At 68.9% G+C, this 47,907-nt stretch carries 45 protein-coding genes; 23 read left to right on the top strand and 22 right to left on the bottom strand.

Annotation, left to right across the window (positions count from 1 at the left end; all coding sequences use genetic code 11):
• Positions 1-101: 101 nt before the first annotated feature.
• The 3 genes from AB0H36_RS38695 to AB0H36_RS38685 all read left to right on the top strand — a co-directional run bounded on the left by AB0H36_RS38695 (position 102) and on the right by AB0H36_RS38685 (position 4,771).
• Positions 102-1,337, top strand: coding sequence for an ArgE/DapE family deacylase (locus AB0H36_RS38695; RefSeq protein ID WP_360535345.1), 1,236 nt, complete (start codon positions 102-104; stop codon positions 1,335-1,337).
• A gap of 13 nt (positions 1,338-1,350) precedes the next feature.
• On the top strand, positions 1,351-3,939 hold the full coding sequence (locus AB0H36_RS38690) for a BREX system ATP-binding domain-containing protein (protein WP_360535343.1): 2,589 nt from the start codon (positions 1,351-1,353) through the stop codon (positions 3,937-3,939).
• Between the two features lie 127 nt (positions 3,940-4,066).
• On the top strand, positions 4,067-4,771 hold the full coding sequence (locus AB0H36_RS38685) for an alpha/beta hydrolase (protein WP_360535341.1): 705 nt from the start codon (positions 4,067-4,069) through the stop codon (positions 4,769-4,771).
• Positions 4,772-4,822: 51 nt separating this feature from the next.
• On the opposite strand, the gene AB0H36_RS38680 is transcribed toward AB0H36_RS38685, so the two are convergent.
• On the bottom strand, positions 4,823-5,665 hold the full coding sequence (locus AB0H36_RS38680; protein ID WP_360535338.1) for an aminoglycoside phosphotransferase family protein: 843 nt from the start codon (positions 5,663-5,665) through the stop codon (positions 4,823-4,825).
• Between the two features lie 69 nt (positions 5,666-5,734).
• Between AB0H36_RS38680 and AB0H36_RS38675 the strand changes: the two genes are divergently transcribed.
• From AB0H36_RS38675 to rsgA, 4 genes are all read left to right on the top strand, one after another.
• The gene (locus tag AB0H36_RS38675; RefSeq protein WP_360535336.1) at positions 5,735-6,502 is read left to right on the top strand and encodes a DsbA family oxidoreductase; all 768 of its coding nucleotides are present in this window, start codon (positions 5,735-5,737) and stop codon (positions 6,500-6,502) included.
• Positions 6,503-7,264: 762 nt separating this feature from the next.
• A complete protein-coding gene (locus tag AB0H36_RS38670; protein WP_360535334.1) occupies positions 7,265-7,837 on the top strand; it encodes a DoxX family protein in 573 nt (190 codons plus the stop codon).
• A gap of 640 nt (positions 7,838-8,477) precedes the next feature.
• The gene (gene aroA / locus AB0H36_RS38665) at positions 8,478-9,746 is read left to right on the top strand and encodes a 3-phosphoshikimate 1-carboxyvinyltransferase (RefSeq protein WP_360535332.1); all 1,269 of its coding nucleotides are present in this window, start codon (positions 8,478-8,480) and stop codon (positions 9,744-9,746) included.
• The gene (gene rsgA / locus AB0H36_RS38660; protein WP_360535329.1) at positions 9,746-10,756 is read left to right on the top strand and encodes a ribosome small subunit-dependent GTPase A; all 1,011 of its coding nucleotides are present in this window, start codon (positions 9,746-9,748) and stop codon (positions 10,754-10,756) included. The genes aroA and rsgA overlap by 1 nt, the downstream gene beginning before the upstream one ends.
• On the opposite strand, the gene AB0H36_RS38655 is transcribed toward rsgA, so the two are convergent.
• A complete protein-coding gene (locus AB0H36_RS38655; protein WP_360535327.1) occupies positions 10,749-11,240 on the bottom strand; it encodes a DUF2231 domain-containing protein in 492 nt (163 codons plus the stop codon). The two genes, rsgA and AB0H36_RS38655, sit on opposite strands and share 8 nt — an antisense overlap.
• A 144-nt stretch (positions 11,241-11,384) precedes the next feature.
• Between AB0H36_RS38655 and hisN the strand changes: the two genes are divergently transcribed.
• On the top strand, positions 11,385-12,164 hold the full coding sequence (gene hisN / locus AB0H36_RS38650) for a histidinol-phosphatase (RefSeq protein WP_360535325.1): 780 nt from the start codon (positions 11,385-11,387) through the stop codon (positions 12,162-12,164).
• Here the strand turns inward: hisN and AB0H36_RS38645 are convergent.
• A complete protein-coding gene (locus AB0H36_RS38645; RefSeq protein ID WP_360535323.1) occupies positions 12,148-13,368 on the bottom strand; it encodes a DUF6596 domain-containing protein in 1,221 nt (406 codons plus the stop codon). The two genes, hisN and AB0H36_RS38645, sit on opposite strands and share 17 nt — an antisense overlap.
• Entirely contained in the window at positions 13,361-13,708 is a 348-nt protein-coding gene (locus tag AB0H36_RS38640; RefSeq protein WP_360535321.1) for a YciI family protein, read from the bottom strand. Before AB0H36_RS38640 ends, AB0H36_RS38645 begins: the two co-directional genes overlap by 8 nt.
• A gap of 114 nt (positions 13,709-13,822) precedes the next feature.
• Between AB0H36_RS38640 and AB0H36_RS38635 the strand changes: the two genes are divergently transcribed.
• From AB0H36_RS38635 to AB0H36_RS38625, 3 genes are read left to right on the top strand one after another with little or no spacing between them, the layout of a single operon-like run.
• A complete protein-coding gene (locus AB0H36_RS38635; protein ID WP_360535319.1) occupies positions 13,823-15,109 on the top strand; it encodes a pitrilysin family protein in 1,287 nt (428 codons plus the stop codon).
• Positions 15,106-16,455, top strand: coding sequence for a pitrilysin family protein (locus tag AB0H36_RS38630; RefSeq protein WP_360535317.1), 1,350 nt, complete (start codon positions 15,106-15,108; stop codon positions 16,453-16,455). The genes AB0H36_RS38635 and AB0H36_RS38630 overlap by 4 nt, the downstream gene beginning before the upstream one ends.
• 53 nt (positions 16,456-16,508) lie before the next feature.
• Positions 16,509-16,871 (top strand): DUF4190 domain-containing protein, encoded by a 363-nt coding sequence (locus tag AB0H36_RS38625; protein ID WP_360535315.1) that lies wholly within the window; start codon positions 16,509-16,511, stop codon positions 16,869-16,871.
• On the opposite strand, the gene AB0H36_RS38620 is transcribed toward AB0H36_RS38625, so the two are convergent.
• Positions 16,868-17,293, bottom strand: a complete 426-nt coding sequence (locus AB0H36_RS38620) for a CBS domain-containing protein (protein ID WP_360535313.1) — start codon at positions 17,291-17,293, stop codon at positions 16,868-16,870. The genes AB0H36_RS38625 and AB0H36_RS38620 overlap by 4 nt on opposite strands.
• Before the next feature lie 159 nt (positions 17,294-17,452).
• Here AB0H36_RS38620 and AB0H36_RS38615 point away from each other — a divergent pair, with 159 nt between their 5' ends.
• Positions 17,453-18,328, top strand: coding sequence for a hypothetical protein (locus AB0H36_RS38615; protein WP_360535311.1), 876 nt, complete (start codon positions 17,453-17,455; stop codon positions 18,326-18,328).
• Here AB0H36_RS38615 and AB0H36_RS38610 read toward each other — a convergent pair.
• The 4 genes from AB0H36_RS38610 to AB0H36_RS38595 all read right to left on the bottom strand — a co-directional run bounded on the left by AB0H36_RS38610 (position 18,318) and on the right by AB0H36_RS38595 (position 22,757).
• Positions 18,318-19,145: a carbohydrate ABC transporter permease gene (locus AB0H36_RS38610; protein ID WP_360535309.1), complete on the bottom strand. Its 828-nt coding sequence runs from the start codon at positions 19,143-19,145 to the stop codon at positions 18,318-18,320. The two genes, AB0H36_RS38615 and AB0H36_RS38610, sit on opposite strands and share 11 nt — an antisense overlap.
• A complete protein-coding gene (locus AB0H36_RS38605; protein WP_360535307.1) occupies positions 19,142-20,083 on the bottom strand; it encodes a sugar ABC transporter permease in 942 nt (313 codons plus the stop codon). The genes AB0H36_RS38610 and AB0H36_RS38605 overlap by 4 nt, the downstream gene beginning before the upstream one ends.
• A 53-nt stretch (positions 20,084-20,136) precedes the next feature.
• Positions 20,137-21,498, bottom strand: coding sequence for an extracellular solute-binding protein (locus AB0H36_RS38600; protein ID WP_360535305.1), 1,362 nt, complete (start codon positions 21,496-21,498; stop codon positions 20,137-20,139).
• Between the two features lie 218 nt (positions 21,499-21,716).
• Positions 21,717-22,757, bottom strand: a complete 1,041-nt coding sequence (locus AB0H36_RS38595) for an ABC transporter permease (RefSeq protein ID WP_360535303.1) — start codon at positions 22,755-22,757, stop codon at positions 21,717-21,719.
• 102 nt (positions 22,758-22,859) lie between these two features.
• Here AB0H36_RS38595 and AB0H36_RS38590 point away from each other — a divergent pair, with 102 nt between their 5' ends.
• The 3 genes from AB0H36_RS38590 to AB0H36_RS38580 all read left to right on the top strand — a co-directional run bounded on the left by AB0H36_RS38590 (position 22,860) and on the right by AB0H36_RS38580 (position 26,825).
• Positions 22,860-23,456 (top strand): TetR/AcrR family transcriptional regulator, encoded by a 597-nt coding sequence (locus AB0H36_RS38590; protein WP_360535301.1) that lies wholly within the window; start codon positions 22,860-22,862, stop codon positions 23,454-23,456.
• 82 nt (positions 23,457-23,538) lie between these two features.
• Entirely contained in the window at positions 23,539-24,330 is a 792-nt protein-coding gene (locus AB0H36_RS38585; protein ID WP_360535299.1) for an ABC transporter ATP-binding protein, read from the top strand.
• Entirely contained in the window at positions 24,327-26,825 is a 2,499-nt protein-coding gene (locus AB0H36_RS38580; RefSeq protein WP_360535297.1) for an FtsX-like permease family protein, read from the top strand. Before AB0H36_RS38585 ends, AB0H36_RS38580 begins: the two co-directional genes overlap by 4 nt.
• Here AB0H36_RS38580 and AB0H36_RS38575 read toward each other — a convergent pair.
• The 4 genes from AB0H36_RS38575 to AB0H36_RS38560 all read right to left on the bottom strand — a co-directional run bounded on the left by AB0H36_RS38575 (position 26,822) and on the right by AB0H36_RS38560 (position 31,031).
• Positions 26,822-28,447 (bottom strand): ABC antibiotics transporter, encoded by a 1,626-nt coding sequence (locus AB0H36_RS38575; protein WP_360535295.1) that lies wholly within the window; start codon positions 28,445-28,447, stop codon positions 26,822-26,824. The two genes, AB0H36_RS38580 and AB0H36_RS38575, sit on opposite strands and share 4 nt — an antisense overlap.
• Complete coding sequence (locus tag AB0H36_RS38570; protein ID WP_360535293.1) at positions 28,444-29,376, bottom strand: ABC transporter ATP-binding protein; 933 nt, start codon at positions 29,374-29,376, stop codon at positions 28,444-28,446. The genes AB0H36_RS38575 and AB0H36_RS38570 overlap by 4 nt, the downstream gene beginning before the upstream one ends.
• 305 nt (positions 29,377-29,681) lie before the next feature.
• Positions 29,682-30,296: an NAD(P)H-dependent oxidoreductase gene (locus AB0H36_RS38565; RefSeq protein WP_360535291.1), complete on the bottom strand. Its 615-nt coding sequence runs from the start codon at positions 30,294-30,296 to the stop codon at positions 29,682-29,684.
• 57 nt (positions 30,297-30,353) lie between these two features.
• Positions 30,354-31,031, bottom strand: a complete 678-nt coding sequence (locus AB0H36_RS38560) for a DedA family protein (protein WP_360535289.1) — start codon at positions 31,029-31,031, stop codon at positions 30,354-30,356.
• 133 nt (positions 31,032-31,164) lie between these two features.
• Between AB0H36_RS38560 and AB0H36_RS38555 the strand changes: the two genes are divergently transcribed.
• Complete coding sequence (locus AB0H36_RS38555) at positions 31,165-32,436, top strand: histidine kinase (protein ID WP_360535288.1); 1,272 nt, start codon at positions 31,165-31,167, stop codon at positions 32,434-32,436.
• On the top strand, positions 32,427-33,086 hold the full coding sequence (locus AB0H36_RS38550; protein WP_360535286.1) for a response regulator transcription factor: 660 nt from the start codon (positions 32,427-32,429) through the stop codon (positions 33,084-33,086). Before AB0H36_RS38555 ends, AB0H36_RS38550 begins: the two co-directional genes overlap by 10 nt.
• Positions 33,087-33,154: 68 nt before the next feature.
• Here the strand turns inward: AB0H36_RS38550 and AB0H36_RS38545 are convergent, their stop codons facing one another.
• A complete protein-coding gene (locus AB0H36_RS38545; RefSeq protein WP_360535284.1) occupies positions 33,155-33,880 on the bottom strand; it encodes an SDR family oxidoreductase in 726 nt (241 codons plus the stop codon).
• 54 nt (positions 33,881-33,934) lie between these two features.
• Between AB0H36_RS38545 and AB0H36_RS38540 the strand changes: the two genes are divergently transcribed.
• Together AB0H36_RS38540 and AB0H36_RS38535 are read left to right on the top strand one after the other, a co-directional pair.
• On the top strand, positions 33,935-34,507 hold the full coding sequence (locus tag AB0H36_RS38540) for a TetR family transcriptional regulator (protein ID WP_360535282.1): 573 nt from the start codon (positions 33,935-33,937) through the stop codon (positions 34,505-34,507).
• A 25-nt stretch (positions 34,508-34,532) separates the two neighbouring features.
• On the top strand, positions 34,533-34,838 hold the full coding sequence (locus AB0H36_RS38535) for a metalloregulator ArsR/SmtB family transcription factor (protein ID WP_360535280.1): 306 nt from the start codon (positions 34,533-34,535) through the stop codon (positions 34,836-34,838).
• Positions 34,839-34,984: 146 nt separating this feature from the next.
• Here the strand turns inward: AB0H36_RS38535 and AB0H36_RS38530 are convergent, their stop codons facing one another.
• From AB0H36_RS38530 to AB0H36_RS38520, 3 genes are all read right to left on the bottom strand, one after another.
• A complete protein-coding gene (locus AB0H36_RS38530; protein ID WP_360535278.1) occupies positions 34,985-35,608 on the bottom strand; it encodes an antibiotic biosynthesis monooxygenase in 624 nt (207 codons plus the stop codon).
• A 123-nt stretch (positions 35,609-35,731) separates the two neighbouring features.
• Positions 35,732-36,247, bottom strand: a complete 516-nt coding sequence (locus AB0H36_RS38525; protein WP_360535276.1) for a DUF3995 domain-containing protein — start codon at positions 36,245-36,247, stop codon at positions 35,732-35,734.
• The gene (locus AB0H36_RS38520) at positions 36,234-36,683 is read right to left on the bottom strand and encodes a hypothetical protein (protein ID WP_360535274.1); all 450 of its coding nucleotides are present in this window, start codon (positions 36,681-36,683) and stop codon (positions 36,234-36,236) included. Before AB0H36_RS38520 ends, AB0H36_RS38525 begins: the two co-directional genes overlap by 14 nt.
• Before the next feature lie 123 nt (positions 36,684-36,806).
• Between AB0H36_RS38520 and AB0H36_RS38515 the strand changes: the two genes are divergently transcribed.
• A complete protein-coding gene (locus tag AB0H36_RS38515; protein WP_360535272.1) occupies positions 36,807-37,565 on the top strand; it encodes a hypothetical protein in 759 nt (252 codons plus the stop codon).
• On the opposite strand, the gene AB0H36_RS38510 is transcribed toward AB0H36_RS38515, so the two are convergent.
• The 4 genes from AB0H36_RS38510 to AB0H36_RS38495 form a co-directional block, all read right to left on the bottom strand.
• Positions 37,562-37,915: a VOC family protein gene (locus tag AB0H36_RS38510; RefSeq protein ID WP_360535270.1), complete on the bottom strand. Its 354-nt coding sequence runs from the start codon at positions 37,913-37,915 to the stop codon at positions 37,562-37,564. The genes AB0H36_RS38515 and AB0H36_RS38510 overlap by 4 nt on opposite strands.
• Before the next feature lie 3 nt (positions 37,916-37,918).
• Positions 37,919-38,740, bottom strand: a complete 822-nt coding sequence (locus AB0H36_RS38505; RefSeq protein WP_360535268.1) for a MerR family transcriptional regulator — start codon at positions 38,738-38,740, stop codon at positions 37,919-37,921.
• 87 nt (positions 38,741-38,827) lie between these two features.
• Positions 38,828-40,198 carry a ricin-type beta-trefoil lectin domain protein gene (locus AB0H36_RS38500; protein ID WP_360535266.1) on the bottom strand — a complete coding sequence of 457 codons (1,371 nt, stop codon included), beginning with the start codon at positions 40,196-40,198 and terminating at the stop codon, positions 38,828-38,830.
• Positions 40,198-42,090 carry a ricin-type beta-trefoil lectin domain protein gene (locus AB0H36_RS38495; RefSeq protein WP_360535264.1) on the bottom strand — a complete coding sequence of 631 codons (1,893 nt, stop codon included), beginning with the start codon at positions 42,088-42,090 and terminating at the stop codon, positions 40,198-40,200. The genes AB0H36_RS38500 and AB0H36_RS38495 overlap by 1 nt, the downstream gene beginning before the upstream one ends.
• A 224-nt stretch (positions 42,091-42,314) precedes the next feature.
• Here AB0H36_RS38495 and AB0H36_RS38490 point away from each other — a divergent pair, with 224 nt between their 5' ends.
• On the top strand, positions 42,315-43,538 hold the full coding sequence (locus AB0H36_RS38490) for a family 16 glycosylhydrolase (RefSeq protein WP_360535262.1): 1,224 nt from the start codon (positions 42,315-42,317) through the stop codon (positions 43,536-43,538).
• On the opposite strand, the gene AB0H36_RS38485 is transcribed toward AB0H36_RS38490, so the two are convergent.
• Complete coding sequence (locus AB0H36_RS38485) at positions 43,535-44,728, bottom strand: ROK family transcriptional regulator (RefSeq protein ID WP_360535260.1); 1,194 nt, start codon at positions 44,726-44,728, stop codon at positions 43,535-43,537. The genes AB0H36_RS38490 and AB0H36_RS38485 overlap by 4 nt on opposite strands.
• 231 nt (positions 44,729-44,959) lie before the next feature.
• On the opposite strand from AB0H36_RS38485, the gene AB0H36_RS38480 reads away from it, so the two are divergent.
• Both AB0H36_RS38480 and AB0H36_RS38475 read left to right on the top strand, forming a co-directional pair.
• Positions 44,960-46,009, top strand: a complete 1,050-nt coding sequence (locus AB0H36_RS38480) for a LacI family DNA-binding transcriptional regulator (RefSeq protein ID WP_360535258.1) — start codon at positions 44,960-44,962, stop codon at positions 46,007-46,009.
• Between the two features lie 164 nt (positions 46,010-46,173).
• Positions 46,174-47,856, top strand: coding sequence for an ABC transporter substrate-binding protein (locus tag AB0H36_RS38475; RefSeq protein WP_360535256.1), 1,683 nt, complete (start codon positions 46,174-46,176; stop codon positions 47,854-47,856).
• Positions 47,857-47,907: the final 51 nt, after the last annotated feature.

Raw genomic sequence — 47,907 nt, 5'->3', positions numbered from 1 at the left:
GATCGGTGGGGAAGACGAGGGGCGGGACGCAGGCAGGCGGCCCGCGCCGGTCGTCTGGCGGGTGGTACGGGAAGCGATCCTGCTGGCCACGCTGTGTGCGCATGGTGAGTGCGGACGCGCGGGTGTTGGCGGCGATTGACGACGTTCGGATTGTCGACGATCTGCGGGAGTTGGTGCGGATCCCGAGTGTCGACGGGACGGCGGCCGAGAGCGATGTGCAGGCGTGGTGTGCGGGCCGGTTGGGGGAGCTTGGGCTGGCGGTGGATCACTGGCGGATCGACCTGCCTGACGTGACTGCGGACCCGGAGTTTCCAGGGATGGAGGTCGAGCGGGAGCAGGCGTGGGGGTGTGTCGGGGTGCTCGGTGGGCCGGGGACACCGGGGTTGATTCTCAACGGCCATGTCGATGTAGTGCCGCCGGGTCTGTGGCCGGAGGGCGATCCGTTCTCGGCACGCATCGAGGACGGGGTGATGTGGGGCCGGGGCACCTGTGACATGAAGGGCGGGGGCGCGGCGATCCTCGGGGCGGTGGCGGCGATCGTTGCCTCGGGCATCCAGCTGCGGAAGCCGCTGGTGGTGCACACCGTGGTCGGCGAGGAGGACGGCGGGCTCGGGGCGTTCGCGACGTTGCGCCGCGGGCACACCGGCGAGGCGTGCCTGATCGCGGAGCCGACCGCGGGCTGCGTGATCCCGGCCAACTCCGGGTCGCTCACCTTCCGGCTTGAGATCCCCGGCCTGGCGACGCACGGCTCGACCCGGACCCGCGGAGTCAGCGCGATCGAGAAGTTCGTCGTGATCCAGGCCGCGCTGCAGGCGCTGGAGGCCGAGCGCAACCGCGATCCGCACCCGCTGCTCGCCCACCTCGAGCTGGCGAACCCGCTATCCGTCGGCACGATCCAGTCCGGCGACTGGGCCAGCACCGTCCCCGACGTACTCATCGCTGAGGGTAGGTACGGCGTACGCCTCGGCGAATCGCTTCCCGCGGCCCGCGAGGCCTTCGAGTCCGCCGTCGCCGAAGCGTGCGCCAAGGACGACTGGCTCCGTGACCACCCGGTCAAGGTCACCTGGCCCGGCGGCGCCTTCGCCTCCGGTCTGCTCGCGGACGACGATCCACTGCTCACCGACACGCTCGACGCGGCCGGTGATCCAGCTCCCGAGGTCAGGGGCGCGCCATACGGCTCGGACCTCCGTCAGTACGCCGCCGCAGGCATCCCCACGCTGCAGTACGGCCCTGGCGACGTCCGGTACGCGCACGCCACCGACGAGCATGTCCGGCTGGACGAAGTCCTCCATGCCGCCCGCACTTACGCCCTCTTAGCCCTCCGGCGCTGCGGCTGATACAAAGTGCGCCATGGGACCGTTGCGGGGGCGTTCACAGGAGCTTGGACGGCTCCTGGAGGCGCTGCGCGCGGCCGGTGACGGCCAGGCGTCGCTGGTCGTCGTCACCGGCGAGCCCGGCATCGGCAAGTCCGCTTTGCTGCGGGCAGCGGTCGAGCAGGCCGAACGCCGAGGCTTCCTCGTGGCCAGCGCGGCCGCACAGCAGGCCGACAACATCAGCCCGCTCGCCTCCCTCGCGCCCGCTCTCCGCGCCGGTCAGCACCCGCTGATCGACACAGAGCACTTCCTGGAGCTGGCCAGCCTCAACACGCAACCACTGTGGCTGGCCGAGCGCCTAGCCGACCTCATCGGCCGCCGTCTCGACGGCAGCCCCGCGCTGATCGTGCTGGACGACGCCCAGTGGTCCGACCCGCTCACAGCCTTCGTACTGCGCGTCGTCATCCCCCGCCTCTCCTCCGCGAAGCTCCTCTGGCTCCTCGCGACCCGACCGCACCCTGGCGGCGTGACGGACCAACTGACGGACGCCGTCCGCGCCCAGGTCCCCGTCCACGCCGTCGACCTGACCCCACTGACCCCGGACGCCATCCAGGACATCGCGGCCGACCTGCTGCAGCGCCCGGTCGACCCCACCCTCGCTGTGCAGTTGGCCGGCGTTCACGGCATCCCGTTCCTCGCCGAGCAGCTCATTGCCGGTCTGTACCTCGACAACCCCGCAGCCCCGACCGGTCCGCTCCCACCCGGTCTGGTCGAGGGCGTACGCCGGCGCACCAGCGGACTGTCCGAGCAGAGCCGGTCGCTTGTCCGGACCGCCGCGGTGTTCGGCAGCGAGTTCCGGCTGGAGGACGTCGCCGTACTCATGGCCGAGCCGGTGGCGAGACTGGCGGTGCCGCTGGACGAGCTGATCCAGGCCGGGCTGCTGACAGACACCGGCTCGGTACTGCGGTTCCGCCACGAGCTACTGCGGTCCGCTGCGTTGGCCGACGTACCGCCGTCCGCTCAGCGCGCGTTGCACGGGGCCATCGCCGACCAGCTGATCTCGGCCGGACGCGGGGCGGCTGCGGCGGCTCCGCACGTCATCGCCGTCGCTCAACCAGGTGACGCGTCCGCTGTGGGCACCTTGCGCAAGGCGGCTCAAGACCTGCTCGCCACGATGTCGAGCACTGCCGCAGAGGTGATCCAGGAGGCCTTCGACCTGACTCTGGTCGACGAGCCGCTCCGGGCCGAGGTCGGCGCCGACGTGGTAGGCATCCTGCTCGCAGCGCGCCAGTACGACCGCGCCAAGGCCTTCGCGGACGACCTGCTGAGCGGTACGGCGCTCTACCGCGGCCCGATCACCCCCGACCTCACCGCATCACTCCGCCTGCTCCTGGCGCCGTACCAGTGGGCAGCGAGCCGCCTGGACCCCAGAGAGCTCACCGTCCACAACGCTGCACCACATCTCGCCGAGCGCTTGGCCGCCTACCGAGTGCTGGCCGGCGCAGAGGCTCCTGGCCCGGCGGACGACCCTGTGGCACGTGCTGTGCTGCAGGTCGCGGCAGCCGAGCACGCACGGGCTGAGGGCAGGTACGTCGAGGCCCGCGACCTGTACGTCGAAGCGCGACGAGCCGGCGCGGATCTACCGGAGACACTGGTCGAGGTGGGCGAGCTCTACTGCCGCGCTGAGACCGACGAGCTCCCGGCAGCGTTGGAGCGCGTGCGCGAGTTGCTGAGCGCCGGTGACTCGTGGTCAGCGCCTCAGCTCGCCGTACTGCGTGCCCGGCTCGAGCTGGCTGCGGGCAACCTGGAACAAGCCGAGGCAGCTGCCCGGACTGGTCTGCGCTGGATGGCCGACCTCGGCGACTCGACGCAAGCGCCAGTGGCTCACCAAGTGCTTGCCCTGATCGCACTGCTGCGTGGCCACCTCACAGAGGCCCGGGAGCTCGCCGGACACGATCCGACGATCAACGCGCTGCTTGCCATCGCCGACGGCGACACCAAGGCGGCTGCGCGGCTGCACGACGTACCACTCGACTTCCCGGAGCGTACCGATGTGCTACTGCAGGCTGATGCCGGGGAGCAGTTGGCAGCCCAGGCTGCTGCCACGCCGTCTGCCGCCTTCCGTGGCGCTTTCGAGCTGGTGGCCGCTGGCAACGACCTGCGGCGGTTGCAGGCCGCTACTGAGCTGCTGCGCGAGTCAGACCGACCGCTGCTGCTGGCGAGTGCCCAGGAGCGCTACGGTCGCGCTGAGCTCGAGGCCGGCGACCGCTCCATCGGCATCTCTACGTTGGAGGACGCTCTCGACGCGTTGACCCGGCTCGGCGCGACCGCACCGGCTGCGCGGATCCAGGCGAGGCTGCAGGCGGCCGGAGTACGGCGACGTCGCTGGGCCGCCGTACCGCCGCGAGCGCAGGAGGGGTGGGAGGCGCTCACACCGATGGAGCGCCGGGTCGCGCTGCTGGTGGCCGAGGGGCATACGAACCGCTCGGCGGCGGAGGAGCTCGTGGTGTCCGCGAGTACGGTCGGGACGCATCTGCGGTCGGCGTTCGGCAAGCTGGGGGTCAACTCGCGGGTCCAGCTGACCCGGCTGGTGCTGGAGAGGTTCACCCCTCCCCCAAACGCATGAGATTTGGGTGCAGGCGCGCGCCGGGTGGGGAGATCCGGCGGTGGCAAGTTCAGCTGTTCGCTCGATACGGCGGAGCGGCTCCAAGCGGTTTCCTTCTACACAAGCCAACCGAAGGAGATCGAGAAACATGACTGACAAGACCCCCACCGTCGTCCTGGTGCACGGTGCGTTTGCGGATGGATCGGCGTGGGCCGAGGTGATCGCGGAGCTGACCAGCCGGGGCATCCCGGCCGTGGCCGTGGCGAACGAGCTGCGGGGCGCGGGCATCGACGGCAGCCGAGTGGCCGCGCTGGTCCGGGAGATCGACGGCCCGGTCGTCCTGGTCGGGCACTCGTACGGCGGCGCCGTCATCACCAACGCCGCGAACGAGGCCGACAACGTGACCGGGCTGGTGTACGTCGCCGCCTTCGCACCCGACGAGGGCGAGAGCCTGCAGGGCCTGATCGGCGGCTTCCCCGCCAACGACTTCGCCTCCGGGCTCGTCCCGCACACCCTGCCGACCGGTGACGGTGGCGAGGAGACGTTCCTGAGCATCGCGCTGGACAAGTTCCCGGCGCTGTTCGCGGCCGACGTGCCGAACGCCGAGCTGCTCGGCCGGTTCCAGCGGCCGATCGCGGCGGCCGCCTTCGAGGAGAAGTCCGGCCCGGCGAGCTGGAAGCGCCTGCCGGTCCACTTCCTGGTGGCCACCGGCGACCAGGCGATCCACCCGGACGGCCAGCGCACGATGGCCGCCCGCGCCGGCGCCACCACGATCGAGGTCGACGCCTCCCACGCCGTCTCGGTCTCCCAGCCCAAGGCCGTAGCCGACCTCATCACCCAAGCAGTCCGCTGAAGTAGTTCGCCGGCCGACCCCGACCATCCGGGGTCGGCCCTCACAACCCGCTTACAGCAATCGGTCGAGGGCCGCTTGCCCAGCTGGTCCCCAGTGCGGCTTGCCGCCGGGGAGGCCCTTGTCGCCGTTGATTCCCATCGCGATCAGGAACAGCGCCCGGGTCACCGCCCAGCCGCGAGCTCGCCGTACCGTTGCCTCGTCCACCGGGTAGCGCTCGAAGAACCGGCCGGCGGCGCCGTCCGGGAGCAGGATCCAGGCGGCCGCGAGGTCGGTCGCCGGATCGCCGACGCACACGTCGCCGAAGTCCACGACACCGGTGAGTGTGCCGTTGGCAACGACCACGTTCGCCGGGTGCAGGTCGCCGTGCAGCCACACCGGCGGTCCGTCCCACGCCGGGGCCGCCACCGCGTCCTCCCACACCGCGCGGATCTGGTCGCGGCGGCCGACGTACTCGTGGATCTCCTCGAAGCCCAGGCCCCGCGGCAGACCGGATCGGTCGCTCACCGGCGCATCGGCCGGCGCCTCGGTGTGCAGCGCCTGCAGGAAGTGCGCCAGTACGTCGGCCGCGGCCGGATCCGTGATCGGCGCATGGTCCGCGGGCTCTCCGTGGACCCAGGTGGTGACGAGCCATGTGTGCGGGAAGCGCTCGGTCGGCTCGCCGAACCGCTGCGGCACCGGCGCCGGCAAGGTCAGCCGCGACGCAAGCTCCGGCAGCCAGCGGTACTCCTTCCGCAGCAGCTCCGGAGCGCCATCCTGGCGCGCCCACCGCACCGCCAACTCGTCTCCGAGCCGCCACATCTGGTTGCCCCAGCCGCCGACGACCGGCCGCAGCGGCAGGTCGGCCAGGTCCGGGTGTTGCTCCTGCAAGGCTCCACGCACGAGTTCTTCGTCCATGGAGCGTCAGACGCGTCACATCCGGAGCTGGTTGGGAATAGGTCCGGATCGGGCCAGGTTGCCCCGGGCATGCGTATCGATGTGTGGTCCGACGTGGTCTGTCCGTGGTGCTACATCGGCAAGCGCCGCCTGGAGCAGGCGCTGGCCGCCAGCGGCGAGCAGGCCGAGATCGTCTGGCACAGCTTCCAGCTGGATCCGTCGGCCATCAACGACGACCCCCGGGACCTTCCGACCCGGCTCGGCGAGAAGTACGGCCGCGGCCGCGAGTGGGGCGTGCAGGCCAACGCGCACGTGACCGAGATCGCGGCCGAGCTCGGTCTGGACTACCACCTCGACCAGGCGAAGTCCTCCAACACGGTCGACGCGCACCGCGTCCTGCACCTGGCCCGCGAGCTGGTCGACGCCGGCCAGGTCCCGGCCGACACCCAGGACCGCCTCAAGGAGCGCCTGCTCAAGGCCTACTTCACCGACGGCCTCCCGGTCGGCGACCACGCCACCCTGACGAGCCTCGCGACGGAGGTCGGCCTACCCGCCGACCGCGTCACAGCTGTCCTGGCCGGTACGACGTACGCCGAAGAGGTAGCCGCCGACCAGGCCCAGGCACTCGCCTACGGCGCCAACGGCGTCCCATTCTTCGTCATCGACGAAAAGTACGGCGTCAGCGGAGCCCAGCCCGTCGAGGTCTTCCAGGAAGCCCTCCGCCGAGCCACCGCCGACCGCACCCCCGTAACCCTGATCAGCGCCCCGGCCACCACCTCCGCCTCCGGCCCCACCCCCGGCACCACCTCCACCACCCCCGACGATCCCACCTGCGGCCCCGACGGCTGCCCCATCTAACCCACCCTCCAAGCGGATCTCCCCGCGAAGTCCAGGCCCTCCCCTCGCACGCACCCGGACAACCCCCAACCCGACCGGAGAACCCCAGATCCGGGCGGACAACCCCCGAGCCCGAGGGATATCCACTGAACTCGGGGGTTGCCCCCTGAGATTCTCAGTGGGCAACCCCTCACCTCGGTGGATATCCCCTCGAAGCACGGGCTCTCCCCTCGTACCCGACCGGAGAACCCCCGAGCCGAGCGGCGAACGCCCGAGCCGGGCAGAGAACCCCCGATCCCGAGGGACATCCACTGAACTCGGGGGTTGCCCCCTGAGAACCTCGGTGGGCAACCCCTCACCTCGGGGGATATCCCCTCGAAGCACGGGTGCTCCCCTCTCACCCGACTGGAGAACCCCCGAGTCGACCTGAGAACCACCGAGCCGGGGAGAGAACCCCCGCGCCGAGCGGCGAACCCCCGAGCCGGGCGGAGAACCCCCGATCCCGAGGGATATCCACTCAACTGGGGGGTTGGCCCCTGAGAATCTCGGTGGGCAACCCCTCAGCTCGGTGGATATCCCCTCGAAGCACGGGTTCTCCCCTCGTACTCGACCGGAGAACCCCTGCGCCGGGCGGAGAAGCCCCGAGCCGGAGGGATGTCTGCTGAGGTCGGGGGTTGCCCGTTGGGGATTTCGGGGGACGACGCGTCGGGTGGGTGGGGGTGGGGGTGGGGGTGTTTGCCGTGGGTACCGGGAGTCATTCGGAACGTGGTGTATGAAGGAGGCATGACTGTCGTGCGCGCACTGGCCAGGCCGTTGCTGTCCATGATCTTCGTCGTGCAGGGTGCGAACTCGATCCGCAACCCCGAGCCGCTGGTGCCCAAGGCCCAGCCGGTGACTGACCGTCTGGTGCCGATGGTGAAGCGGGTCGCCCCGCCGCAGGTCGGCGACCGGATCCCGGAGACCACGGTCAACCTGGTTCGCCTGAACGGTGCCGTCCAGGTGCTCGGCGGTCTCGCGTTGGCGACCGGCAAGGGCCGTCGGCTCGGTGCCGCGACGCTGGCGACCACGCTGCTGCCGGTTACCGTCGCGGGGCATCCGTTCTGGCAGGTGAAGGACAAGGAGACACGCGCCGCGCAGCGAGTCCAGTTCATGAAGAACCTCGGTTTGCTCGGCGGCCTGCTGCTTGCGGCGGTCGACACCGAGGGGCAGCCGGGGCTGGCCTGGCGGGCGTCGCATGGGGCCCGGGCAGCGAAGCGCGAGACCAAGCGCGGGGCGAAGGCGGCCAAGCGTGAGGCGAAGCAGCTCGCCCACGAGGCCAAGCAGGCGGCCCGGCTCGCGAAGGCGGAGCTCACCTGACCGGAAGCAGCTCGACGGTCACCTGACCGGACGCAGCTCGACGCTGTGACGGTGCCCACGTACTCGCCCGAAGGACGACCGGGCCAGGTGCTCTCGTCGCTGCGGGTCCGCCCTGGGGTCGAGGCCGGCGACCTCCGGTTTGCCCGGGACGTCTCAGCCCGACGGCGACCTGCTGTCCTGGGCCAGTGACGACGGTCCATGGTGGTGAGACGGCCGCGCCTGACAGGTGGTGGACCTGAAGCCGGTCACGCTCGCCGACAAGAACCACCCCAGCCAGCAACGGTCAGCGGTCGTGGGACAGCAGCGCCTGGCAGTCGTGGGACCTGAAGTCGATCACGCTCGCCGACAAGAACTACCCCGGCCGGCAACGGTCAGCGGGTCGTGGGACGGCCGCGGCTGGCATGTGGTGGACCTGAAGCCGATGATGCTCGCCGACAAGAGCTACCCCAGCCGGCAGCGGACAGCCGGGGAGCACCCGGGACGAGATCCAGGTGCTCGACTTCAGGTTCCCCGACGCGCTCCCGCCGCCGGCGCTGGGCGGGACGCCGGAACCCCTCGTGCTCTCAGTTTCGGAAGGATGGGGGGTGGGGTGATGCTCATGCCCTAGGCTCGGGGCAGGGAATCGAGCCGAAGGAGTGGGATGAGCGAGCAGGGCTGGGCGGCGCCGCGGGCTGAGGGACCGGTCACCGGCCGGGTCACGGTGCCCGGATCGAAGTCGATCAGTAACCGTGCGCTCATCCTCGCGGCGATTGCGGACGGCCCGTCACACCTGACCGGCCTGCTCGCGGCCCGCGACACCATGCTGATGCGGTCCGCGCTGGTCTCGCTCGGCGTAGGCATCACCGACAACGGCGGCACAGTCACCGTGACCCCCGGCTCGCTCAAGGGCCCGGCGAGCGTCGACTGCGGCCTGGCCGGCACAGTCATGCGGTTCGTCCCGCCGGTGGCCGCGCTGGCCGACGGTGTGGTCGAGTTCGACGGCGACCCGTACGCGCGGGAGCGGCCGATGAACGTCATCCTGACCGCCCTGCGCACGCTCGGCGTCCAGATCGACGACAACGGCACCGGCCGGATGCCGTACGCGGTGTCCGGCGCGGGCTCGGTCCGCGGCGGCAAGGTCACGCTGGACGCGTCCGGCTCGAGCCAGTTCGTCTCCGCTCTGCTGCTCGCCGGCGCCCGGTACGACGAGGGCGTCGACGTCCGCCACGACGGGAAGCCGGTGCCGTCCCAGCCGCACCTGGACATGTCGGTCGGGATGCTGCGCGAACGCGGCGTCCAGGTCGACGACAGCGAACCGAACCGCTGGGTCGTTGCCCCCGGCCCCATTCGGGCGACGGACACCGCGATCGAGCCGGACCTGTCGAACGCCGCGCCGTTCCTGGCCGCCGCCGTACTCACCGGTGGCGAGGTGACCGTGACCGCCTGGCCGGAGCGGACCACCCAGCCGGGCGGTCAGCTGCTCGAGATCTTCACTCGCTTCGGCGCCGAGGCGACCCGCACGGACGAGGGTCTGACCGTGCGCGGGACCGGCCGGGTGCAGGGGGTCGACCTCGATCTGGGCGAGGTCGGTGAGCTCTCACCGGTCATCGCGGCGGTGGCTGCGTTGGCCGACGGGCCGTCGTACCTGCGCGGGATCGCGCATCTGCGCAACCACGAGACGGACCGGCTGGCGGCGCTCGAGCGGGAGCTCAACGCGCTCGGCGGCGACGTGACGCAGACCGCGGACGGCCTGGAGATCCGGCCGAAGCCCTTGCACGGTGGGCTTTTCGGCACGTACCACGACCACCGGATGGCGCACGCGGCCGCCGTACTCGGCCTGCTCGTCGACGGCCTGCGGATCGAGAACATCGGGACCACGGCGAAGACGCTGCCCGAGTTCCCCGAACTCTGGTCGGAGCTCGCCAGCTGATGTCGCGGTACGACGAGGAGGCCCGGTACGACCGGCCGAAGCGCCGGACCCGGCCGCGGACCAAGGACCGCCCCTCGTACGACGACGCCGTCATCGGCTTCGTGATCACCCGCGACCGCGGCCGCTACACCTGCTGGGTCGACGACCGCCAGGTCACCGCGATGAAGGCCCGGCAACTCGGCCGCAAAGGCGTCATCGTCGGCGACCGGGTCAAGCTCGACGGCGACGCAACTGGCGACGAGGGCACGTTGGCCCGGATCGTCGAGGTGCTTCCGCGGACGACATTGCTGCGCCGGTCGGCCGATGACGACGACCCCGTCGAGCGCCCGCTGGTCGCGAACGCGGAGCAGCTCGTGATCGTGGTCGCGGTCGCGAATCCCGAGCCGCGGACCGGACTGATCGACCGCTTCCTGGTGGCCGCGTACGACGCCGGCATGCGGCCGCTGCTCTGCCTCACCAAGACCGACCTCGCCGACCCGAGCCCGCTGCTCTCGATCTACCGCCCGCTCGGGGTCGAGTCGGTGGCAACGCACCAGAACGGCGACCTGAGCGAGCTCCGCGAGCAGCTCCACGACCGCGCCAGTGTGCTCGTCGGGCACTCCGGCGTCGGCAAGTCCACGCTGGTCAACGCGCTGATCCCCGGGGCTGACCGCGCCATTGGCGTCGTCAACGAGGTCACCGGCCGCGGCCGCCACACCTCGACGAATGCCCAGGTACTGCGCCTCCCCGACGGCGGCTGGCTGATCGACACCCCTGGCATCCGCTCGTTCGGCCTGGCCCACGTCGACCCCGACCACCTGATCCACGCCTTCCCCGACCTCGCCGAGATCGCCAAAGACTGCCCGCGCGGCTGCACCCACACCGAGTCCGCCCCCGACTGCGCGCTGGACGAAGCCAAGGATGTGGACCCAGCCCGCATCGCCTCCTTCCGCCGCCTCCTGGCCAGCCGCGAAGGCCGCGAAGGCCGAGAAAGCCGGGATGCTCCCCCGGCGGTCCCCGAGGCTACTTAGGAAGCTGCCCGTCCCAAACGGCTTTCGCGCCGGCGTCGCCGGTGCGGATGGTTTGGTAGATGACGAGTACGCCGATGACCACGACGGCAGCGCTGGTGACCAGCTCGAGCGGCTTGCTCTTGGTTGCCTTGGCACCCTTTCCGCTGGCCAGCGCAGACGGCCCGCCGAGCAGCAGTACCGCAGCCACCGACACCACCGCGAACACCAGGCAGAACCAGAACAGCAGGTCGCCCCGCTCCTCGTGCACCCGCACCGCCTGCTCCAGGGTCGGCACTGCGGCGACGAACGCCTCCCCGCTCTCCTTGGCGACGTACGCGAGCGCCAGCGCGCCGAGTCCGAGCAGCAGCGCCGGCCAGCGAAGCAGCCAGCGCCAGCGCGGCAACACCGCGAACGCGATCAGGGTGAGGGCGGCCACCGGCAAAACGACGACCGCAGCGTGGATCACCAGCACGTGCAGCGGCAGGTCCCCGAAGCGCTCGAACATTGACGCCTCCATGGCAGTCGTGAACGTGATCAGACACTAACTGCACGTTCAACGACCGGATTCGGTTCAATGCGTGCCGCAACCGTTCCGCAACCTTTGCGGACATCTGGTCCGCTGAGCGGGGGTTCAGGCTAGCCTTCCGGCATGCCTTCGCACACGGATGACCTGCGGCTCGCCCACATCCTGGCCGACGACGCGGACTCGACCACGATGGACCGCTACAAGGCGCTCGACCTGCACGTGGCCACCAAGCCGGACCTGACCCCGGTGAGCGAGTCGGACCAGAAGGTCGAGGACGTGATGCGCAAGACGCTGGCCCGGGCCCGCCCGCGGGACGCGTTCGTGGGCGAGGAGGACGGCACCTCCGGCTGGGGAGTACGGCGCTGGGTCGTCGACCCGATCGACGGCACCAAGAACTACATCCGAGGCGTCCCGGTCTGGGCGACGCTGATCAGCCTGATGATCGAGGACCAGGTGGTCGTCGGCGTGGTGTCGGCTCCTGCCCTCGGGAAGCGCTGGTGGGCGTCGTACGGCGACGGCGCCTGGACCGGCCGCGCCCTGCACTCCTCGCAGCCGTGCCGGGTCAGCGACGTGACCAGGATCGAGGACGCCTCGCTGTCGTACGCGTCGCTCAAGGGCTGGGAGAAGCTCGGCAAGAAGAACCAGTGGGCCGACCTGATGGACTCCTGCTGGCGGACCCGCGCGTACGGCGACTTCTGGTCCTACATGCTGGTCGCGGAGGGCGCCGTCGACATCGCCGCCGAGCCCGAGCTGAACCTGTACGACATGGCTGCCCTCGCGATCATCGTCGAGGAGGCTGGCGGCAAGTTCACCTCGGTCGACGGCGTCCCCGGCCCGAACGGACCCAACGCCGTGGCCACCAACGGCCGCCTGCACGACGAGGTCCTCAAGCGCCTCGACTGATCCGCCGTACGAGGAACTCCGCCTCCACGGCATTGCTCGTGAACGCCAATGCCTCCTGGTAGGCCGCTCGCGCCTCCGCGACCCGGCCGCACCGCCACAGCAGCTCGGCGCGGGTGGACGCGAGATACGCGTACGTCGCCAACGCGGGATCGTCGGCCAAGTCCGACAGCGCCCGCAACCCGGCCGCGGGTCCATCGACGTAGCTGAGCGCCACCACCCGGTTGAGCGCAACCACCGGAGACGGCCAGCGCGCGAGCAGCAGGTCGTACAGCCCTAGGATCTCCGGCCAGTCCGTGTCTTCCCACCGCTCTGCCTCGGCATGCACCGCAGCAATGGCCGCCATCAACCCGAACCGCCCAGCCGGCCACCCCAACGCCTCGCGCACCAACCCGAGGCCCTCCGAGATCAGCTCTCGATCCCACAGTGAACGGTCCTGGTCTTCCATCAACACCAGCTGGCCGGCAGCGTCCACCCGTGCTGTCTGCCGCGCCTGCGTCAGCAGCAGCAACGCGAGCAGCGCCGTCGCCTCCCCACTGTCCGGTAGCAGCAGCCGCACCATCCGAGCGAGGTCGATCCCTCGCCGGGCCAGGTCCGGCCGCGACAGCTCAGCACCATCCGCAGCCGTGTGCCCCGCGGTGTAGACCAGGTGTACGACGTCCAGCACAGCGTCGGTGCGCTCCGGCAGATCGGTCAGCCGAGGCACGCGGTAGGGAATCCCGGACCGGGAGATCTTGTGCTTGGCCCGAGTGATCCGGGCCTGCATCGCGGTCTCCTTGACCAGGAACGCCTTCGCGATCTCCGCCGACGACAAGCCGCACACCAGCCGCAGCGTGAGCGCGATCTGCGCCTCCTGCGCCAGCGCCGGGTGGCAACAGGTGAATACCAGCCGCAACCGGTCGTCCGGGAACACCTCGGCGCCGGAGTCCTCGATCGGGTCCGTCACCAGTAGCGGCAGCTTCCGCTCGGCGACCGACGCCCGCCGGCGCAGCTCCAGCGCCCGCCGCGTGGCGACAGTCGTCAGCCAGGCTCCCGGCCGGCGCGGCACACCCTGTTCCTTCCAGTGCACCAGCGCCTGCGCGTACGCGTCCTGGACACAGTCCTCGGCCAGGTCGAGATCGGCCGCGACGCGGGCCGTCGCGGCCAGGACGAAGGCCCACTCCGACGAGTGAGCCTCCGCCACGGCCTGGGCGACAGAGTCAGCCACCGTTGACGATCGGCCGGACCTCGACGCCACCCATCGGCGCCGGCACCTGCTTGGCGATCTCCAGCGCCTCGTCCAGGTCGGCCGCCTCGATCAGGTAGTAGCCGCCCATCACTTCCTTCGTCTCCACGAACGTCCCGTCGGTGACGACGTACCCGCCGTTGCCGTCGGAGCGGATCGAGGTCGCGGTGTCGCTCTCACCGAGCTGGGCGCCGCCGCGCAGCGCCGCGCCGTTGGCCGCCGCGAAGGCCTGGTGCCGCTGGTGGTTCGCCTCCGCCACCTCCGGCCCGGCCGCCGCCCACATCGCCTCGTTGTCGTAGATCATCACCAGGTACTTGCCCACCGATGTCACCTCTCCTGTGCAGGTCGGAATCCAGCATCTACCAACCCGATGCGCGGACACCGGCGAGATCGACATCCGACGCGGAGAATTTCCGGACCACGTAGGGTGGCTGGCATGCCCTTGACCTACCCCATCGCGGAGCAGACGCTCGACAACGGCCTCCGCGTCGTCGTCAGCTCCGACCGCGCAGTCCCGATCGTCGCCGTGAACCTCTGGTACGACGTGGGCTCGCGGCACGAGCCGGAGGGGCTGACCGGGTTCGCGCACCTGTTCGAGCACCTGATGTTCCAGGGGTCACGCAACGTGGCGTCCGGGCAGCACTTCAGCCTGCTGGAGACCGCCGGCGCCAGCCTGAACGCGAGCACCTTCTTCGACCGGACGAACTACTTCGAGTCGCTGCCCAGCGGCGGTCTCGACCTGGCGCTGTGGCTCGAGGCCGACCGGATGGGCTACCTGCTCGACGCGGTCAACCAGGAGAACCTGGACAACCAGCGCGACGTGGTCAAGGAAGAGAAGCGGCAGAGCTACGACAACCGCCCGTACGGCGACTCCTACGAGCGGCTGGTCAAGCTGTCCTTCCCCGAGGGACATCCGTACGCGCACATGACGATCGGCTCGATGGCCGACCTCGACGCCGCGTCGGTCGAGGACGTGCACGCGTTCTTCCGGCAGTACTACGGCCCGAACAACGCCGTCCTGACGATCGTCGGCGACGTCGCGGAGGAGGACGCCTTCGACGCCGTCAAGCGGTACTTCGGCCACCTGCCGGCCATCCCGAAGCCGCCGGCCGCACCGGACGGCACGATCGGCCCGCTGACCGAGGTGCTGCGTGACGACGTGGTCTCCGACGTACCGTCCGACCTGGTCACGATGATGTTCCGGCTGCCGGTCGACGGCACGCCGGAGCTGGACGCGGCCGGCCTCGCGCTCGACATCCTCGCCGCCGGCCAGAGCGGTCGCCTGAACCGCCGGCTGGTCCGCGACGAGCAGATCGCGCAGTCGGTGTCCGGCGGCGCGCTGCCGCTGATCGGCGGCGTCTCGTTCGGCACGCTGACCGGGATCGCCTCGGACGGCGTGGACCTGCAGAAGGTCGAGGACGCGCTGCTCGAGGAGATCGAGAAGCTCGCCGAGAACGGCATCACCGAGGACGAGCTGGCCACCGTGCAGGCACAGGCCGAGCGGGACTGGCTGGAGCAGCTGGCGACCTGCGCCGGCCGGGCCGACGAGATCTCGCACCACGCCCTGCTGTTCGGCGACCCGAGCCGGATCAACACCCGGATCGACCAGGTCAAGGCGATCACCACCGACCAGGTCCAGGCTGCGGCCTCGAAGTGGATCCGCGCGTCCGGGCGCGCCCAGGTGACGTACCGCCGTACCGAGTCGGCAGGAGAGAACGCATGAACCAGGTTCTGACCACCCCGCCGGCCGTCGGCGCGCAACGCCCCTGGAAGTTCCCGGAAGCGACCACGACGACGACCGCCGCCGGGACCCCGGTGCACGTCTTCGACCGCCCGGGTCAGTACGTCGCCACCGTCCGGGTCACGATCGCGATGCCGCTGATCGCCGAGCCGCGCGAGCTGGAAGGCGTCGCGACGATCATGTCCCGGACCCTCGACGAGGGCACCGAGCTGCGATCGGCCAACGACTTCGCGGCGGCGCTGGAGCGGCACGGAGCGGCGTACGGCGTCGACGTGAGCTCAGACGCGTTGCACGTGGAGATCTCGGTGCCGGTGTCGCACCTGGCCCCGGCGGTGCAGCTGCTGGCCGAGGCGATCACCCGGCCCGCGTTCAACCAGGCCGACGTCGGCCGGCACGTGACGATCCGGCTCGGCGAGATCAACCAGGAGCGGGCGAACGCCGGCTACCGGGCCCGCGAGGCGTTCGCGGCCAACCTGTTCGACAACGCGACCCGGCGCTCGCGCCCAACCGCCGGGACGCCGGACACGATCCGGCCGCTGACGAACGTCCAGGTGGCCGAGTTCTACCGGGACAACATCGGCCCGGGCCGCGCGCAGATCCTGTTCGCGGGTGACGCGACCGGTGTGGACGTGGCCGGCATCATCGACGAGGCGTTCGGCGGCTGGACCTCTGCCTCCGGTCCCGCGCTGGAGACGCCCGAGCCGATCTACATCCCGGGCGACCGCGTCGTCCTGGTCGACCGGCCGGGCTCCGTCCAGAGCCAGCTGCTGATCGGCTGTGCCGGCCCGGACCGTCGTGACCCCGCCTGGGGGGCGGCCGCCGTCGCGAACCACGTGGTCGGCGGCACGATCACGTCCCGCGTCGACACCGTGCTGCGCGAGGAGAAGGGCTACACCTACGGCACCCGGACGAGCTTCGCGGCTCCGCGCAAGGGCGGCACGTTCAGCCTGGGTGGCGCCGTACGCACCGAGGTGACCGGCGCCGCGATCAGCGACGCGCTCCGGATCCTCCGGGAGGCCCGCAACGGGCTGACCGAGCAGGAGGTCCAGGAGGCGAAGGACAGCCTGATCCGGACCGCCCCACTGCGGTACGAGCAGGCCGACTCGATCGCCCAGCAGGTCGGCAGCAACATCGCGAACGGGGTCCCGATCGGCTTCGCCGACACCTACCTGGCCCAGATCGCCGCCACCACCGCAGAGGACGCCACCGAGGCCTACCGGCGGTATGTCGGAACCGACGGCCTGCTGGTCGTCGTCGTAGGGGAAGCGAAGGACGTCCGGCCGCAGCTCACCGAGCTCGCACTGGGCGACCTGATCGAACTGGGCTGAGAGCGCCGCGCTCCTCTGCTCAGCGCCTGGGTTCTGAGCAGAGGAGCAAGACCATGTCGTTCACCGAGCGGCCGACCGACGCGACCGACCGCACCCACACCTTCTGGTCCCCGTCGTACCCGCTCCAGCCGGGCTTCCCGGACCAACCGGCGTACGGCGTCCTGCGCGACCACTCGCAGGCCACCGTCGCGCTCGTGCTCGGTGCGATCGCGCTCTGCACCGGCCTGCTGATCGTCTCGCCGGTCGCCTGGTGGCTGGGCAGCCAGGCACTCGCCGAGATCGACGCGTCGCCGGGCGTCTACAACAACCGTGGAATGGCGCAGGCCGGGCAGATCTGCGGCCTGATCGGCACGGCCCTGCTCGCCATCGGCCTGCTGTTCATCGTGGCGATGGTGGTTCTCGCGCTCGCCGTCTAACGGGTGATGTAGTTCGAGAGTTGCTCGCGTTCGAATTCGAGTTCGCCGATCCGGGACTTGACCACGTCACCGATGCTGACCAGGCCGACCAACGCACCGTCGACGACGACCGGCACGTGCCGGATCCGGCGATCGGTCATCAGCCGCATCAGGTTGTCGATGTGCTCGTCCGGGCTGCAGGTGGCGACCTCGGACGTCATGATCGAGCTGACCCGGACATCTCCCGCGTCCGGGGTGCCGTTCCAGAGCCGCACGATGTCGCGCTCGGAGACGATGCCGGCCACGGAGGACCCGTCCGGACTCACGACCACGGCGCCGATGTTGTGGTCGGCCAGCAGGGCGAGCAGTTCAGTGACAGTGGCTTCTGGGGAGATGGTGACGACCTGATTGCCCTTGCCGCGCAGTACGTCCTTGATCTTCACGGAGCCTCCTGCAAATCGAGGGACCAATACCCCAAGGTAGCGAAATCCCAGCCCCAGCGGCAGCCCTCAACGATCACAGCTTGTGACAGCTCGTACTGCGTGAACCCCTTCACATGATCACTCTCCGTGTCCAACCCCTAGGGTGCGTAGGGTGGAAAGGTGAGCTCAATCGTTCCGGGTCCGCAGAAGAAGATCGGCGAGGAGATCGCCGCGGCACTCGCCGGTGCCAAGCCCCTGAATGCAGGTGATCTCAACACCTCGACTGCCCCCAAGGAGGAGCTGGTCGGGCTCGACGACTGGCCACAGCCACTGCGTACGACGGTCGAGGCCGAACACGAACGCGTCACCGCCCTCGCCACCAACCGCCGCAAGACCGCCGACCTAGCGCTACCCGCGGTCGTCCGCGGCCTCGACGAGCTGCTCACTCAGATCGCCGACCGCCTCCAGGCCGACAAACCCGGCCTCCTGCGCAAGCCCACCGCCGCCACTCCCGATGCCCCGCTGGCCGAACTCCTCGGCATCCCCACCGACGAGATCACCCCACCAGACCGCTCCGAACACCGCACCGCCCTGCGCACCATCAAACAACTCCGCGGCCAACTCAAGGACATCGAAACCTCGACCGACCACGCCCGCCTCACCAGACTGACCACCTTCACCATCCGCCTGGCCGTCGTACTGGACGCCACCCCAGCCGCCACCCCCCTCGCCCCCACCGCCCTCTCCCGCTTCGCCAACGCCGCCCCCGACTACCAGTGGGACTGGCCCTTCCCCCAAAAAACTCACCTTCTGGCAACAAACCCACCAATCCCTGACCGCCCGCTAGCAGCCGGCGATCCACCGAATCGTGGAATTTGGTCCACTACGCGCCCCGTTCACAACCAAAATCCACGACTCGGCGGCCGCTCGGCGCGTTGGCCCGGCGCCGACCAGTCCGACCCGTCACCGCGATCCGCGCACGCCGCCGGAGGCGGCCAACCAGGCAGCCGCCGCGAAGCGGTGTCCTTTGACCCTCCCCGCCGTACTAGCCCTTGATCGCGCCACCGAGCGCGAACGCGCCGCCCAGCTTGCGACTCAGCAGCAGATACAGCAGCAACACAGGAGTCGTGTAGATCAACGAGTAGGCGGCCAGCTGGCCGTAGTTGGGTTCGCCGTACTGGCCGAAGAAGGTGAAGATGCTGACCGAGGCCGGCAGCCGCTCAGGGGACAGCAGCAGCATGAACGGGACGAAGAAGTTCCCCCACATGCCGATGAAGGTGAAAATCATCACGACCGCGATCCCCGGCCACATCAACGGCAGCACGATCCGCCGCAGCGCCTGCATGTTGCTGGCGCCGTCCACCCAGGCCGCTTCCTCGAGCGACAGCGGCACCCCGTCCATGAACGTCTTCGTCAACCAGATCGCAAAGGGCAGCGAAGAGGTCGCCATGAACATGATCGTGCCCCCGATCGTGTCGACCAGGTTGAGCTGCACGAACAGGCCGTACACCGGCACCATGACCGCGGTGATCGGCAACCCGGTGCAGAACAGCACGGTGAGCAGGAACGGCCGGTTGAATTTCGACTTGAACCTCGACAGCGGGTACGCCGCCAGCACCGCACAGACCATCGTGAGCAGTGCAGCACCACCGCACAGCACCACGCCGTTCAGCACCGGCCGGTACGTCGTGTCGGTGTTGAGGACCGCCTTGAAGTTGCCGAGGGTCGGGTTCGTCGGGAACTCGACCCGCAGACCGGCGGTCCGGTTGATCGACGCGAACAGCACCCACAGCAGCGGCAGGACGAACAGCACGCCGATCGCCAACAGGATCAGGTTGGCGGACAGCTTGCTGATCCGGTCGCGGGCAATCATGCGGCCTCCGAACTCAGTCCACGCAGGTAGATCAGCGAGAAGACCGCGCCGATCGCCAGCATCACCAGGGCGATCGCTGTGCCGTAGCCGATCTGGGAGAAGCTGAACGCCTGCTCGTACATGTACAGCGGCAGCGTCTGGCTCTTGGTGCCGGGCCCGCCGCGGGTCATTGCGTAGATGAGGCCGAACACGCTCAGCGTCTGCAGCGTGATCAGCATCAGGTTGGTCATGATCGCCCGGCTGATCATCGGCAGCGTGACCCACAGCAGCCGCCGGCCGCCGCGGGCGCCGTCCATCTCGGCGGATTCCTCGATCTCCTTGGGGATCTCGCTGAGCGCGGCCGAGTAGACCAGCATCGAGAACGCCGTACCGCGCCAGATGTTGGCGAGTGACACCGCGATGATCGGTGCCGCGTACAACCAGTCCTGGCCGGGCAGGCCGACCGCGTGCAGCATCACGTTCAGCGTGCCCTCGTCGTTGAAGAACGCGCTGAGCAGGTACGCCGCCACGACTTCGGGCAGCACCCAGGCTCCGATGACCGCCGTACCGACGAAGTTGCGAACCAGCTTGGTGGACCGGCGCATCAGCAGGGCCAGGCCGAGACCCAGGGTGTTCTGGCCGATGATCGCGGAGATCAGCGTGAACACCAGGGTCAGCCAGATCGCGTTGGTGAAGGCGCCGCTGCCGAACGCCTTGCGGAAGTTGTCGAGGCCGACGAACCTGACCTCGGCCGCACCGGTGCCGGTGAGCGCCATGTTGGTGAACGCGGCGTACAGGCAGTAGATGATCGGGCCGGCCAGGAAGACCAGCATCAACCCGATCGCCGGTGTCAGCGGCAACATCCTGAACAGCTTGGCGGCGCGCGGCCGCCCGCTCGGCCCGGACTTCTTGCCGGACGGAGCGGGCTTGGCCGCCGCGGGAGCGACTGTCGTCGTCACAGGGAGGGATCCTTCGTCAGCCGGGGGCTAGTTGACGGGGGCTCAGACGGGGGCTACTGCCCGCCGCTGTCCGTGGTCGTCTTGTCCTTGCTGACGATGCCTTCGACGGCTTCGTCATAGTTCTTGGCGGCCTCGTCCGGTGTGGACTGCCCGGTCATCACCGCCTCCATCGCGGTGATGATCTCGTTGGAGACCTTCGGGTACTCGGCGTACGCCGGCCGGTACACGGTGACCGACACCAGGTCCGTGAAGAACTGCGTGCTCTTCGCGGACGACTTGTAGGTCTCGTCGGACGCGACGTCCTTGCGTACGGCGATCTGCGCGCCCTCGGTGGCGTACTTCGCCGCGTTCTTCTGGGTCTGCAGCGTCTTGATCAGGTTCCAGGCCGCGTCCGGGTTCTTCGACTTGGCCGGGATCGCCCAGGTCCAGCCGCCGGAGAGGCTGACCTTGCCCTTGCCGCCGCCGTCCTGCGTCGGCATCGCGGTCTGGCCGAGCACCTCGCTCCACTGCGGCCACGGCTTGGCGCCGGTCTTCTGCCAGTTGCCGTAGATCCAGGAGCCGTCCAGCGCGATCGCCAGCTTGCCGCCCGGCAGCAGCTCGGTGCCGACCTTGCTGCCCATGTTCGGGTCGAGCGCCTGCTTCGGCGTCGGCGCAAGGCCCTCGGAGTAGATGGTCTTGATGAAGTTCAGCGAGTCCTTGAAGCCCTGGCTGCCGACGACCCACTTCTGCTGGTCGTTGTTGTACAGCGAGTCCTTGGTGCCGTACAGCAACATCTCGAAGCCCTGCATGGCCGAGGCCTCACCCATCGGCTTGCCCGAGTACACGTTCAGCGGGATGACACCGGGGACCTTCTCCTTGATGGTCCGGGCCGCGCTGAGCACGTCGTCCCAGGTCTTCGGCTGCCAGTCGGCGGGCAGGCCGGCCTTCGCGAACAGCTGCTTGTTGTACCAGAGGGCCCGCGTGTCCGTGCCGTCCGGGACGCCGTACGTCTTGCCGTCGAGCGCCTTGGCCGCGCCCTTGGCGGTGTCCTCGAACTGGCCCCACTGGTCCCAGTTCTTGATGTAGTCGTCCAGCGGCCGCAGGTAGCCGGCAGTGATGTCGGAGTTGATCAGGAACGTGTCCTCGTAGACCACGTCCGGCGCCGTGTTCGGCGACCGCATCATCAGCTGCAGCTTGGTGTAGTAGTCGTTCTCACTGGCCACGATGGGCAGGATCTCGACGGTGGAACCGGGGTTGGCCGACTCGTACTCGGTCTTGACGCCGGCGAGGAAGTTCTTCATCACCGTGCCCGGGCCCCATTGCTGGTACGCGATCTTGATGTTCGCCGGGCCGGCGCTCTGCGAGCCACCCGCCTCCGGCTCCTTCGTCGTCGACCCCTGGCTGCAGGCCGAGACCGCCAGCAGCAGCGCACTCACTGCGGCAGCTGCTTTGAAACGTTTCCTTGTCACCATCACGTCCACCTTCGGGCAATCGTTGTCATCCCGGTACCACGACCCAAACCCGCTGGGCTTTTTGCGACCGTAGGAGGCCGAGGCGGCCGAAGTCAATGCTTGACAGACAACGTTGTCCGGGTCCGAACGCCAGCACGCGGTGACCGGCAGGTAACAATCCGGTCACCGCGTTGTCATGACATTCAGACAGTAGCCGGATTCGCCTCGTGGCGAGGGTGTACGACGCGTTGTGACTTGAGTGCGCCGAGTGCGCAAAGGACCAGTCCGGCGGCCAGCCAGCACCCCAGTACGACGAGGGGTCGCCCGGCCCCGGCGCCGTCGAAGAAGCTCACCGAACGGAGCGCCGTACCCGCGGCTCCCGGAGGCAGCAGCTGCCCCAGCGCACCCCAACCGCTCGGCAGCATCTCCGGCGCACTCGTCAGCCCGGACAGCGGGTTGCCGAGCAGCATCATCACGGCCGCCCCGAGAGCGAGCCCTGCCCGGCCGAACAACCATTCGAGCCCGAGCAGCGTGAGGCTCACCGCGCCGATCGACAGCGCGATCACGCCCGCATTCCCCCAGTAGCTGCCCTCGAACGACCCCAGCCAGAACTGCAGTACGGCGGCCAGCGCCAGCCCACCCGTGATCGCGAACCCGATCGCCCCAACCATCCGCCGGGACCCGGTCTTGACCAGTTGAGTCAACAACGCTGCGGCGATGATCCCGCCGAGCACCAGCGGCAGCGCACCCGCAGCCAGACCCGCGCCCCGCGGGTCGTCCGCCGGCAGCGGTACGACGTCCGTCACCTTCGCCGGCGCCTCGGGCGACAAGCGGGTCGACAGCTGCGTGAGGATCTGCGCGACCGCGGGACTCCCGGCCGACGCAGTCAGCACCTCGGGCTGCTGCGGGTCGAGCACGATGGCGCCGTACAGGTCCCGATCCTCGATCAGCTGCACGGCTGCAGCCCGATCCGGTACGGCGGTGATCTCGAAGCCACCCGGCATCGCCTGCTCGAGACCCTTCTCCACCTGGGCAACAGCCTGCGGAGGTCCGGCCACCGCGAGGGGGACGTCCCGCGGTTCGGACCTCGCGGCCGGCCAGGCGAACGCGATCAGTAGCACGGTAAGCAGTGCGGTCAGCAGCGTGATGATGACGACTACAGGCGGTCGCTGACGGTTGTCGGCGGCGTGTTCGGGGGTGTGTTCGGGCGCTTGCTCGTGGTGCCCGGTCAGCTGAGCGGACATGATGGGGACTCCTTGTAAACCGAATGACCGTTCTTTATTAGTTCGAGCGTGGACCCTGCACCGCAACTTGTCAAGAACGGACATTCGTTTTATGTTCCCAGCATGCCGAAAGTCACCGAGGAACACCGGCTGGCCCGTCGCCGGCAGATCGTCGACGCGGCCCGGCGCTGCGTGATCGAGCAGGGCTTCCACAAGACGACGATGGCCGACGTGATCCGCGAGTCCGGCCTGTCCGCCGGCGCGGTGTACGGGTACTTCAAGAGCAAGGAGGAGATCGTCGCGGCCATCGCCGAGGAAGCACTGAGCACGGTCGACGAGCTGTTCGAGAAGATCCTGGCGAGTGAGAAGCCGCTCTCCCCGTTCGACGCGCTCGAGGCCGCGCTCAAGCACATCGTCGCGATCGCCGAGCGCCCCGGCGGCGACGTCACCAGGGTCGCGATCCAGGCCTGGGCGGAGGCGCTGCGCAACCCCGCGATCATGGCGACCGCGCAGAGCAAGTACAGCGAGCTCCGCGGACACTTCGAGGCGGTCGCCCGGCGCGCTCAGGCCGACGGCACGGTGGACGCCTCGGTCGACCCGCGCTACATCTCCCAGGCGCTGTTCGGCTTCCTCCCCGGCTTCCTGCTCCAGCGGCTGCTGATCGGCGACGTCTCCCCCGAGACCTACAGCGCCGGCCTGCGCGCACTGCTCCAGCCGTAGCGCATTTGGTGGAGTTTCACCCACCATTCACGGCGGTCCAGCACCCTGGGGAGCGGCGCGTGTGCTCCGTAGCGTCTTGCCCATGAAGAAGAAGACGCGACGGTCGCAGGAATCAGTCGGCGGATCCGAGTACTCGGTCGTCCTGCACGACGTACGACGGGTCTACGGCCGTGGCGCCAACGCCGTCACCGCCCTCAACGGCATCTCGATCAACTTCGCCCCCGGCACCTTCACCGCAGTGATGGGCCCGTCCGGCTCGGGCAAGAGCACGTTCCTGCACTGTGCGGCCGGTCTGGACCGGCCCACGTCGGGCAGTGTGGTCATCGCCGGCCAGTCGCTCGCCGAACTGAACGAGCGCAGGCTGACCGAGCTCCGCCGCGAGCGCATCGGCTTCGTGTTCCAGTCGTTCAACCTCCTTCCGGCGTTGACCGTCTGGCAGAACGTCTGCCTGCCGCAGGAGCTCGACGGCCGCCGCGCGAACCGCGCCGCCGTCCGCGACGTCCTCGACCGGGTCGGCCTCGGCGATCGCCACAAGCACCGGCCCGGCGAACTGTCCGGCGGTCAGCAGCAGCGGGTCGCCATCGCCCGCGCGCTGGTCGCCCGGCCCGCGGTGATCTTCGCCGACGAGCCCACCGGCGCGCTCGACACCCAGACCGCTGCCGACGTCCTCGAGCTGCTTCGTGAGCCGGTCCGCACCCAAGGCCAGACGGTTGTCATGGTCACCCACGATCCGGTCGCCGCGTCGTACGCCGACCAGGTCGTCTTCCTCGCGGACGGCGTACTGGCCGGGAGCCTGGTCGCGCCCACTGCGGAACAGGTCGCCGACCGGATGACTCACCTCGGCGCGCGTGCCCTGTCGGCGGTGGCGGGATGATGCGGCTGGCTGTCCGTACCCTGCGCTTCCGCAAGGGCGGCTTCATCGCAACCTTCGTCGCGGTCGTCTTCGGCACCGCGATCGTGATGGCCTGTGGCGGCCTGATGGAGACCGGCATCCGCTCCAACGTCGCGCCGGAGCGCCTTGCGGCCGCGCCGATAGTTGTCACTGGCAATCAGTCGCACCTTCGTCCCGGTGCGGAGGACCCGACTCCGCTTCCCGAGCGGGTCGGCGTCCCGACCTCGCTGCTGGAGCGGATCCGTTCTGTGGAAGGCGTTTCGGCCGCGATCGGCGACTACACGTTCCCAGTCGCGATGCTCGGCGCAGGCGCCTCGAAGGGTGCCTCGACGGTTGCTGAAGGCCACAACTGGAGCTCCGCGGCCTTGGCGCCGTACCAGCTGACCTCAGGCCGGGCGCCCTCCGCCGGCCAGGTCGTCACGACCGCGCCGGGCGCGAAGATCGGCGACCGCGTCACCTTCCTCCTCGACGGCGCACCGACTGCTTTCACCGTCAGCGGCATCGTCCAGGGTCCGGCCGGTCACGCGTTCTTCTCCGACCGCGATGCTCGTCGGATTGTCGACAATCCGGCGCGCTTCGCCGACGTCGGCGTACTGATCGCCCCCGGCGCCGACCTCGACGCGGTGAAGGACCGGATCGAGGCGCTCGACGCCGGGATCACCGTCCGGACCGGGATCGACCGCGGCCTGGCCGAGCACCCCGGCGGCGAGTCGCAGGCGGTGGCGCTGATCGCGATCGCCGGCTCGTTCGGCGGGATCGCGACGATGACGATGATGTTCGTCGTCGCCTCCACGCTGGCCTTGTCCGCACAGCATCGCGAGCGCGAGTTCGCGCTGCTGCGTGGCATCGGCACGACGCCCGGCCAGGTACGGCGGATGATCCTCGGCGAAGCGTTGCTGGTGTCGCTCCCGGCTGTGCTGCTCGGCGTCGTTCCCGGCGTCTTCCTCGGTCGATTCCTGTTCAAGGAGCTTGGCGCGCACGGTGTTGCGTCGACTGTCATCGAGTTCTCCCAGGGCTGGATCCCGTTCGCCGCCGGCGCGGGAGCCGCCGTACTCGCGGCCGTCGGCGCCGCCCTGATCGCGGGGCGCAGGTCGGCCAAGATCCGGCCGGTCGAGGCGCTGATGGAAGCGTCGCTGCAGCGGAAGTGGTTCAGCTGGCTGCGGTTGCTCTTCGGTGTGCTGTTCCTTGGCGGCGGTCTGGCTCTGTTGATCGTGACCGCGACCGTGATGACCGGTCCGCTGGCCGGTGCGACCGCCGGGCCGTCGATCCTGTGCTGGGCGATCGGTGTCGCGTTGCTCGGCCCGTTCTGGACGAAGGCCGCGCTGCTGGTATGGCGTTGGCCGGTGCAGGCGCTGACCCGGGTCAACGGGCGGCTCGCGATTCGCAACGTCACGGCACGATCGGTGGCGCTGTCGGCGGCCGCGATGCCCGTGATGCTTGCCGTCGGCATCTCCACCGCGAACCTCTACATGCAGACCACGCAGGTCCACGCCGCCTCCGAGGCGTTCACGCGGGATCTTCGCGCGGACGCCGTCCTGGTCTCTTCGGCGGGCCTGTCACCTCAGTTGCTCGCCGAGGTGCGCGAGACTCCTGGCGTGGCGAGTGCTTCGGCGTTCGTCCGCAGTACCGGCGTCATCGACGAGCCCCGCAACGCGCCCTTCGACGAGGAGGGCGCTCCCCTGATCGGCGTCGACGCGCAGGGCGCAGACGGTACGGCGCCGGTCCGCTTGACGAGCGGATCACTGGCCGGCCTGACCGGATCGACCGTCGCGCTGCCGGACTATGTGGCCGACAAGATCGATCGGCGCGTCGGCTCGGAGATCGACATGACGTTGGGCGACGGGACGGCGGTGAAGCTGCGGGTCGTCGCAACCTTCGCGGCTGAACGCGGCTACGAGTCCATCATCCTGCCCGCCTCCCTCGTCGCGGCTCACACCACGGACGGGTTGATCACGCAATTGCTGGTCCGCGCTGCGCCCGGCACCGACGTCCGTCCGGCTCTGGCAACGGTTGCGGCCAAGCACCCCGCCGTACAGGTCGCGGACCGCGAATCCCTGGTCGCGTCGAATGCGGAAGACCTGCAGACACAGGCCTGGGTCAACTACATGCTCGTCGGCATGCTGATCGCGTACACCGCAGTCTCGGTCGTCAACAACCTGGTCTCGACCACGCTCCGCCGGCGTCGCGAGTTCGCCCTCCAGCGCCTGACCGGATCCACCCGCGCCCAGGTTCTGCGCATGCTCACGACCGAGAGCACGCTGGTCTGGCTTACCGGTATCACGCTGGGTACTCTCGTCGCCCTGGCCTGCCTGATCCCCTTCTCCGCCAAGGTTTCCGGCTCGTCGCTACCCACCGGCCCGCTGTGGATCTACCTCCTCATCGTGGCAACCGCAGGCGCTCTGACCTTCCTCTCAACCGTCATCCCCGCCACCACAACCCTCCGCCAGTCCCCCACCCAGCCAACCCACACCGACTAGACGGGGAGGGTGAGGTTCCTGCGGCGCAGCGACAGGACCGCTGCTGCTGCCAGCAGGCCACCAGCCAGGCAGAGACCGAGGATCGGCCCGATGGTCGGGTCGACGGCCGGCGCGTTGGGCACGTGGGTGAAGGGAGAAAGGTCCAACAGCCAGGTCGGCAGTCCCAGCGCCGGCCCGAACATCGGACCGACCGCGATCGAGCCCACCACGAGTGCCCAGGACAGGCCGACCGACCATCGCGGCAGCACCATGATCACCGTGACGACTGCGGCTCCCAGGACACCGATGGCTGGGAGTTGGATCAAGGCCGCTCCGACCAGGTCGCGCAGCAACGGTCCGGTACCGCCGGCAGTTCGACCGCCGGTGACCGCCATCGCCGACGCGAAGACGAGAAGGAGCAACACCGACCCGACCAGGGCGTTGACGGCGTACGCGCCCAGCCAGCGAACTCGTGAGACCGCGGTACCGAGCACCGCCTCCAGTTCGCCCTGCGCCTCGTCGTGGTGCAAGCGCAGCAGGAGCGTGGTCAAGAAGATCGCGACAGCCATTCCGGCCATCTGCATCATCGAGGCCCAGTAGGCACCGAGCAGGTCGGCGTCACCGCCGAACGTGCTGTACCACTCGGTCGCCTCGCCCTGAAGTCCGCCGATCTGGTCGCTCAGCGCCCCGAACACCAGCCCGAACCCGAGCAGACCGATCACCCAGCCCAGCAGCGCTCCACGCTGCAGCCGCCAGACCAGGCCGATCGAGCTCAGCAGAGCTGGGCTGGCGTGAGCAGCACCCCTGCGCTCGGGCCACGTACCCCGGCCTACATCGCGTCTTCCGACGAGGACGATCGCCAGTGCGCACAGGGATGCCATGATCAGCACGGCGAGCGCCATCGGCCACCAGGTGTCGTCCGCGAACGGCCGCATCTGCTGGCCCCAGCCGATCGGGGACAACCAGGCCGGCCACGCGCTCGTGACCCGGAGCGCGGCCGAATCCACGGTCCCGAGCATGTTGCCGAGAGCCGCAAGCATGAACGAGACGCCGAGTCCCGCACCGGCAAGGCCGATCGCTCCGCGCGCAGTCGACGTCAGCTGGGACGTCACGGCAGCGACACCGGTGAAGACGATACCCACCAAGGCAATCGAGGCGCCGGCAACCAGCGAGCCGGCTGCGGGCTGACCCGCGATCACCATGCCGAGACCGAGAGCAAGCAGCAGTACGGCGTTCGCCGCAAGGGCAACGAGGACGGCGGCGGCCAGGGAGGCATGCCGGCCGACCACACCGGCGCGCAGCATCTCCTCACGACCGAGTTCCTCGGACTGACGGGTGTGCCGGACGACTGCAAGCACGCTCATCATCGCCGCCAGCACGGCCAACGTGAGTGCGTCCCGGTGCAGGGTGTAGCCGCCGACGCTCGGGCCGGTGACCAGGCCGAGCACGCGCATGCCGGGATTCTCGACCACGATGCGGGTGTCCGGCACGAGAAGCTGGGGGTGCTTCGTGTAGCTGTCCTCGAACATGGCGGTGGTCGCCGCCAGGAAGCCGGCCATGCCCAGGATCCACGCCGGCAGAGTGATCCGGTCCCGCCGCAGCGCGAGGCGAACCAGCCGGATCGTTCCGGTGAAGCCGCTCATCGCACCGTCACCACCTCGGCTGTCTCAGCGGCAGGTACGGCGATGTCCTCGTCGTAGTGCCGCAGGAACAGCTCCTCAAGCGTTGGCGGCGAGGTGATCATCGACCGCACCTCGAGCTCGACCAGGCGTCCGAGCACGTCGCTCAAGTCGTCCGGTTCGACGCTGAATTCCGCATGGCAGTCGTGGACTCGGGCGTCGTGCACGCCAGGCCAGGTCGCGATCGACTCCGGCGGTTGGACAGTGTCGACCACAACCGACGTACGCGTGAGGTGGCGCAGGTCGGCGAAGGTACCGCTCTCGGCGGCACGACCGGACCGGATGATCGTGACGCGGTCGCACAGCGCTTCCACCTCGGCCAGGATGTGGCTGGACAGCAGGACGCTTCGTCCGTCGGTCCGCAGCTCCTGGACCAGGTCCTGGAAGACCGCCTCCATCAGCGGATCCAGCCCTGACGTCGGCTCGTCCAGAAGATAGAGCTCGACGTCGGAGGCGAACGCAGCCACCAGGGCGACCTTCTGCCGGTTGCCTTTGGAGTAGGCCCGGATCTTCTTGGTCGGATCGAGCTGGAAGCGCTCGAGCAGCTCCTCACGGCGCTGTGCGTTCAGGCCACCCCGCAGGTCGCCCAGTACGTCGATCACCTCGCCGCCAGTGAGGTTCGGCCACAGATTCACCTCCCCCGGGACGTAGGCAAGACGTCGATGCAGCTTCGCCGCGCCACGCCAGGGGTCACCACCGAGCAGGACGACGTGCCCGGCGTCAGCACGCAGCAAGCCGAGCAGCACCCGGATCGTGGTCGTCTTCCCAGCCCCGTTCGGCCCAAGGAACCCGTGCACCTCCCCCGCCTCGACCTGCAGATCCAAACCGTCGAGAGCCCGAGTGCTCGGCCCGAACTCCTTCACCAGTCCGGAGACCGTTATGGCAGCTGTCATCGAGACCACCCTTCCGGTGCCACATCCCGCCGCGGGCACTCACCCGCACCCTCAGCACATCCCCAGCACGCAGCCCCGAGCAGGGCCGAACGTCCACAACAACCCGCCCAACGTCCCACCCCACCCACCAGCCTCCGGCCCGCTCGACAGCCACGGACTAGGACCGGCACGACGCCCACCGGACTGGAGCCGACCCGACGACCACCGGACTGGAGCCGGCTCGACGGCCACCGGGCTCGGGTCAGCCCGACGGCCACCGGACTGGAGCCGGCTCGACGACCACCGTGCCGGGGTCGACTCGATGGCTAGCGGGCTGGGGTTGGCTCGGCGACTGGTTGGAGGGCGATGGTGGTGGCCTGGACGATGCCGGCGTTTTCGCGGATCCAGCCGGAGAGGACGACCTGGAGGTCCTCGAGGTCCCGCTCCTCCAGGATCACGCCAGGCACCGGCACACTCGCGCCCAACTCCGCGAGCACCGGACGCAGATGCTGATCCGCCAGCAGCTTGTGGCTCGGCGCCGCAGAGACGGTGACCGGCACCACAACCGCCCCCGCCAACGCCTGCGGCTTCAACACATCCAGGAAGCTCTTCAGCAACCCCGTATAACTGCCCTTGTACACCGGCGTCCCCACCACCAGCACCGACGCCGACGACACCAGATCGATCGCGTTCTCGAGCGCCGCCCGCTGCTCCTCCCCCGCGTTCTCCCCCTCGAAGATCGCCGGCGCAAACGTCACCAGATCCACGAGCTCATCGATCCGGTACGGCGTCCCGAGCTCGGACGCAAGCAGTTCGGCGACCGACGCGGCAGCCACCGCGGTCCGTGAACCGGCCCGGGGGTTGCCCACCACGGTGACGACAGACTGCGGCCACACCGGCGGATCCGGCACGACCTGCGGTTCGAACGCGACTGAGGGCATCTGACCCATCTCCTGAGCTCGGCAGTGATGGATCGAGACTAGCCAAAGTCGAGCTTCCTACTTGACTTTCTCAGATTCCGAACGCCTGGCCCGAACCTTGACAACCACGAACCACGTCACCGCCGCCACCGCACCCGCGATCACGACCCATTGGAAGACGCCCACCGAGGACTCGACCACGTGCCACCGCTCACCAAGTTGATACCCGGCGATGATCAGCAACGAGTTCCAGGTCAGGCTGCCGACCGCCGTCAGCATGAGAAACAGCGGCACCGACATCCGTTCCACGCCGGCCGGAACCGAGATCAGGCTTCGCACCACCGGCACCAACCGCCCGATCAGCACGGCCCTCGGCCCGTGCCGGTTGAACCAGTCCTCGGCCTTGTCGACGTCCTCCACCTTGACCAGCGGCAGCTTCCCCGCCAGCGCCCTGGTCCGATCACGGCCCAGTCCGGCGCCCACGCCGTACAGAGCCAGCGCACCGACGACCGAGCCGATCGTGGTCCAGATGATCGCGTCGATGAGACCCAGGTCACCCCGGCTGGCGGCGAACCCGGCCAGCGGCAGGATCACCTCGCTGGGCAGGGGCGGAAACAAGTTCTCCAGCGCTACCGCGAGCCCGGCGCCCGGTGCACCGAGCTTCTCCATCAAGCCGATCGCCCATCCGGCCACACCTCCGGTCGGCTCGTGCGTCGCTTGCAGCGCGGTCATCATCACCTGATTCGTCGTGAACATGGCGACGACGGTAGGCGTGCGGACGATGTCCGCACATTGAAGCCAACCGCCGTCTTTTGCTGGGATTTTCCACAGTACAGAACTGAGGAAAACCGCAGTTTCCTCTTGTCCTGTGCCCACTACTCTTGCGTGCATGCAGCAACGACACGGCCTCCTGCGACGGAGCATCGCGACCCTGGCGGGTCTGATGTCCGGCACGCTCACAGCTGTCGTCGAGCTGTGCTTCGTGCTCCTGTCGGCGCTGGCGCTGGTTCCGGTCCTCGCAACACCACGCGCCCGCCGCTCGGTCGAGGCGTTCAATCATCGTTGCGCACGGCAACTTGCAGTGGTCGAGCAGCGCCGGCTCGGCACGTTCCACGAGATCCGGGATCTCGGCCCGTTCACCGACCGCTCGGCGTACGGCTACATCCTCAGACGCTTTGCGATCGGCGGGCTCGGCGGCCTCGTCGTGCTGTTACTTCTGTACGGGCTGGTCGTCGCGGGGACGATGATCAGCGCCTGGGCCCTGGACGGGACCTGGGGCTTCATCGAGAGCGCCGGCCGAGTCAGCACCGGCACGCTCGCGGTCGCGTCGGTTCCTGGCGCCCTACTGCTCTATCTGAACGTGATGGGGCTGATCGGCGTCGTCGACCTGGACGCCCGGCTCGCCCGGCGCCACCTGGTGCCGTCCGTCGAAGAGACGCTCACCCGCCGGATCTCCGAGCTGACCGTGAGCCGGGCCGAGGTGGTCGAGGTCGTGAACGACGAGCGTCGCCGGATCGAGCGCGATCTGCACGACGGCGTCCAGCAACGCCTGGTCGCCCTCGGCCTGCTCCTGAGCCGCGCCCGCCGGACCCGCGATCCGGCGCAAGCCGCCGAACTGGTCCGCCAGGCACACGAGGAGTCCGAGCTCGCGCTCGCGGATCTCCGTGACGTCGCCTGGCGGGTCTACCCGACCGTCCTGGATCAACTCGGCCTCCGCGACGTGATCGCCGTCCTCGCAGAGCGCTCCAGCATCCCGGTGCAACTGCAGTACGACCTCCCCGACCGCCCACCACCGGACCTTGAGACGGCGGCGTACTTCGTCGTCTCCGAAGCACTCACCAACGCCACCAAACACTCCAACGCCACCCACATCGATGTCACCCTCACCAGTCCGGCGCTCACCGCCGACTCCACACACGACACAGACGACGCGAGGATCCTGATCACCATCACCGACGACGGCCACGGCGGCGCCGACCCCCACGGCCGCGGCCTCACCGGCCTGGCCGGCCGAGTAGCCGCCACCGACGGCCACCTCACCATCACCAGCCCGCCCGGAGGCCCCACCACCATCCACGCCGAGTTCCCCTGCACCGTCCCCAAACCCCACTCATCGGCTACGCGGTTGGCGGCTGGGACGGAGGAGGAGTTGTGCGGGTGATCTTGGCGGAGGACTCGACATTGTTGCGGGAGGGCCTGGTTCGGCTGCTGGTTGAGGAAGGGCATGAGGTGCCGGCGGCGGTCGGGGACGGGGACGCGTTGGTGGCGGCGGTGCGCGCGGGGGCCGATGACGGGGTTCTGCCTGACGTTGTGTGCGTCGACGTACGCATGCCACCAACCCACACCGACGAGGGACTGCGGGCCGCGTTGGCGATCCGGGAGACCTGGCCGTCGGTGGGGGTCCTCGTGTTGTCGCAGTACGTCGAGAGGTCGTATGCGAGTGAGCTGATCACCTCCGGGCAGGCACGGATCGGTTATCTGCTGAAGGATCGGGTGATGCGGGTCGAGGAGTTCCTCGATGCGCTCGAGCGGGTCGGGTCCGGTGGGGTGGCGCTGGACCCGGAGGTGGTGCGGCAACTGCTGTCCCGCACCACCCACACCGACCCGCTGGAACGGCTGAGTGCGAGAGAGCGCGAGGTCCTCGCGGCGATGGCCGAGGGGCACAACAACAGCGCGATCGCGCAGCGTCTGTTCATCTCCTCCAGCGCCGTCGAGAAACACGCCAACGCCATATTCGACAAACTCGGCCTCACCCACACCCCCGGCTACAACCGCCGAATCCGAGCCGTGGTCACCTATCTCACCAACTGACCACAGCTCAGCTCCGACGAGCGGAGACCCAGACCAGCGGGCCTCATTCCACCATCAACTGCGCGACCTCACGCGACTTGAGGGCCGAGGAAGAGGCCGCCGGAGGCTTCGAAGGTCTGGGCGGTCAGCCAGCGGGCCTGGTCCGAGGCCAGGAAGCCGACGACGTCAGCGACATCCTCGGCGCGGCCGAGGCGGTTGAGGGCGGTCAGCGCAGTGATGGCGTCGGTCAGGCCGGGGGTGGCGAAGAAGGCCGCGTTGGCGTCGGTGCGGGTGGCTCCGGGGGCGACCGCGTTGACGGTGATGCCGCGTGGCCCCAGCGACTGGGCGAGGGTGCGGGTCATGGTTTCGAGGGCGGCTTTGGTCATGGCGAAGGAGGTTTGGGTCGGGTTCGCCATCCGGGTGGCGACCGTCGAGACCGAGATGATCCGGCCGCCGTCCCGCAGCAGCGGCAGCACCCGCTGAATGAGGAAGTACGGCGCTCGCACGTTGACCGCGAACAGCCGATCGAACGCCTCAACGGTGTCCGTCTCGATCGGACCGGCCGGTGGGGCGGCAGCGTTGTTCACGAGGATGTCGAGCGGCCGACCGGCCAGACCGGCCTCGAGCTGCGCGACCAACCCCTCCACATCACCAGGCACCCCGAGCTCCGCACCGATCCGGAACCCGCGACCGATCCGAGCAAGCGTCTCCTCGGCTCCGGCCTTGTCGCTGTTGTAGTGCACAGCCACCTCGACCCCATCCGCAGCCAACCGCTCCGCGATCGCTCGCCCGATCCCTCGCGAGGCACCGGTCACCAACGCCACCCTGTCAGAACTGTTAGATACTCTCATGATGTTAGTATCTATCACGTGAACCTGAGGGCACGTCGTCGCAGCGAAACGAAGCACACGATCCAGCGACAGGCGATCCGGCTGTTCATGGAACGCGGGTACGACGCGACCACGGTCAACGACGTCGCCGAAGCCGCCGGCGTCTCGGCGATGACGGTCTACCGGCACTTCGCCACGAAGGAGGACCTGGTCCTGTACGACGACTTCGACCAGCAGGCCGCCGCGACTGTCAACGAACTGCGAGCCGACGAGCCCCTCGTCGTACGGATTGCTCGGACGCTCATCGCGACGTACGACCAGGCGATCGCGGACAAGGAGTTCCACCTCGCTCGGTTGCGGCTGATGATCGCGACCGAGGCTCTGCGCGCCCGTCACCTCGACAGTCAGTACGCCACTCAGGAGGCGCTCGTCGCTGCGTTGACAGCCGGCTCGGAAGATCCGGCGAGCGAGTTCCAGGCGCGGGCCGCGGCCAGTGCGTGCCTGGGAGTTGCTCACATCGCCCTGCTGCGGTGGGCGGCCGAGGACGGTGAGCCGGACCTGCGCAGGTTGTTCGAGGAAGCGTTCACGGCGACGTTCGGGCACCCGCTCTGAGGGTGGATCGACGTATATTCCTCGTATGGCAAGTACGTTCGAAGTGCTCGCGGAGGGGCGGCGGCGGGAGATCCTGGACCTGCTGCGGACTGGGGAGCGCCCGGTCGGCGAGCTGGTCGAGGAACTGTCGATGAGCCAGCCGGCCGTGTCGAAGCACTTGAAGGTACTGCGTGACGCCGGGCTGGTCGAAGTCCGCCACGACGCCCAGCGCCGCTGGTACCGGCTGAGCCCCGCCCCGCTGGCCGAGATCGACGCCTGGCTCGAGCCCTACCGCGACCTCTGGCGCTCCCGCCTCGACGCCCTCGAAGCCCACCTCGACACGATGGACTGATGCGGCCGGGGTAGCCGAAGCAGGGCGGCGGGGGTAGCCGAGGCGAGCGCCGGATGGGGCACGGGCGGCCGAGGCGAGCGCCGGAGGGGTGGAGGTGGATCAGGACGGCCCGGAGGGGGTTCCGGGCCGTGCGGTGGGTGGGTGGCTCAGGTGAGTTCGGGGACGCGGAGGTGGGCGATGGCGAGTTCGAACTCGCAGACGTCGAGGACTTCGGCGCCGGCTTCCTTGGTGGTGGCGGAGCGCATCGAGGCGGCGGCTTCGCGGTTGCTGTCCATCGCCTCCTGGCTGTCGTACGTGACGGACGAGACCGCACGACCCGACGCGCGGTCGATCAGCAGGCTGGCGCTGCAGAAGCCTGCCAGGTCTTCCATCCGCGGCAGTGAGGCCAGCTTGTAGACGTCGATCGACCGGTCCAGGTTCGTCGGGTCGACCTTCACCCACGTCGCGCGGACGCAGGCGCCCTCACCCGAGCGGTGGTCGCGGTGCAGTACGGCGATCTCCCACTCCTCGACCTTGGGGCTGCCGCCGCCCATCGTCTCGGCGATCCGTTCGCGGACAGACCGGAGCCCTTCGTCGCTGGCCCGCATCGCCTCCTCCGACTGCCAGGCGCTGGTGGCGATGCACCGGCCTGACTCCCGGTCTGCGAGCATGGACAGCCCGATACAGCCGTCCATGTCCAGGATCATGGGCATCACTTCGTCGCGCACCTGCGCGATGCCGGCGTCGATCGACCCCGGCTTGGCGTTGATCGTGGTGGAACGCGCGTACACGGTCCACCCCCTTACCCCTCAGGGCAGCGCCCCGGTGGCGCCACCGGTCGGAACCCACACTGCTCCGCGAGCGCGGCCCTGGCAATGCCCGGCGCCCACACCCGCGCGCCCGTGTCTCAACGGTCACGACTGCTCACGTTCGGCACGCCGGAGCCCCCGGCCGGCGGTCACCCAGCACGCACCCCACAGCAGGAAGAACGGCGACCACAACAACAGGTCCCACCACGCCAGGTCCCGAGCCAGTACGGCGTACTCGGGCCGCGCCGGTCGTACTCCGGTCAACACGAGGACATCCCCGACGAAGCCGAACCCGACAACTCCGAGCGATCGGGCCATCATGAGGATGCCCAGAGTCGTGGTCGCCACCACGAGTAGCCGGCGTGCACGCGACGTACCCCACGGCCGGACGGTGGCCAGCGCGACGACCACGCCGACGACCGCCGCGCAGGCGAGCGCCCAGTGGCTGGCGACGAAGAGTGGGTCCCGGGTGAGCAGTCGTTCGCGCAGGTCGGGCGGGAGCGGGTCCTTGTCGGCCAGTGCGTTGGCGCCGAGTGCTTGGGCGAGCTTCATCGATCCGTACGCGGCGGAGAGTGCGGCCGCGCCGTAGCCAGCCGCACGCGTGCGGTCAGCGCGCGGCACGGGTTGTCATCGCGTAGGAGCGGAACATCTCCAGGCACAAGGCGATCGCAACCAGGCCAACGACTCCGTGGTACCACTGCCAACCGACGCCGATGCCGACGAACCCGTCCACCAGCATGACCCCGCCACCACCGAGGACGGCCAGCGTCATGACCGCCAGCACGACCAGCATCAAGGGTCTTGGCACCCCGCGACCCCGAGCCGAAACGGAAGCGATGGCGATGCACGCACCGAGTACGCCGGACGCACACGCGAGCCACTGCGCGAGGGTCGGGTCGAGGAAGTAGCCCGCAGTCTCCGCCTCGGACACCGGCGGCCCGCTCGGGAAGCCCAGCCGGGCTTGCAGGGCGAAGGCGGCTTTCCCGGCCGCATACCCGGCAAAGAGCAAAGCCAGCAGGTACGCCGGCCAGCGGCGTACGGAACCGGGGGCAGTCATGGCTCGACGATACGAACGGGCGTCGCACGTCGGACTCCCGCCGGAGAGGGAATCACCTCCCCCCACCGGGGGATCTGCCGGACCCTGGCTGGAACTGTCGGCGGACAGTGATTGGCTGGCGTGGTGACAGTCGATGCAGAGCTTGGGCGGGCGCGGGCTGCCCGGTGGTGGGTGCGGGGGCGGCGGGTCGGGTCGATCAAGCGGGCTGCCGCGTTCGTCGACGACGTGGGGTTCGCGGCGTTGTTCCCGGCACCGCGCGCCGCCGTGCCGTCACTGTGGGAGGCGGTAGCAGGCGAGGACGAGCCGCCGTTCGGCGAAGGCATGGGGACGAACGAGCAGCGCGTCTGGACCTGGAAGGACGAGCTGCCACGCCAGGGGCTCGCCTGGTACGGCGCTTATCTCGGCGGCCGAGGATCGTTCCTCGCACCGGATCTCCTCGCAGCGCTCTATCCGGCAGCCGGCCACCCCAGCGACCACGAGACGCTCGACCTCTCGCCCGCAGCCCACGAGATCGCCAAAGCGGTCGCCGCCGAGCCGTTGCCGAGCGCAACCCTCCGCGCGCTGATCGGCGACCGCAGCCGCTACCAACGCGCAATCACCGAACTCCAGCGCAACCTTCTTATCACCACGGCCGGCGTCCACGAGACCGCGTCCGGCTGGCCCGCCGCCCTGATCACTCTCACCTGCGACCAGTTCGAGGTAGGCGGCGGGCCCGACCACGCCCGAGCCACCGAGCGCTTCCTGAGCACGATGCTGCAGACGACACCCGGCGAGCTCGGCCGTGCCTTCCGCTGGCCGGTGGCACAGGCGCGAGCCCACCTCAACGACTTGGCCGACGAGGGCCGGGCGACGGTCGACGGCAACCGCTACCGAACGGTCTAGCGGATCTCGGCGAGGTCGAAGAGGTTGCCTTCGGGGTCGGCGAAGGTGATCCAGTGGGTGCCGAACTCGTCGTACTCGTCGAGGCGCTTGGCGCCCAGGCCGACGAGGCGGTCGATCTCGGCGGACCACTCGGCCGTGGCGAGGTCCAGGTGCAGGCGGTTCTTGCCGTTGCGTCCTTCCGGGACCTTGATGAACATCAGCGGCGTGGTGCTCCCGCCGGCCCGGCCGACGGTGGCGACGAACTCGTTTCCGTAGTCGTCGATCTCCTGCTCGAGGACGGCGGACCAGAAGGCGGCGAGGTCGCGCGGGTTGTCACTGTCGATAGTGACCTGGGCGATGGAGATGGACATGTTTCAGCCTTTCGGTGCGGGGATGCGCTGGATCGGCCAGCAGATTTCGGTTCGCCAGGCGGCCGGGTCGTCCACGTCGCCCGGACTGACGACGTACAGCTCCCGGATCGGTCCGGGTGCGACCTCGCAGTGTTCGGCGACGTGACTGCCGAGCGCGCCGTACGTGCGGTCGAAGTCGGTCAGGGGTCCGGCGTGTACAGCGATCGCGAAGAACCCACCGGGGAGGTCGACGAGCTCGACGCCGTCGGCCGGCTCCTGGTCGGGGGCGACCGGGAGGAACGCGACCACCTCGCCGGTGTCGTCGGTGAAGAACTCGTCGCTGTACGTCGCCCCGGACGTGGCGAAGATGCCACGCGCGGTGCCGACCTCGCCCAACTGTCGGAAGGTGCGCTCACACCAGGGCCCGATCAGCTCGCGCTCGACCTGGTCGCGGACGCCGTACGCGCGGAACGCGGGGATGAAGCGGTACTCCACGTCGAGCGCCGGCTGGCCCGGCGTGAGCATCTCGCGCAGCGAGGTGACGACCTCGCGGGTGTGGGCGAGTTCCTGCTCCATGCGCTCGAGGTGGGCGCGGAGGGTCTCCTCGCGCTCCGTGCCGTCGCTCGTCTCGACGAGCTGGCGGACCTCTGGGAGTGGCATGCGGAGCTCGCGGAGCCGGCGGATCAGGAGGGCGGTGTCGACCTGGGCGGTGTCATAGCGGCGGTAGCCGGACGACGAGTCGACGGAGGCGGGCGCCAGCAGCCCGATCTCGTGGTAGTGGTGCAGGGTCTTCACGCTCAGATGCGTCAGGCGGGAGAACTCGCCCACAGTCACGGTCGCCGTCATGCCCCTAACCTTCCACCCTCCGGTAGCCGGAGAGTCAACCAACACGACAGCCACCCGCCCGGAGACGGGTGGCTGCCGGGTGGAAGGTCAGCCGCGGTAGCGGCCGATGACCTTGGTGAAGTCCCAGGGTTGCTGGGGTACGCCGGAGCAGCTGTCGGCGGGGCCGCCGGTGCAGGGACGGTCGCGGTTGACAGACCAGAAGGTGAAGCGCGCCAGGTGGTGCTGCGACGCGTAGGACAGCATCGACTCGAAGTCCGACAGGTTGACCCGCTCGCCGGCGACGTCGGTGATGCCGTTCATCGAGGAGATGCCGATCTTCCGGTACGCCGCGTCGTCGCTCAGCCCGTACGCGTCCCGGACCCGGTTCTTCAGCCCGTCGGCAGCCTGCCGGGTCAGCGTGGCCATGTTCGTCGTACCGCCGCCGAAGTTGAACGGCATGATGACCCAGCCGTCCAGGTTCAGCCCGGACGCCGCACCGCGACGGATCAGGTCCTGGCCGTCGCCGTCCGGCCCGGTGGTCGACGTGCCGAAGGTGAGGTACGTCGCGATCCCCGGGTTGTTCTGCTCGACGATCTTCAGCGCGTCGATCACCCGCTGCCGGACGGTCGCGTTGGTGAACTCGCCCGCCTCGATGTCCACGTCGAACGCCTTCAGCGACAGCGCGTTGATCACCTTCTGGTACGCCGCCGCCAGCTCACCGGCACTGCCGCAGCTTTGGCCGAGCTTGTTCCCGGACCAGCCGCCGACCGACACGACGACGTCTCCGCCGTTCGCGCGGATCGCGTTGATCGCCTGCTGGTCGACGCCACCGGTCAGCGGCCGCTGGCCGTCCCACATCGGGTTGCAGTACCCATTGGACAGGATGAACGCCATCGTGAACCACTTGACCCCGGTCGCATTCATCACGGTCGCCGGGTTCGGCGGACTGCCCCAACCCTGATAGAGGTACGGCGCCGCCGCCATCGGAGCGCCGCCAGTCGGCGGCGGACCGTCGTCGGCCGCCGGGACGTTCCACTTCTGGTTCGCCGCGCCGGTGCAGGTCCACAACTGCAGCGGGGTCGCGTTCGCCGAGTTGTTGCCGGTGACATCAAGACACTTGTTCGCCTGCGGATTCACCAGGTCACGCCCGGACGTGTACGTCCACTGCTGCGCGCCACTCCCGTTGCAGGTCCACAGCTGGACCCGAGCGCCGTTCGCAGTAGAGCCACCGCTCACGTCCAAGCACTTGCCCAGGGCCCGAATCGTCCCATCGGACGAACGCGTCCACGACTGCGCAGCGGTCCCGTTGCAGTCATACAGCTGTACGACGGTCCCGTCCGCGCTGTTGGCGCCAGCAACGTCAGCGCACTTGCCGGCCAGCCCGGTGATCGTGCCGGTCGCCGCCTGAGCCGAGGACGAGACCACCAGCAACCCGGCCCCGAGCATCACGGACGCGGCGACCGCCGCCACCCGGCGCATCAGACGGTCCACTTCTGGTTGGCGGCGCCAGTGCAGGTCCAAATCTGCAGCGGCGTCGCGTTCGCGGAGTTGTTGCCGGTCACATCAAGACACTTGTTCGCCTGTGGATTCACCAGATCTCTTCCGCTCGTATAGGTCCACTGCTGAGCACCACTGCCGTTGCACGTCCACAGCTGAACGCGAGCGCCGTCGGCGACCGACCCACCGCTCACGTCCAGACACTTGCCGAGAGCCCGGATGGTCCCATCACCAGGCCGAGTCCACTGCTGGGCCGTCGTACCGTTGCAGTCATAGAGCTGTACGGCGGTCCCGTCCGCATTGTTGGCCCCGGCGACGTCGATGCACTTCCCGGCCAGCCCGGTGATCGCCGTACCCGTGCCGCCGCCGCTCTGCGAACCCGTCCACGTGAACGTCGCGGACGTCTTGGTCGGCAGCGTGTAGATGAACGACTGCGATCCCCAGTTCACCCGCACCGACTGCGAGCTCCCGGTGGTGTTGAACGCGATCAGCGCCTTCGACCCGTCCGGGTTCTTCCAGGCCACGTTCTTCACCGAGTTGTTGGCGTTCGACTCGACCCGGACCCCGCCCGGCTTCACGAACTTCGTCAGGTGGCCCATCGTGTAGTACTCGACGGTCTTGTCCACCTGGCCCGCGCGGCTGCCGCCACGCTGCACCGTCACCAGACCGGTGCACACGTTGCAGCCGGCGCCGACGTACGGGAGATGGTTCTGGTCGAGGGCGAGGCTCCACTTCACCCAGGACTTGCTCCAGTTCCGGGTGTAGTCGATCAGGTTGTTCATGTCCTCGACCTGCTGGTTCGCGATCCAGGTCCCGCCGGAGTGCTCGGTCATGTAGTGGTTCACGGCCGGGTACTGGTTGTGCACCTGGGTCTGCAGGTTCACGTCACCGCCGTACCCGTGCCAGGCGATGCCGCCGAACAGCGGGTCGTTGCGCAGCGCGGCGTCGGCCAGCGGCGCCGAGCCGAGGTCGTTGTAGTTGCCCCAGTTGTAGTCCAGGATCATCACCTTGGTGGTGAGGCCGGCCGCCCGGAACGCGGGGATCAGGTGGTTCTTGGTGAACTCGAGCAGGCCGGAGCCGTTCCAGTTCATCGACGCGTAGCCGGTGTCGTCGGTGCCGCAGCAGGTCGGCTCGTTCTGCACCGAGACGTAGTCGATGTGGTTGCCCTGGGCCTCGTTCTGCTGGACGTACTTGACGAAGTACTGGGCGTACATCGGGTAGTACTCCCACTTCAGCCAGCCGCGGTTGGTGAACTTGTTGTTGTCCTTCATCCAGGCCGGCGAGCTCCACGGCGCGCCCTTCACCTTCAGCGCCGGGTTGAGCTGCCGCGCCTTCTTGGTCAGCGGCACCACGTCCGCCAGGTCGTGGTTGATGCTGAAGTCGTTCAGGTCGCAGCAGGTGTCGTCGTAGGAGTAGTTGAAGCGGGCCAGGTCGGAGGCGCCCATCGGGTTGCGGACGAAGGCGAGGCCGATCCCGTTGACCGGGTCGAACAGGTCGCGCATCACCTGGTCGCGGGTGGCCGCGGTGATCGTGTTGCTGCTGTTGAGCAGCCAGGCAGCGCTGTCGGTGAACGACGCGCCGCCGCCTTCGAAGGACTGGTACGTCGTGTTCTCGTTGACCGTGATGGTCTGGTTCGCGGTGCCACCGGCCGGGCCGAAGTTGACCGGCGTCTGCTGCTGCAGGCCGCGGGTGACGTTGCGGCCGGCCGAGTCGTTCGTGGTGGTCAGCCAGATGTTCACCTGCTCACCGGCGGCCTGCGCGGGTGGCGGATTTCCGACACTGAGGACGGCGCCGACGCACGCAGCGGCAACCGCGGCCGGCAGGAGGCGTCGTCGCCACAGCTGGGCACGACGAAGTGTCCCGTTCGCGGGCATGGGGCGGTTCTCCCTTGGCTAGAAGGGTTTCGGGGGTTCCGGCGTCTGCCCGCGCCGCAACAGGTGGTCAGCAAGAGGTAACCATCCGTATATAGGTGTGTCAACGGCAGACCCGAACTTTTTTCACGTCTTTTATTTAGTCCCGACCTTGACGTGAAAGCGTTCTCACAGCAAGATCCGGCCGAGCCCTGTCTCCCGACCGCCCCCGCGAGAAATGAGGCATCATGAAGCGTTCCCGCATCACGGCGCTCGTCGCGATCGGCGCCGCACTGGTCGGCGCCGCACTGCTCCAGTCCCCCGCCAACGCCGATCCCCAGGCGGCCGCCGCACCGACGGCGATCATCTGGGAGGACAACTTCGACGGTCCCGCCGGCCAGGCGCCCGACCAGTCGAAGTGGCGCTACGACATCGGCGGCTCCGGCTGGGGCAACAACGAACGCCAGTACTACACCAACAGCACCCGCAACTCCGCGCTCGACGGCAACGGCAACCTGGTCATCACCGCGCGCCGCGAGAGCGGCGGGCACCAGTGCCACTACGGCACCTGCGAGTACACGTCCGCCCGGCTGCTCACCGCACAGACCTTCACCCAGACCTACGGCCGGTTCGAGGCCCGGATCAAGATCCCCAGGACGCAAGGGATCTGGCCGGCGTTCTGGATGCTCGGCGGCGGCAACTGGCCGAACGACGGCGAGATCGACATCATGGAGAACATCGGCCGCGAGCCCGCGACCGTGCACGGCACGATCCACGGACCGGGCTACGCCGGCGCCGGCGGGATCGGGGCCGCGTACAACCATCCGAACGGGTGGGCGTTCGCCGACGACTTCCACACCTTCCGGGTCGACTGGGAGCCGAACTCGATCAAGTGGTTCGTGGACGGCGTCCAGTACCAGCAACGGACGCCGGCCGACCTCAACGGCAACGCCTGGGTCTTCAACCACCCGTTCTTCATGATCATGAACGTCGCGGTCGGCGGGAACTGGCCCGGCTACCCCGACGGTACGACGGTTCTGCCGCAGACGATGACGATCGACTACGTCCGCGTCTCCACCATCGGCAGCAGCTCAGGCGGCACACCGATCACCGGCCTGGCCGGCAAGTGCGTCGACGTCGCCGCCGCCAACACCGCGGACGGTACGCCGGTCCAACTGTACGACTGCAACGGCACCAACGCCCAGCAGTGGAGCCGTCCCGGTGACGGCACGATCCGCGCGCTGGGCAAGTGCCTCGACGTCAACGCCGGATCCGTTGCCGACGGCGCTAAAGTCCAGCTCTGGACCTGCAACGGGACCGGTGCCCAGCAATGGGTCTACACGTCCGGCCGGGACCTGGTGAACCCACAGGCGAACAAGTGCCTCGATGTCACCGGCAACAACTCGGCCAACGCAACTCCTTTGCAGACCTGGACCTGCTCCGGAGCAGCCAACCAGAAGTGGAACGTCTAGCTACGCGCCGGCACAACGCCGCCATCGCGTAGCAATCGGAGAACCGGCAGGGTCGCGGCGCCCAACGCGACCGCGTCCCTGCCGAGTTCACACAGCTCGATCGACACCTGCGAGTACGGCTGCCGCAACGCGTGCTCACCAACAGCTGCCCGCAGATCGTCCAGGTACCGCTCCCCCAGCAACAGTCCGGCCCATCCGCCGAGCACGATCCGCTCCGGGTTGACCAGGTTCACGAGATTCGCGACGCCCGCGGCCAGGTACCCGACTGTCTCGTCCACGATCGTTGCCGCGACTTCCGACGTACCGACGGCGTCGAGCAGCTCGATGAGAGCCGCCTCCTCATCGGTCGCCGACACGGTTCCACCGGCCTCGCGGTATCGCTCGAGGACAGCCTCGGCGCCGGCGTAGGCCTCCAGGCAGCCAAGCGCTCCACACCGGCACTGGCGACCGCCGTACGCGATCGTCATGTGGCCCCATTCTCCTGCACTGCTGCGGGTTCCGCGATAACTGGAGCCGTCGGCAACCAACGCCGCGCCGACCCCCGAACCGATCAGAGTGACCACGGCATCGGTCGCTCCACGGCCGGCGCCGAACCACATCTCGGCCTGGCCCAGCATGTTCGCGCCGTTGTCCACCTGGATCGGAATCTCAGTGCCCTCGGCAATCATTTCCCGCAGCGGTACGGCGTCCCAGCCGAGCGTCTGCGCATCGACGACGGCGTTGCCCTCGACCACGCCGGCGACCCCGACTCCGACGCCGAGGATCAGGTCGGATCGGACGCCGGACGAGGCGATGACTGTCGAAAGCCCTTCCAGGACATGCTTCACGACGACCGCGGGCTGCGGTGCGTCGATCGGATACTCGGCACTCGCCAGCACGTTCATCGCGAGATCGAACAACTCGACCTTCACGCGAGTCTCGCCGACCTCGGCGCCCACGACGTACCGGAACGTTGGTGAGACCCGCAGCAGCACGCGCGGGCGGCCGCCTTCGGAGTCGACCGATCCGGCTTCCTCGACCACTCCCTCGGCGATCAGCTCGCTGACCAGGTTGCTCACGCTCGCGGCGCTCAGCGACGTGCGCAAGCCCAGCTCATGCCGGCTGAGCGGACCCTCCCGGTAGATGGTGGTCAGCAGCGCCGACCGGTTGGACCGCCGCATGTCGCGCACAGTGGTCCGCCGTACATCCATGCCGTCTACCCCTACCTGGTCCGGCCTCAGGCAGGCCGCTCACGCGAAGTTCATCACGCCACACCGGTAGCCCGGAAGACGGGCTTCATGCAGGTCGTGAACTAAGACCTGATTCGTTACCGTCCCGTGATTGACGGCTGCCGCCCCCTCGGATTCACTCTACGGAACCGCTTCCGAAACCGGTTCCGGCCGACCAGGCCGGGGCCGCACCCGCCCGAGGGGAGCAGTGCCTTGTCGATCACCATCGCCGATGTCGCAGCGCGTGCCGGCGTCAGCAAGACGACGGTTTCGCGCGTCCTCAACGGCAAAGGTGAGCTCGACCTGCGCACCGCCGAGCGGGTCCGCCAGGTGATCGCCGAGCTCGGCTACGTGCCGAGCGCCCGCGCGGTCGGCCTGGCCCGCGGCCGGACCCGGATCGTCGGCATGCTCGTCCCGTCGCTGACCTGGCCGTGGATGGGCGAGGTCCTGCAGGGCGCCGTCGACGTGGTCGAGAGCGAGGGCTACGGGCTGCTGCTGTTCACCTTCAACCGGGGTGAGGAGTCGATGCACCAGTTCGCCTCCCAGGTCTCGGCCCAGTCGTTCGACGGCCTGCTGGTGATCGAGCCCGAGGGCACGCTCACCTACATCGAGCAACTGCATGCGCGCGGCCTGCCCGTCGTACTGATCGACGACCGGGCCAAGCGGCCGCAGTTCCCGTCCGTCGCCACCACCAACCGGGCCGGCGGCGAGTCGGCCGCCCGGCACCTGCTCGAGCTCGGCCGGCAGCGGCCGCTGGTGATCACCGGTGTCGAGCGGTTCGGCTGCACGCACGAACGCCTGGACGGCTTCCGCGACACCTACGCCGAAGCCGGGATCGAGCTCGACCAGAGGCTCGTGTTCGAAGGCGACTTCACCCACGAGAGCGGCCGCCGCGGCGTCCAGCACGCCCTCGACCAGAAACTCGAGTTCGACGCGATCTTCGCCCACAACGACCTGTCCGCCGGCGGCGCCATCCAGGCCGTCCGGGAGGCCGGGCGGAACGTGCCGGACGACGTCTCGGTGGTCGGGTTCGACGACATCCCGTACGCCGAGCACACCGAGCCCCCGCTGACCACGGTGCATCAGCCGATGCGCCAGATGGGCCAGGCGGCGGCCCGGATGCTGATGGGGTACTTCGGCGGCACTCCGCTGCCCGAGGACCCGCAAGTGCTGCCGACCACGCTGGTGGTCCGCAGCTCAACCGCCCCGAAGAAGTCACCGTCGAGATCGCCGAAACCCGCCCCGAGACACCGGCGTTCCTGAGACTCCGGCGGCGGGGCAGCTGCCCCTGTCCCGCCGCCGGCGAACCCCTGAGATCGATCCGTTAAGGCGTTCGCTCTTCCCATGAGAGCGTTCTCACGCCACGATGCACTCGCTCACGCGGCTCAGGCGTGAGCAATCCGCCAACAGATGCACAGGAGGAACCGATGCGAGCACGACGCACAGTCGCGCTGGCCCTGACGGGCCTGCTCGCGGCAGCCACATTGGCTGCCTGTAGTAGCGGGGACGAGAGCACCACGACGAGCGGATCCGGCAGCGCCGCCACGGTGCTGAACGTCGGGATGCCGAACGGCCCGCAGACCGAGAACCACAACCCGTTCCTCGGCTCCTCCTCGGGTGCCTCGCTGGGGTACCGGTGGATGATCTTCGAGCCGCTGGTGATGGTCAACGGCATCAAGCCGACCGAGCCGGGCAAGCCCTGGCTGGCCACCGAGTGGAAGTGGGCCGACAACTTCACCAAGCTGTCGCTGACCATCCGCGACGGCGTGAAGTTCTCCGACGGCAAGCCGATGACGGCCGACGACGTCGCGTACTCGTTCCAGCTCCGCAAGGACAACGAGGGGCTGAACCAGGACGCCATCCCGTACGGCGCTATCACCGCGTCCGGCAACAAGGTCGACCTGACCTTCACCCGGTCCCAGTTCGTCAACCAGAACAAGATCCTGACCGTGTTCGTGGTGCCGAAGCACCAGTGGTCGACGCTCAAGGACCCGAGCCAGGACACGCTGAAGAGCCCGGTCGGCACCGGCCCGTACACGGTGAAGTCGTTCACCCCGCAGACGACCACGCTGTCCGTCCGCGACTCGTACTGGCAGGACCTGCCGAAGGTGAAGGAGCTGCGGTACACGTCGTACAACGACAACAACGCGCAGACCACCGCGCTGGCCAACGGCGCGTCGGAGTGGAGCTTCGTCTTCGTCCCGAACGTGAAGGCCGTCTACCAGGACAAGGACCCCGAGCACCACAAGCTGTGGTTCCCGGCGAACCTGGGCATCCACGGCCTGTGGATCAACACCACCCGCAAGCCCTTCGACAACCCGGCGCTGCGGCGGGCGATGGACAAGGTGATCAACCGCGACGACATCTTCATGCAGGGCGAGGCCGGCTACTTCTACCCGAAGGTCGAGTCGATCACCGGCATCCCGACCCCGGCCGGTGAATCGTTCATCGCGCCGGAGTTCAAGGACAAGTTGCACTCCGTCGACGTCGAGGGCGCCAAGAAGGAGCTCGCCGACGCCGGCTTCAAGCTCGAGGGCGACGTGCTCAAGGACCCGACCGGCAAGCCGGTCACGATCACGCTGACCGACCCGGCCGGCTGGTCCGACTACATCACCGACCTCGAGATCATCAAGGACAACCTGTCCACGATCGGCATCAAGGCGACCGTCGACAAGGCCAACCAGGACGCCTGGTTCAAGGCGTTCGACGAGGGCAACTTCGACGCCGGGATGCACTGGACCAACGGCGGCGCGACGCCGTACGACATCTACCAGAACATCATGGACGGCAAGATCCTGAAGCCGGTCGGCAAGGGCGGGGTGAGCGGCAACTACGGCCGGTTCAGCAGCCCGGAGGCGACCAAGGCGCTGGACCAGTACGCCAACGCCACCGACGACGCGACCAGGACCGCGGCGCTGAACACGCTGCAGAAGATCATGGTCGAGCAGATGCCGGTCGTGCCGACCTCGGCCTCGAACGTCGGCGGTCTCTACAGCACCAAGAACTGGGAGGGCTGGCCGGACGAGCAGAACCAGTACGCGCCTGCTCAGCCGACCCAGCAGAACGCGCTGCAGATCGTCCTGAACCTGAAGCCCGCCGGCGCCCAGTGACCGCCGTACCGCGGCACGCCAGGCGTCCCGCGCCGTAACAGGCGGAAGCCG

It is taken from the genome of Kribbella sp. NPDC050820 (assembly GCF_040653975.1).
Classification (GTDB): Bacteria; Actinomycetota; Actinomycetes; order Propionibacteriales; family Kribbellaceae; genus Kribbella.
Note: the sequence above shows the minus strand (reverse complement) of the source record. Positions and strands in the feature narration are given on the sequence as shown.

Coding starts and splice junctions, on each gene's coding strand:
- rsgA (WP_360535329.1), top strand. CDS start 9,746: ATGTCGCGGTACGACGAGGAGGCCCGGTACGACCGGCCGAAGCGCCGG.
- AB0H36_RS38610 (WP_360535309.1), bottom strand. CDS start 19,145: ATGATTGCCCGCGACCGGATCAGCAAGCTGTCCGCCAACCTGATCCTG.
- AB0H36_RS38560 (WP_360535289.1), bottom strand. CDS start 31,031: ATGTTCACGACGAATCAGGTGATGATGACCGCGCTGCAAGCGACGCAC.
- AB0H36_RS38630 (WP_360535317.1), top strand. CDS start 15,106: ATGAACCAGGTTCTGACCACCCCGCCGGCCGTCGGCGCGCAACGCCCC.
- AB0H36_RS38695 (WP_360535345.1), top strand. CDS start 102: ATGGTGAGTGCGGACGCGCGGGTGTTGGCGGCGATTGACGACGTTCGG.
- AB0H36_RS38570 (WP_360535293.1), bottom strand. CDS start 29,376: ATGACAGCTGCCATAACGGTCTCCGGACTGGTGAAGGAGTTCGGGCCG.
- AB0H36_RS38670 (WP_360535334.1), top strand. CDS start 7,265: ATGACTGTCGTGCGCGCACTGGCCAGGCCGTTGCTGTCCATGATCTTC.
- AB0H36_RS38505 (WP_360535268.1), bottom strand. CDS start 38,740: ATGACGGCGACCGTGACTGTGGGCGAGTTCTCCCGCCTGACGCATCTG.
- AB0H36_RS38675 (WP_360535336.1), top strand. CDS start 5,735: ATGCGTATCGATGTGTGGTCCGACGTGGTCTGTCCGTGGTGCTACATC.
- AB0H36_RS38595 (WP_360535303.1), bottom strand. CDS start 22,757: ATGTCCGCTCAGCTGACCGGGCACCACGAGCAAGCGCCCGAACACACC.
- AB0H36_RS38520 (WP_360535274.1), bottom strand. CDS start 36,683: ATGACTGCCCCCGGTTCCGTACGCCGCTGGCCGGCGTACCTGCTGGCT.
- AB0H36_RS38685 (WP_360535341.1), top strand. CDS start 4,067: ATGACTGACAAGACCCCCACCGTCGTCCTGGTGCACGGTGCGTTTGCG.
- AB0H36_RS38510 (WP_360535270.1), bottom strand. CDS start 37,915: ATGTCCATCTCCATCGCCCAGGTCACTATCGACAGTGACAACCCGCGC.
- AB0H36_RS38635 (WP_360535319.1), top strand. CDS start 13,823: ATGCCCTTGACCTACCCCATCGCGGAGCAGACGCTCGACAACGGCCTC.
- AB0H36_RS38680 (WP_360535338.1), bottom strand. CDS start 5,665: ATGGACGAAGAACTCGTGCGTGGAGCCTTGCAGGAGCAACACCCGGAC.
- AB0H36_RS38475 (WP_360535256.1), top strand. CDS start 46,174: ATGCGAGCACGACGCACAGTCGCGCTGGCCCTGACGGGCCTGCTCGCG.
- AB0H36_RS38535 (WP_360535280.1), top strand. CDS start 34,533: ATGGCAAGTACGTTCGAAGTGCTCGCGGAGGGGCGGCGGCGGGAGATC.
- AB0H36_RS38580 (WP_360535297.1), top strand. CDS start 24,327: ATGATGCGGCTGGCTGTCCGTACCCTGCGCTTCCGCAAGGGCGGCTTC.
- AB0H36_RS38590 (WP_360535301.1), top strand. CDS start 22,860: ATGCCGAAAGTCACCGAGGAACACCGGCTGGCCCGTCGCCGGCAGATC.
- aroA (WP_360535332.1), top strand. CDS start 8,478: ATGAGCGAGCAGGGCTGGGCGGCGCCGCGGGCTGAGGGACCGGTCACC.
- AB0H36_RS38585 (WP_360535299.1), top strand. CDS start 23,539: ATGAAGAAGAAGACGCGACGGTCGCAGGAATCAGTCGGCGGATCCGAG.
- AB0H36_RS38500 (WP_360535266.1), bottom strand. CDS start 40,198: ATGCGCCGGGTGGCGGCGGTCGCCGCGTCCGTGATGCTCGGGGCCGGG.
- AB0H36_RS38485 (WP_360535260.1), bottom strand. CDS start 44,728: ATGGATGTACGGCGGACCACTGTGCGCGACATGCGGCGGTCCAACCGG.
- AB0H36_RS38625 (WP_360535315.1), top strand. CDS start 16,509: ATGTCGTTCACCGAGCGGCCGACCGACGCGACCGACCGCACCCACACC.
- hisN (WP_360535325.1), top strand. CDS start 11,385: ATGCCTTCGCACACGGATGACCTGCGGCTCGCCCACATCCTGGCCGAC.
- AB0H36_RS38575 (WP_360535295.1), bottom strand. CDS start 28,447: ATGAGCGGCTTCACCGGAACGATCCGGCTGGTTCGCCTCGCGCTGCGG.
- AB0H36_RS38690 (WP_360535343.1), top strand. CDS start 1,351: ATGGGACCGTTGCGGGGGCGTTCACAGGAGCTTGGACGGCTCCTGGAG.
- AB0H36_RS38495 (WP_360535264.1), bottom strand. CDS start 42,090: ATGCCCGCGAACGGGACACTTCGTCGTGCCCAGCTGTGGCGACGACGC.
- AB0H36_RS38555 (WP_360535288.1), top strand. CDS start 31,165: ATGCAGCAACGACACGGCCTCCTGCGACGGAGCATCGCGACCCTGGCG.
- AB0H36_RS38565 (WP_360535291.1), bottom strand. CDS start 30,296: ATGCCCTCAGTCGCGTTCGAACCGCAGGTCGTGCCGGATCCGCCGGTG.
- AB0H36_RS38655 (WP_360535327.1), bottom strand. CDS start 11,240: ATGTTCGAGCGCTTCGGGGACCTGCCGCTGCACGTGCTGGTGATCCAC.
- AB0H36_RS38490 (WP_360535262.1), top strand. CDS start 42,315: ATGAAGCGTTCCCGCATCACGGCGCTCGTCGCGATCGGCGCCGCACTG.